This window comes from Actinoplanes sandaracinus, from assembly GCF_030009775.1.
Classification (GTDB): Bacteria; Actinomycetota; Actinomycetes; order Mycobacteriales; family Micromonosporaceae; genus Actinoplanes; species Actinoplanes sandaracinus.
Genome location: NZ_JASCTH010000035.1, coordinates 1 through 55,843 on the forward strand (window position 1 = coordinate 1; position 55,843 = coordinate 55,843).

At 71.8% G+C, this 55,843-nt stretch carries 52 protein-coding genes, 2 pseudogenes and 1 riboswitch (1 of these 55 cut by a window edge); of the genes and pseudogenes, 23 read left to right on the forward strand and 31 right to left on the reverse strand.

Going from position 1 to position 55,843, the window contains the following annotated elements; genetic code table 11:
• Positions 1–99: 99 nt before the first annotated feature.
• Genes QLQ12_RS38865 through QLQ12_RS38875 form a run of 3 tightly spaced genes read left to right on the forward strand, consistent with a single transcriptional unit; the run spans position 100 to position 5,151 of the window.
• Complete coding sequence (locus tag QLQ12_RS38865) at positions 100–2,346, forward strand: SDR family NAD(P)-dependent oxidoreductase (RefSeq protein ID WP_282765964.1); 2,247 nt, start codon at positions 100–102, stop codon at positions 2,344–2,346.
• Positions 2,347–2,377: 31 nt separating this feature from the next.
• Positions 2,378–3,724 (forward strand): crotonyl-CoA carboxylase/reductase, encoded by a 1,347-nt coding sequence (ccrA, locus tag QLQ12_RS38870; RefSeq protein WP_282765965.1) that lies wholly within the window; start codon positions 2,378–2,380, stop codon positions 3,722–3,724.
• Entirely contained in the window at positions 3,721–5,151 is a 1,431-nt protein-coding gene (locus QLQ12_RS38875) for an MFS transporter (protein WP_282765966.1), read from the forward strand. The genes ccrA and QLQ12_RS38875 overlap by 4 nt, the downstream gene beginning before the upstream one ends.
• On the opposite strand, the gene QLQ12_RS38880 is transcribed toward QLQ12_RS38875, so the two are convergent.
• The 5 genes from QLQ12_RS38880 to QLQ12_RS38900 all read right to left on the reverse strand — a co-directional run bounded on the left by QLQ12_RS38880 (position 5,035) and on the right by QLQ12_RS38900 (position 10,660).
• Positions 5,035–5,997 carry an alpha/beta hydrolase gene (locus QLQ12_RS38880; protein ID WP_282765967.1) on the reverse strand — a complete coding sequence of 321 codons (963 nt, stop codon included), beginning with the start codon at positions 5,995–5,997 and terminating at the stop codon, positions 5,035–5,037. The genes QLQ12_RS38875 and QLQ12_RS38880 overlap by 117 nt on opposite strands.
• Complete coding sequence (locus QLQ12_RS38885; RefSeq protein ID WP_282765968.1) at positions 5,997–7,274, reverse strand: lipase family protein; 1,278 nt, start codon at positions 7,272–7,274, stop codon at positions 5,997–5,999. The genes QLQ12_RS38880 and QLQ12_RS38885 overlap by 1 nt, the downstream gene beginning before the upstream one ends.
• 170 nt (positions 7,275–7,444) lie before the next feature.
• Positions 7,445–9,184: a multicopper oxidase family protein gene (locus QLQ12_RS38890; protein ID WP_282765969.1), complete on the reverse strand. Its 1,740-nt coding sequence runs from the start codon at positions 9,182–9,184 to the stop codon at positions 7,445–7,447.
• Positions 9,181–9,624, reverse strand: a complete 444-nt coding sequence (locus QLQ12_RS38895; protein ID WP_282765970.1) for a DUF6220 domain-containing protein — start codon at positions 9,622–9,624, stop codon at positions 9,181–9,183. The genes QLQ12_RS38890 and QLQ12_RS38895 overlap by 4 nt, the downstream gene beginning before the upstream one ends.
• Positions 9,617–10,660: a carboxymuconolactone decarboxylase family protein gene (locus QLQ12_RS38900; RefSeq protein WP_282765971.1), complete on the reverse strand. Its 1,044-nt coding sequence runs from the start codon at positions 10,658–10,660 to the stop codon at positions 9,617–9,619. The genes QLQ12_RS38895 and QLQ12_RS38900 overlap by 8 nt, the downstream gene beginning before the upstream one ends.
• A gap of 142 nt (positions 10,661–10,802) precedes the next feature.
• Here QLQ12_RS38900 and QLQ12_RS38905 point away from each other — a divergent pair, with 142 nt between their 5' ends.
• The 6 genes and pseudogenes from QLQ12_RS38905 (at position 10,803) to QLQ12_RS38930 (ending at position 16,320) form a co-directional block, all read left to right on the forward strand.
• Positions 10,803–11,933 carry a sensor histidine kinase gene (locus QLQ12_RS38905; protein ID WP_282765972.1) on the forward strand — a complete coding sequence of 377 codons (1,131 nt, stop codon included), beginning with the start codon at positions 10,803–10,805 and terminating at the stop codon, positions 11,931–11,933.
• Positions 11,930–12,592, forward strand: coding sequence for a response regulator (locus tag QLQ12_RS38910; RefSeq protein WP_282765973.1), 663 nt, complete (start codon positions 11,930–11,932; stop codon positions 12,590–12,592). Before QLQ12_RS38905 ends, QLQ12_RS38910 begins: the two co-directional genes overlap by 4 nt.
• A gap of 453 nt (positions 12,593–13,045) precedes the next feature.
• On the forward strand, positions 13,046–13,594 hold the full coding sequence (locus QLQ12_RS38915; RefSeq protein ID WP_282765974.1) for a DUF6653 family protein: 549 nt from the start codon (positions 13,046–13,048) through the stop codon (positions 13,592–13,594).
• Positions 13,595–13,918: 324 nt separating this feature from the next.
• Positions 13,919–13,999: pseudogene (locus QLQ12_RS47235) on the forward strand (hypothetical protein); the annotation flags it as partial.
• Between the two features lie 430 nt (positions 14,000–14,429).
• A riboswitch (guanidine-III (ykkC-III) riboswitch) is annotated at positions 14,430–14,499 on the forward strand.
• Positions 14,500–14,509: 10 nt separating this feature from the next.
• Positions 14,510–15,382 (forward strand): MBL fold metallo-hydrolase, encoded by an 873-nt coding sequence (locus tag QLQ12_RS38925; RefSeq protein WP_282765977.1) that lies wholly within the window; start codon positions 14,510–14,512, stop codon positions 15,380–15,382.
• The gene (locus QLQ12_RS38930) at positions 15,379–16,320 is read left to right on the forward strand and encodes a PhzF family phenazine biosynthesis protein (protein ID WP_282765978.1); all 942 of its coding nucleotides are present in this window, start codon (positions 15,379–15,381) and stop codon (positions 16,318–16,320) included. The genes QLQ12_RS38925 and QLQ12_RS38930 overlap by 4 nt, the downstream gene beginning before the upstream one ends.
• A 125-nt stretch (positions 16,321–16,445) precedes the next feature.
• Here the strand turns inward: QLQ12_RS38930 and QLQ12_RS38935 are convergent, their stop codons facing one another.
• Complete coding sequence (locus QLQ12_RS38935; protein WP_282765979.1) at positions 16,446–16,709, reverse strand: hypothetical protein; 264 nt, start codon at positions 16,707–16,709, stop codon at positions 16,446–16,448.
• 438 nt (positions 16,710–17,147) lie between these two features.
• Here QLQ12_RS38935 and QLQ12_RS38940 point away from each other — a divergent pair, with 438 nt between their 5' ends.
• Entirely contained in the window at positions 17,148–17,420 is a 273-nt protein-coding gene (locus QLQ12_RS38940; protein ID WP_282765980.1) for a hypothetical protein, read from the forward strand.
• Between the two features lie 116 nt (positions 17,421–17,536).
• On the forward strand, positions 17,537–18,193 hold the full coding sequence (locus QLQ12_RS38945; RefSeq protein WP_282765981.1) for a 3-keto-5-aminohexanoate cleavage protein: 657 nt from the start codon (positions 17,537–17,539) through the stop codon (positions 18,191–18,193).
• Here QLQ12_RS38945 and QLQ12_RS38950 read toward each other — a convergent pair.
• Together QLQ12_RS38950 and QLQ12_RS38955 are read right to left on the reverse strand one after the other, a co-directional pair.
• Positions 18,125–18,481 carry a hypothetical protein gene (locus QLQ12_RS38950; protein ID WP_282765982.1) on the reverse strand — a complete coding sequence of 119 codons (357 nt, stop codon included), beginning with the start codon at positions 18,479–18,481 and terminating at the stop codon, positions 18,125–18,127. The genes QLQ12_RS38945 and QLQ12_RS38950 overlap by 69 nt on opposite strands.
• The gene (locus tag QLQ12_RS38955; RefSeq protein WP_282765983.1) at positions 18,481–18,651 is read right to left on the reverse strand and encodes a hypothetical protein; all 171 of its coding nucleotides are present in this window, start codon (positions 18,649–18,651) and stop codon (positions 18,481–18,483) included. The genes QLQ12_RS38950 and QLQ12_RS38955 overlap by 1 nt, the downstream gene beginning before the upstream one ends.
• Between QLQ12_RS38955 and QLQ12_RS38960 the strand changes: the two genes are divergently transcribed.
• Entirely contained in the window at positions 18,624–18,875 is a 252-nt protein-coding gene (locus QLQ12_RS38960; protein WP_282766067.1) for a tyrosine-type recombinase/integrase, read from the forward strand. The genes QLQ12_RS38955 and QLQ12_RS38960 overlap by 28 nt on opposite strands.
• Positions 18,876–19,020: 145 nt before the next feature.
• Here QLQ12_RS38960 and QLQ12_RS38965 read toward each other — a convergent pair whose 3' ends face one another.
• Genes QLQ12_RS38965 through QLQ12_RS39020 form a run of 12 tightly spaced genes read right to left on the reverse strand, consistent with a single transcriptional unit; the run spans position 19,021 to position 30,198 of the window.
• Entirely contained in the window at positions 19,021–19,887 is an 867-nt protein-coding gene (locus QLQ12_RS38965) for an NmrA/HSCARG family protein (protein ID WP_282765984.1), read from the reverse strand.
• A 2-nt stretch (positions 19,888–19,889) separates the two neighbouring features.
• Complete coding sequence (locus tag QLQ12_RS38970; RefSeq protein ID WP_282765985.1) at positions 19,890–21,416, reverse strand: AMP-binding protein; 1,527 nt, start codon at positions 21,414–21,416, stop codon at positions 19,890–19,892.
• Between the two features lie 13 nt (positions 21,417–21,429).
• Positions 21,430–22,335 (reverse strand): NAD-dependent epimerase/dehydratase family protein, encoded by a 906-nt coding sequence (locus tag QLQ12_RS38975; protein WP_282765986.1) that lies wholly within the window; start codon positions 22,333–22,335, stop codon positions 21,430–21,432.
• 1 nt (position 22,336) lies between these two features.
• The gene (locus QLQ12_RS38980) at positions 22,337–22,837 is read right to left on the reverse strand and encodes a DUF6125 family protein (protein ID WP_282765987.1); all 501 of its coding nucleotides are present in this window, start codon (positions 22,835–22,837) and stop codon (positions 22,337–22,339) included.
• Positions 22,834–24,528, reverse strand: coding sequence for a class I adenylate-forming enzyme family protein (locus QLQ12_RS38985; RefSeq protein WP_282765988.1), 1,695 nt, complete (start codon positions 24,526–24,528; stop codon positions 22,834–22,836). The genes QLQ12_RS38980 and QLQ12_RS38985 overlap by 4 nt, the downstream gene beginning before the upstream one ends.
• Complete coding sequence (locus QLQ12_RS38990; RefSeq protein WP_282765989.1) at positions 24,525–25,154, reverse strand: hypothetical protein; 630 nt, start codon at positions 25,152–25,154, stop codon at positions 24,525–24,527. The genes QLQ12_RS38985 and QLQ12_RS38990 overlap by 4 nt, the downstream gene beginning before the upstream one ends.
• The gene (locus tag QLQ12_RS38995) at positions 25,151–26,314 is read right to left on the reverse strand and encodes a beta-ketoacyl-[acyl-carrier-protein] synthase family protein (protein WP_282765990.1); all 1,164 of its coding nucleotides are present in this window, start codon (positions 26,312–26,314) and stop codon (positions 25,151–25,153) included. The genes QLQ12_RS38990 and QLQ12_RS38995 overlap by 4 nt, the downstream gene beginning before the upstream one ends.
• The gene (locus QLQ12_RS39000; protein ID WP_282765991.1) at positions 26,304–26,570 is read right to left on the reverse strand and encodes a phosphopantetheine-binding protein; all 267 of its coding nucleotides are present in this window, start codon (positions 26,568–26,570) and stop codon (positions 26,304–26,306) included. The genes QLQ12_RS38995 and QLQ12_RS39000 overlap by 11 nt, the downstream gene beginning before the upstream one ends.
• Positions 26,567–26,845: an acyl carrier protein gene (locus QLQ12_RS39005; protein WP_282765993.1), complete on the reverse strand. Its 279-nt coding sequence runs from the start codon at positions 26,843–26,845 to the stop codon at positions 26,567–26,569. Before QLQ12_RS39005 ends, QLQ12_RS39000 begins: the two co-directional genes overlap by 4 nt.
• A 31-nt stretch (positions 26,846–26,876) precedes the next feature.
• On the reverse strand, positions 26,877–28,280 hold the full coding sequence (locus QLQ12_RS39010) for a class I adenylate-forming enzyme family protein (RefSeq protein ID WP_282765994.1): 1,404 nt from the start codon (positions 28,278–28,280) through the stop codon (positions 26,877–26,879).
• Positions 28,280–29,389 (reverse strand): 3-dehydroquinate synthase II, encoded by a 1,110-nt coding sequence (locus tag QLQ12_RS39015; RefSeq protein ID WP_282765995.1) that lies wholly within the window; start codon positions 29,387–29,389, stop codon positions 28,280–28,282. The genes QLQ12_RS39010 and QLQ12_RS39015 overlap by 1 nt, the downstream gene beginning before the upstream one ends.
• The gene (locus QLQ12_RS39020) at positions 29,386–30,198 is read right to left on the reverse strand and encodes a 2-amino-3,7-dideoxy-D-threo-hept-6-ulosonate synthase (protein ID WP_282765996.1); all 813 of its coding nucleotides are present in this window, start codon (positions 30,196–30,198) and stop codon (positions 29,386–29,388) included. Before QLQ12_RS39020 ends, QLQ12_RS39015 begins: the two co-directional genes overlap by 4 nt.
• 494 nt (positions 30,199–30,692) lie before the next feature.
• Between QLQ12_RS39020 and QLQ12_RS39025 the strand changes: the two genes are divergently transcribed.
• Positions 30,693–32,177, forward strand: a complete 1,485-nt coding sequence (locus tag QLQ12_RS39025; RefSeq protein ID WP_282766068.1) for an MFS transporter — start codon at positions 30,693–30,695, stop codon at positions 32,175–32,177.
• Positions 32,178–32,264: 87 nt separating this feature from the next.
• Here the strand turns inward: QLQ12_RS39025 and QLQ12_RS39030 are convergent, their stop codons facing one another.
• The gene (locus QLQ12_RS39030) at positions 32,265–33,686 is read right to left on the reverse strand and encodes an amidase (RefSeq protein WP_282765997.1); all 1,422 of its coding nucleotides are present in this window, start codon (positions 33,684–33,686) and stop codon (positions 32,265–32,267) included.
• A 106-nt stretch (positions 33,687–33,792) separates the two neighbouring features.
• Between QLQ12_RS39030 and QLQ12_RS39035 the strand changes: the two genes are divergently transcribed.
• A complete protein-coding gene (locus QLQ12_RS39035) occupies positions 33,793–34,812 on the forward strand; it encodes a helix-turn-helix transcriptional regulator (protein WP_282765998.1) in 1,020 nt (339 codons plus the stop codon).
• Between the two features lie 69 nt (positions 34,813–34,881).
• Here QLQ12_RS39035 and QLQ12_RS39040 read toward each other — a convergent pair whose 3' ends face one another.
• Entirely contained in the window at positions 34,882–35,241 is a 360-nt protein-coding gene (locus QLQ12_RS39040; protein ID WP_282766000.1) for a VOC family protein, read from the reverse strand.
• Between the two features lie 185 nt (positions 35,242–35,426).
• Between QLQ12_RS39040 and QLQ12_RS39045 the strand changes: the two genes are divergently transcribed.
• Positions 35,427–36,146 (forward strand): VOC family protein, encoded by a 720-nt coding sequence (locus tag QLQ12_RS39045; RefSeq protein WP_282766001.1) that lies wholly within the window; start codon positions 35,427–35,429, stop codon positions 36,144–36,146.
• A gap of 61 nt (positions 36,147–36,207) precedes the next feature.
• On the opposite strand, the gene QLQ12_RS39050 is transcribed toward QLQ12_RS39045, so the two are convergent.
• On the reverse strand, positions 36,208–36,924 hold the full coding sequence (locus QLQ12_RS39050; RefSeq protein WP_282766002.1) for a GAF and ANTAR domain-containing protein: 717 nt from the start codon (positions 36,922–36,924) through the stop codon (positions 36,208–36,210).
• Positions 36,925–37,255: 331 nt separating this feature from the next.
• On the opposite strand from QLQ12_RS39050, the gene QLQ12_RS39055 reads away from it, so the two are divergent.
• Positions 37,256–37,636, forward strand: a complete 381-nt coding sequence (locus tag QLQ12_RS39055) for an STAS domain-containing protein (RefSeq protein WP_282766003.1) — start codon at positions 37,256–37,258, stop codon at positions 37,634–37,636.
• A gap of 34 nt (positions 37,637–37,670) precedes the next feature.
• Here the strand turns inward: QLQ12_RS39055 and QLQ12_RS39060 are convergent, their stop codons facing one another.
• Both QLQ12_RS39060 and QLQ12_RS39065 read right to left on the reverse strand, forming a co-directional pair.
• Positions 37,671–38,147: a WD40 repeat domain-containing protein gene (locus QLQ12_RS39060; protein WP_282766004.1), complete on the reverse strand. Its 477-nt coding sequence runs from the start codon at positions 38,145–38,147 to the stop codon at positions 37,671–37,673.
• A 111-nt stretch (positions 38,148–38,258) separates the two neighbouring features.
• Positions 38,259–39,334, reverse strand: a pseudogene (locus tag QLQ12_RS39065) (glycoside hydrolase family 5 protein); the annotation flags it as partial.
• A gap of 479 nt (positions 39,335–39,813) precedes the next feature.
• Between QLQ12_RS39065 and QLQ12_RS39070 the strand changes: the two are divergent.
• Both QLQ12_RS39070 and QLQ12_RS39075 read left to right on the forward strand, forming a co-directional pair.
• On the forward strand, positions 39,814–40,242 hold the full coding sequence (locus QLQ12_RS39070) for a hypothetical protein (protein ID WP_282766006.1): 429 nt from the start codon (positions 39,814–39,816) through the stop codon (positions 40,240–40,242).
• The gene (locus tag QLQ12_RS39075; RefSeq protein ID WP_282766007.1) at positions 40,239–43,478 is read left to right on the forward strand and encodes a tetratricopeptide repeat protein; all 3,240 of its coding nucleotides are present in this window, start codon (positions 40,239–40,241) and stop codon (positions 43,476–43,478) included. Before QLQ12_RS39070 ends, QLQ12_RS39075 begins: the two co-directional genes overlap by 4 nt.
• Positions 43,479–43,572: 94 nt before the next feature.
• On the opposite strand, the gene QLQ12_RS39080 is transcribed toward QLQ12_RS39075, so the two are convergent.
• The 3 genes from QLQ12_RS39080 to QLQ12_RS39090 form a co-directional block, all read right to left on the reverse strand.
• Positions 43,573–44,172 (reverse strand): GNAT family N-acetyltransferase, encoded by a 600-nt coding sequence (locus QLQ12_RS39080; protein WP_282766009.1) that lies wholly within the window; start codon positions 44,170–44,172, stop codon positions 43,573–43,575.
• Entirely contained in the window at positions 44,169–45,650 is a 1,482-nt protein-coding gene (locus tag QLQ12_RS39085; protein ID WP_282766011.1) for an APC family permease, read from the reverse strand. Before QLQ12_RS39085 ends, QLQ12_RS39080 begins: the two co-directional genes overlap by 4 nt.
• A 124-nt stretch (positions 45,651–45,774) precedes the next feature.
• Complete coding sequence (locus QLQ12_RS39090) at positions 45,775–46,560, reverse strand: hypothetical protein (protein ID WP_282766012.1); 786 nt, start codon at positions 46,558–46,560, stop codon at positions 45,775–45,777.
• A gap of 635 nt (positions 46,561–47,195) precedes the next feature.
• Here QLQ12_RS39090 and QLQ12_RS39095 point away from each other — a divergent pair.
• The 3 genes from QLQ12_RS39095 to QLQ12_RS39105 all read left to right on the forward strand — a co-directional run bounded on the left by QLQ12_RS39095 (position 47,196) and on the right by QLQ12_RS39105 (position 51,125).
• Positions 47,196–47,756 carry a hypothetical protein gene (locus tag QLQ12_RS39095; protein WP_282766013.1) on the forward strand — a complete coding sequence of 187 codons (561 nt, stop codon included), beginning with the start codon at positions 47,196–47,198 and terminating at the stop codon, positions 47,754–47,756.
• Positions 47,757–47,760: 4 nt separating this feature from the next.
• A complete protein-coding gene (locus QLQ12_RS39100) occupies positions 47,761–49,863 on the forward strand; it encodes an RCC1 domain-containing protein (protein ID WP_282766014.1) in 2,103 nt (700 codons plus the stop codon).
• Between the two features lie 77 nt (positions 49,864–49,940).
• Positions 49,941–51,125 carry an RCC1 domain-containing protein gene (locus QLQ12_RS39105; protein ID WP_282766015.1) on the forward strand — a complete coding sequence of 395 codons (1,185 nt, stop codon included), beginning with the start codon at positions 49,941–49,943 and terminating at the stop codon, positions 51,123–51,125.
• A gap of 20 nt (positions 51,126–51,145) precedes the next feature.
• Here the strand turns inward: QLQ12_RS39105 and QLQ12_RS39110 are convergent, their stop codons facing one another.
• A complete protein-coding gene (locus QLQ12_RS39110) occupies positions 51,146–51,766 on the reverse strand; it encodes a hypothetical protein (protein WP_282766016.1) in 621 nt (206 codons plus the stop codon).
• Between the two features lie 201 nt (positions 51,767–51,967).
• Here QLQ12_RS39110 and QLQ12_RS39115 point away from each other — a divergent pair, with 201 nt between their 5' ends.
• Positions 51,968–53,362 carry a PQQ-binding-like beta-propeller repeat protein gene (locus QLQ12_RS39115; protein WP_282766017.1) on the forward strand — a complete coding sequence of 465 codons (1,395 nt, stop codon included), beginning with the start codon at positions 51,968–51,970 and terminating at the stop codon, positions 53,360–53,362.
• Between the two features lie 147 nt (positions 53,363–53,509).
• Here QLQ12_RS39115 and QLQ12_RS39120 read toward each other — a convergent pair whose 3' ends face one another.
• A complete protein-coding gene (locus tag QLQ12_RS39120) occupies positions 53,510–54,187 on the reverse strand; it encodes a hypothetical protein (RefSeq protein WP_282766019.1) in 678 nt (225 codons plus the stop codon).
• Positions 54,188–54,393: 206 nt separating this feature from the next.
• Here QLQ12_RS39120 and QLQ12_RS39125 point away from each other — a divergent pair, with 206 nt between their 5' ends.
• A complete protein-coding gene (locus tag QLQ12_RS39125) occupies positions 54,394–54,789 on the forward strand; it encodes a nuclear transport factor 2 family protein (protein ID WP_282766020.1) in 396 nt (131 codons plus the stop codon).
• 25 nt (positions 54,790–54,814) lie between these two features.
• On the opposite strand, the gene QLQ12_RS39130 is transcribed toward QLQ12_RS39125, so the two are convergent.
• A protein-coding gene (locus QLQ12_RS39130) for an excinuclease ABC subunit UvrA (RefSeq protein WP_282766021.1) crosses the window boundary here: on the reverse strand, positions 54,815–55,843 show its 3' portion. The gene runs 1,533 nt beyond the window's last position; 1,029 of the gene's 2,562 nt are visible here — the last part of the coding sequence; its start codon lies beyond the right edge, outside the window; it ends in the stop codon at positions 54,815–54,817.

The following is a 55,843-nucleotide window of genomic DNA, read 5'->3' on the forward strand; positions in this document are numbered from 1 at the left end:
ACCCGCGGGCGCGGGCCGTCGCCGGGTCGGCGCGATAGGTCAACCAGACGGCGAGGGCGTGCGCCGGCGGCTGGACGATGCCGGAGGTCGCCACCGCCGGTGCGGCCGGGCGGCGCCTATCTGATCACCGGTGGGTACGGCGGGCTCGGACTGCGGGTCGCGCAGTGGCTGGCGGCGGCCGGCGCCGGCCGGCTGGTGCTGACCGGCCGGTCCGGACCCACCGCGAGCGCGGAACAGACCATCGACGCGCTACGACGTTCCGGCGTCGACGTGCGTGTGCTGCTCGGTGACCTCGCCGCCGACGGCGTCGCCGCCCGGCTGGTCGACGCCGGCGGCGCTGACCTGGCCGGAGTCGTGCACGCGGCCGGAGTGTTGCGGGACGGCCTGGTGGGCCGGCTGGACGCCGGGGACCTGGCCGGAGTCTGGACGCCCAAGGCGCACGGCGCGTGGCGTCTGCACCGGGCAGTCGTGGCGGCGGGCGTGGAACTGGACTGGTGGGTGACGTTCTCGTCGGCGGCCGCCCTGCTCGGCTCCCCCGGCCAGGCGGCCTACGCGACCGCGAACGCCTGGCTGGACGCCTTCGCCCGGTGGCAGCGTGCGCACGGCGTGCCCGCGATCTCGATCAACTGGGGAACCTGGTCGGGGCTCGGCGGCGCCGCCGGGACGCGGCTGCCCGGGATGGACCCGATCGAGCCGGACGAGGGCATCGCCACGCTGGCCGGGTTGCTCTCCCGCACCCCGGGCACGGCCGGGGCGCTGCATTTCGACCCGGCCGCCGCCCTGGCCGTCTTCCCGGAGGCCGGCCGCCTGCCGTTCTTCAGCGCGGTGACCGGCGATGCCGCACCGCCCGCCGGGAAACCCGCCACACCGCCGCACTGGCCCGGCGCCGAACGGATCCGGGCGCTGCCGCGGGCCGAGGCGGCGCGCGCCATCGGCGAACGGCTCGCCGCGCACGTCGTGGCCGTCCTCGGCACACCGCGGGCGCCCCGGCCGGACGAGCCTCTGGTGGACGCCGGCCTGGACTCGCTCGCCGCGATCCGGATCAAGAGCCTGGTCGAGATCGACCTCGGGACGCCGCTGCCCACCTCGGCGCTGGTGCGCGGCGCCACGCTCGCCGACCTGACGGCCGCGCTCACCGACGCGCTCGGTCCGGCGGACGGCACCTCACCGGCGGAGCGGCCCGAGGCCCCCGCGACCGCGGAAGCCGAGACGATGGGGGCCGCCCCACCGGCCTGCCGGCCCGATCTCCAGGAAGCCGCGGAAGCCGAGGTGGCGCGTGCCGCCGCAACGCCGGACGCCGAGGTCGCCGCGCGCGACGCGGCGGAGCGGGCCGCGGTCCGGCTCTTCGCGACCGTGCTCGACCGGGCCGTCGCGGGAATCGCCTGGCGGGCCGACGTCGCACGGCCGGTGCTGGCCCGGATCGCCGACGCGGCCCGCGCCGAGTTTGGCGCCGACGTGGACCTCGCGGACCTGCTCGCCGATCCCACCCCGCGCACGCTCGCCGTCGCGCTGCGCGCGGCCGAGCAGGCCGAGGTCGGCGCCGGCCCGGTGCGCCCGCTGCGCGTCGCCGATACCGCGGCCGCGCCGCTGTTCCTGGCGCATCCCGCCGGCGGCAGCACGTTCGTGTACCGGCAACTGGTCGACCGGCTCGGCCCGGCACTGTCCGTGTACGGGCTGGAGCGGTTCGCCTCCGGTGGCCCGGTGACCGAGCGCGCCACCCGGTACGCGGCGCTGATCCGCCGGGTCCGCCCCACCGGACCGTACCGGCTGGGTGGCTGGTCGTTCGGTGGTGTGCTCGCCTACGAGGCGGCCCGGCTGCTCGCCGCCGAGGGCGAGAAGGTGGAGGCGGTCGTGCTCATCGACTCCGGGCTGCCGGTGCCGATGCCCGCCGAACAGGCCGCCCACCTGCTCACCGAGCGGTTGCTGGGATTCCTGACCTACCTGCGGGAGACCTACCGGGCGCCCGTCGACGTGGCGCCCGGCCGGCTGCGCGGGCTGACCGCGGACGAGCAGTTCGAGGTGGTCCTCGCGGAGATGTCCCGCGCCGGGGTGACCGACCGGCTGCCGCCGGCCGTGCTGCGCCATCAGATCGACTCGCACTCCGACACCCGGGCGCTCGACGAGTACCGGCCCGGCCCGTACGACGGGCCGGTGACGCTGTACCGCTGCACCGAGGCGACGCCGTGGGCGGTCAGCGACCCCCGGTACGAGCACTCGGACGCCGCCCGAGGCTGGGACCGCTGGTGCGCCGACCTGCGCATCGTGCCGGTGACCGGGCACCACCTGAACCTCCTCGACCCGCCCGCGGTGGACACGATCGCGGCGGACCTGCGCCGGCTGCTGTGACCGGCGTTCCGCATCGAGTAAGGAGTCGCACATGTCGGAACTCGCCGAAGCCGTGCTGGCCGACGCTTCAGCGGCGGAGTTGCTCGCCTGCCCGGTGCCGTCACGGATCCGGGCCGCACACCTGCGCCGGACGGACGTCGACATCTTCGCCGGCGCCGAGGACCGGGACGTACGCCGTTCCCTGCACGTGGGCGAGGTGCCGATGCCGGAGCTCGCCCCGGACGAGGTGCTGATCGCGGTGCTGGCCGCCGGCATCAACTTCAACACGGTCTGGTCGGCGACCTTCCTGCCGGTGCCGACCTTCTCGTTCCTCGCCCGGATGGGACGCCAGGACCGCTGGGGCAGCCGGCACGACCAGCCGTACCACGTCATCGGGTCGGACGCGGCGGGCGTGGTGGTGCGGGTGGGATCGGGTGTGCGGCGGTGGTCGGTCGGCGAGCGGGTGGTGGTGGCGCCGGCCTACGTCGACAGCGAGGATCCGGTCACCCATCAGGACGCGATGACCGGGGACCAGCGGGCCTGGGGGTTCGAGACGAACTTCGGCGGGCTGGCCGACTTCGCCGTCGTCAAGGCGAGCCAGCTGCTGCCCAAGCCGGAGCATCTGACGTGGGAGGAGGCGGCCGGCAACACGCTGTGCGCCGCGACCGCGTACCGGATGCTCGTGAGCCCGCGCGGCGCCCGGATGAAGCAGGGCGACGTGGTCCTGATCTGGGGCGCCGCCGGCGGCCTCGGGGGTTTCGCGGTGCAGCTCGTGCTCGCCGGCGGTGGGATCCCGGTCGCCGTCGTGGGGTCGCAGGCGAAGGCCGAGCTGTTGGGCCGGCTCGGCTGCCGGAACGTGATCGACCGGGCCGCTCTGCCGATGGGCCCGGACGGGATGCGTGATCCGGCTACCTGGCGGGCGCTGGGCAAGCAGATCCGCGCCCTGGTCGGGGAGGATCCGCACATCGTCTTCGAGTACACCGGCGCGGAGACCTTCGGCGCCTCCGTGTACCTGGCCCGCACCGGCGGAACGGTGGTGACGTGCGGATCCAGCAGCGGCTACGAGCACCAGTACGACAACCGCTACCTGTGGATGCGGCTCAAGCGCATCGTGGGCAGCCACGGCGCCAACTATCAGGAGGCGTGGGAGGTCAACCGGCTGTTCAGCCTCGGCACGCTGATTCCCACGCTGTCTCGGGTGTACCCGCTCGACCAGGCCGCCGAGGCGACCCGGGCGGTCCAGCTCAACGAGCACGTGGGCAAGGTCGGCGTGCTGTGCCTGGCGCCGGAGCCGGGGCTGGGCGTCACCGATCCGGTCCGTCGGGCTCAGGCCGGTGAGGACCGGCTGCGGTTGTTCCGCGAGGCCGGGCAGCCGCTCGTGCCCCACGCGGTCGGTTGAGCCGGCGCTCGCGGGCGGTCCTCGCCGTCGTGGTGGCGACCGCGTTCCTCACCATGCTCGACAACACGGTGGTCACGGTCGCCGCGCCGTCGATCGCCCGCGACCTCGGGGTCGGCCTGGCCGCGCTGGAGTGGGTGGCGACCGGCTACATGCTGCCCTACGCGGGCCTGCTGCTGGCCGGTGGCCGGCTCACCGACCGGTACGGCACCCGCCGGATGCTGCTGGCCGGGCTCGGTGTGTTCACCGCCGCGTCGCTGGCGGCCGGCCTGACCGGACAGCTGATCGGGCTGCTCGTGGCCCGCGCCGTGCAGGGCGCCGGCGCCGCCCTGCTGGTGCCGGCGACCCTCGCCGCCGTGGCGGCGGCCGGCGACCGGGAGCGCCTGCGCGGCGCGGCGGCGTGGACGGTCTCGGGCGCTGTCGCGCTCGCGGCCGGGCCGGTCGTGGGCGGCCTGCTCAGCGAGCACCTGCACTGGTCGTGGATCTTCCTGCTCAACGTGCCGGCCGGACTGGCCGCGCTGGTCACCGTGTGGTGCGCGGTGCCCGCGGGGATCCGGCGGCACGGGGTCACGCTGGGCCTGCCCGGGGTCTGCACGGCCACGTTCGCGCTGACCGCCGTGACGTTCGCGCTGACGAGCGGTGCCGGGTACGCGGTGGCGGCGGCGGTCGCCGGGGCGGCCGTCTTCGTGCTCGTCGAGCGGCGCAGCCGGGATCCGCTGCTCGGCGCCGGGCTGTTCGCCGCCCGCGCCTACCGGGGCGGGGTGGCCGTGCAGGTGCTGTGGGGGCTGGGCGTCAACGGCGTGTTCTTCTACACCGCCATGTACCTGCAGGACGTCCGCGGTTTCCGGCCCGCCGCGGCGGGACTGGCCTTCCTGCCGGTGGCGGCGGCGGTCGCCCTGGGTGCGCCACTCGCGCCGGCGCTCGTTCGACGGCTCGGCGTGCGGCGGACGGTGACGGCGGGTCTGCTCGTGGTCGGCGCCGGGATCGGCGTGGTGGCGGTGGGCAGCGCCGACACGCCCGTCCTGCTGGCCGCGCTGGCCGCGGTCGGGTTCGGTTCGGCCCTGACCGTTCCGCTGGCCGCCGTGGTGCTGGCCGCCGCGCCGCCCGATCGCGCCGGGATGGCGGGCGGGGTCTTCGCCGTGGCCCGGGAACTCTCCGGGGTGCTCGGCATCGCCGGCGTCGGGGTGGTGGTGATCACCCGTGGCGATCTCGCCGGTGGGTACCGGCTGGGCCTGATCGCCGCCGCCGTCCTGGTCTGCGTGGGGGCGCTGATCGGCGCCCGGACCCAGCCGGGTCCGGGCGCCGACGTCGCGTCAGCCGAGCGAGGCGACCAGTCCGGGCCAGGTGGCGTGCAGCTCCCGCTGCCAGTACGGCCAGGAATGGGTGCCGTTGCCGTAGACGTTGACGGTGGCCGGGATACGGGCGAGTAGCAGCCGCCGCGCCATCGCGCGGGTGTTCACCCCGACCGGGATCTCACCGAACTGCACCGGGCTCCAGAAGCCGTTCGGGTCGAGATCGCCCGGCAGCCCGGTGCTGCCGCTGGAGAGGTAGACGCCGGCGCCGCGCAGGTTCGGGGCCAGGTCGAGCGGGTTGTGCCGGCGCCAGTTGCCGGCCTGCAGTATCGGTGAGCCCCACATCGCGGTGGGGTCGTCACCGTTGTCGGACGCGGTCTTGTACAGCACGGCCCGCAGCAGCGGGTCGAACAGGTTCAGCGGGGCGCTGTACGCCGCCACGTACCGGAACGTGCCCGGATGCCGGCCCGCGTACATGACGGCTCCGGTCCCGCCGGACGAGATGCCGGCCACGGCCCGGGCGGCGCCGGCCCGGTATTCGGAGCGCAGGAGGTTCCACAGCTCGGTGAGGTGGAACGTCTCCCACAGACCGGCGTTGGGGCCGCCGTCGGGGCGGTACCAGTCGGTGTAGTTGGCGTCGCGTCCCGCCTCGGGCATGACGATCAGCGCCGCCGTGGTGGCGCTCAACTGCTCGATGTCGGTCTCGCGGGTCCACGAGGTGTAGTCGTCGTTGCCGCCGTGCAGCAGGTACACCACCGGCCACGTGCGCGTCGCGGTACGGGACCAGCCCGCCGGCATGAGCACGCGTACCGGGAGGTCCCGTCCGTTGGCCGGCGAGCGGACGGTGAGATCGACCGTGCGGGAGTCGAGCCAGCGTTCGCCGACCACCGATGCCGGGGCGGCGGCCCGGGCCGGGCCGTCCACGATCGCCGCGCCCCCCGCGACGAGCAGCGCGGCGAGCATGAGTCTGAGATATCGGGACATCAGCAGTTTCCCGTCGCCGGCCGGCCCGCGAAGCGGTCGGTGAACCAGGCGACCACGTCGCCGATGGCCTGACCGTCGGCCAGCAGGTGGCCGGTCAGGTATTTCCGCTGCCGGGTCGTGATCCCGGCCCGGCAGTACGCGGTGCGCACCGCCTCCTCGACCTGTGTGGGGATCACCTCATCCAGCAGCCCGTGGTACTGCAGCACGGGGAAGCCGATCCGGTACCGCGCGCCGGACGCCGCCGTTCCCACGCCCACGCCGAGCTTCTGCGCGTCCAGGACCGCGCCCCAGGTGACGCCGTCCGGCCCGGCCAGCCGGTAGAATTCCTCGGGGCTCAGGCCGCCGGTGGTCAGGCTCTCGCTCCGGGCGCCGGCGCCCCGGGCGACCGTGCCGACGAGACAGAGAGTCTTGAGGTCGGCTATCAACCGCCGGCCCTGCTCGTTCATCAACGCGTCGAACGGCAGGTTCGGGTAGGCGGCGTGCAGCCCGATGGTGGCGTCCACGCTGAAGCCGGCGAACGCACCGCCGTCGGAGGCCTTCGCGACCTCCTTCAGGTCCGCGGGAACGCCGCCGGCGGCGGCGCCGGCCAGATTCAGTTCGGGGGCGTACGTGGCAGCCAGCTGCGCCGACCACAACGACGCCGCGCCGCCCTGCGAGTAGCCCCAGACGCCCACCTTGGCACCGGTGCTCAGACCGGAACCGGGCACCTGGAACGCCGCCCGTACCACGTCGAGCATGGCGTGTGCCGCGTTGTGGCCGGCCATGTAGGTGTGCGTCCGCCCGGTCAGATAGCCGACGTCGTCGGTGGCCGCCACCGCCCAGCCGGCCCGCAGGAGCCCCGCGACCTGGTCGCCCTCGTACTCGTCCTGGTATGCCCCGGCGAGCTGCTTGGAGAAGGCGCACTGCGAGCCGAGCCCGAGCGTGCCGAAGTGGTAGGAGACGACGGGCCGGGCGCCCGGCCCGGTCCAGGGTGCGGTGGGCCCCCCGCCCAGGCCGGACACCCCGCCCCGGCGCCCCGGCACAACCCGGGAGGCGTACTGCACCCGCCATGCCTTCATCGCGATGTCGCCGGGCACCTCGGGCAGGCCGGTCGGGCGACAGGCCAGCACGGTTCCCGGCGCCGCGGCGACCGACGCCGGCGGGGTGTAGATCGCACTCTCCGGCGCGGTGCACGCCACACTCGCCGCCGTGGCCGATCCCGGCGCGACGGCCACGGCCACACCGGCGAGGCCGGTGCAGAGCGCGGCCAGCGCCGGTATCACTGATCTTCGCCTCATGGGGTCCTCCCGTCCGGCCGCCCCTGACGACCGGCGGCATGACGCAAGACTGGAGGGCGAAACCATCACGATCTACGCTGCTGGTTGACAATCCGGCGCCCGCAGACGCGCACCGGCGGTGGCAGCGCGGCCCGCCGGCGATCCGGTACGGTCCCGGACTCCCCCGGCCGTCACGCGTACATCAGGTGCAGGGTCATGCCGGCGTCGGCGTGCGGCAGGTTGTGGCAGTGGTTGGCCCACATTCCGGGGTTGTCGGCGTGGAACGCCACCTCCCAGACCTCGCCGGGCCGCACGTCGAAGGAGTCCAGCCACAACGGGCTGCCGGTCGACGGTGTGCCGTCGCGGGACAGGACCAGCACGTGGTGCCCGTGCAGGTGCCACGGGTGCACCACCAGCGACCGGTTGACGATCCTCAACTTGACGACCGCGCCGTGGCGTACGACCTGCGGCGGGATGTCCGGGTCGGCGGCGCCGTTGACGGTGTGGGCGTACCGCGGGAGCAGGCCGCGCAGGTCGAGGCCGCGATCCAGCACCAGCGTGAGCTCCTGGTCGAACCGGGACCACGGCGCCGGCGTCGCGGCGCCGTAACCGAGCGGATCCAGGACCGGCCATCCGCTGGTGACCGCGGTGACCGGACCGGTCGACCAGACGGCCCGGCCGTCGACGGAGAGCGCCACCGGCGTGGCGGGTGCAGAGAAGGCCAGGTCGTAACGCCCACCGGCCGGGATCAGCACGGCGGTGTCCGCCAGCGGCGGCGGGTCACGCAGGTCGGCCCCGTCGATCGCGACGACCCGGAACGAGGCGCCGGCCAGGGCGTACCGATGCGTGGTGCTGTCGGTGTTGATCAGCCGCAGCCGGACCGGCTCGCCCGCGCGGACCTGCGCCACGCTGGGCGCCGGCAGCGGATGCCCGGCGAGAGCGTGGACCGGAACCGTCACGTCCACGCCGGTCACCGGCCCGGGATGGACCACGAGCACGCCGTGGAGTCCCATCCGGACTCCGAGGTCCGAGGCCGCGTGAGTGTGGTACCAGTAGGTGCCGGCCTGATCGGCGTGGAACCGGTAGACGAACTCCTGGCCGGGCAGCACCGCCGCCTGCGTCACGCCGGGCACCCCGTCCTGGCTGTTCGGCACGTCGTAACCGTGCCAGTGCAGCGTGACGCCACGATCGATGTCCTGGTTGCGCAGCGTCACCTCCAGGACGTCGCCGACCGTCGCGGTGAGCTGCGGGCCGGGCACCTGGCCGTTGAACGCCCAGGCCGCGACGTCCCGGCCGTTCGCCGTCACGACGGCCGATGCGGCCGTCAGGGTGAAGCGCTTGGTCGGCGCGCCGACGGTGGGCTCGTCGCGATGGCCATGAGCATGGGGTACGCCGGGGGCGGCGCCCGTGGTGACGGCCAGGCCGGTGCCGGTCACCAGCGCCGCGAGCGACACGACGACGGCCGCGCGCGCCACGGTGCGGGACGGGCGCGCGCCGAGGAACCGCCACGTGACCGCGGTGGCGGCGGCCACCCCGGCGACCGCCAGCAGCGCCGCGCCCGCCGACACCGGGTAGCCGTGCAGGACCGTCACGAGCAGGGCGGCGGTGTGGGCGTACCCGGCGAACAGTAGCGCGACCGCGGCCGGGCGGATGTCGGCCGGCGGCCGCACCAGCCGCGGGCCGGCGACGAGCACCGCCGCGAGCGACAGCGGGGCGGCGATGATGACCTTCTCCGCCGCGAACCACCAGCCGGCACGGGCCAGCGCGATGGTCGTGGCCGCACGGGCCAGGGTGGCGAGCAGCGCGGCGGCGCCCACACCCAGCGCGAGCCGCCGCCGGCCGGTGGCGGCCGCGGCGCCGCCGCCCAGCCATCCGGCGGCCGCGAGGACCGCGACGACGAGATCGAGCGCGAGCACCGAACCGGTGGTCATGCTGGGCTCTTCTCTACGGCCGGGTTTTCCGCCGGCCGGCCGGCGGCCAGCTTCTCCGCGGCCTGGAGAACACCGACCACGACGTGCACGGCGATGATCCCGTTGACCGCGTGCAGCGCGCCGATGGTGAGGCTGAGCGCGGTGCTGGCGCCCGAGGCGTCGGTGAACGCGTTCGCCAGCACCGCGATGAGCGCTTGCAGCAGGACCAGCCCGAGCGGCAGGACCGACTGGGCGACGACCCGCCCCGGCGCCCGGGCCAGCGCGGCGCACACCATGGTGAGAAGGCTGAGGAGGGGGATCACCACCATCCCGGTGATGCTGTGCAGCGCGTAGGCGCCGTCGCCGGCGGGTTTGGTGAACGCGCCCACGGCGGCGAACACGAATTGCAGCGCGAACGCGGCCAGTAGTACGGCGCTGACGATGACGAAAGCTCTACGCACGGTGACTCTCCTGGCGGTGGGCCGGGTCGAGTGCCCGGGCGACGTGGTCGGTGGCCGTGATCGCGCCGTACGCGACGAGCCGGACGAGGTCCGCGTCCGCCGGGTGCGACAGCCGCCAGAGGCCGACGTCACCCGGGCTGATCGCGGCGGGCGCGAACGCGGCCAGCAGGGCGATCCGGGTGCCGACGCGGTCGGTTCCGGGCAGGTCGCGGACGAGTTCGCCGGCCCACTCGGCCGGCTGGTCCGGATGCCGGCCGTCCTCCCAGCGCACGGTCGCCGTGACGGTCCGCCGGGCCACGTCACTGAGCAGGTCACCGCCGGAGGTGGCGGCGTCCGTCAGCGCCGCGTACGCCACACCGACCGGGCTGTCGGTGGCCCAGGCCGGCGGCGGGGTGGGCCCGGTGTCCAGGAGCGGGAGGCTGCCGCCGGGCTCGTTCCGTTCACGGGACATCCGGGCGTAGAGCCGGCCCCCGGCGGATCGCACGACGGGGAAGCGCTGCAGACCGCCGGGGAGCAGGTCCGGGGCGAGCAGCGCCGAGACGACCCGGTTGATGAAGTGGAAGGCCAGCAGGGTGCCGGTGAGCTGCGGGCCGTACGGGCTCGTCCACCCGGTCGCCCGGGGATTGCGGCTGCCGGCGGCCCAGTGGACGAGCTCGGCGTGGGCGGGATGCGACGGTGTGCCGCCCCGGGCGATGACTTCGGCCAGTTCGTGCTCGTCCAGCGCGTGCAGCAGTGTCACGTGGGCGTCGACGCAGAACTGGCAGCGGTTGGCCCGGGACACCGCCGACGCCACGACTTCCCGGTCGACCCGGCTCGTGCCCCCGGCGAGCCCCGTGCCCCCGGCGAGTCTCGTGCCCCCGGCGAGCAGCGCCTCGCGCATCAGCGCCCAGGAGGCGGCCAGGATCTCCGGCACGGCCGAGAGCGCCTGAAAGGCGGGCGCCGGCCCGATGAAGTCGTCGCGCATCTGCCGGTAGACCTGGGCGGTGCGGCCGGTCGCCGCTCGCGGTGGGGCGGGTGTGAAGAAGCGGTATGTCATGCGGTCGATGCTCGTCCGGGCGCCGCGCGGAGGCGTCGTGCCGCCGCAGACACCTGGGTGATGCCGGTACCGCGCCCGCAGTACGCCCGGCCTACTGCGGGCGAGGGATGACCACTGTCGACAGTCGTCCTACAGTTCGCTCATGCGCCCGGACCTGCCCTACGCCCTCGGCGGCGTCACGCTCGGCCTCGCCCTGCTCGGCAACGCGGCCCTCGCTCCGGACGCCGGTCCGGTGGGAGCGATCGACGTCGCCCTGATCCTCGCCATGGCCGCGGCCCTCGCGGTGTGCCGGCGTCACCCGGCGCCGGCGCTGCTCGTGGTGACCACGGCCATGCTGGCCCTGCACGTCCGGGTGCATCCCGGGGTGGCCGCCGCGTTCCCCGTCCTCGCGGCCGTCTACGTCGCCGCCTGGCGCGGGCATCGGCTGGCCGCCGCCGCGGCCGGTGTCGTCTTCCTCGCCGGCTTCCTGGCCCGCGACATCTCGGTCGCACCGGCCGGCCGGCCCGGCCAGCAGATCCTGGAACGCACCAGTCTGCTGCTGGGGTGGTTCGTGGCGGCCAACGTAGCGGGCCTGGTCGCGCGGCAGCACCGGGCGTACCTGGAACAGGTGGAGCAACGGGCCGCCGAGGCGGAACGCACCCGCGAGGAGATGGCGTTGCGCCGCGCCGGTGAGGAACGCCTGCGCATCGCCCGGGACCTGCACGACTCGCTGACCCACAGCATCTCGGTGATCAAGGTGCAGGCCGGGATCGCCGTGCATCTGGGCCGTAAGCAGGGCGAGGAGCCGTCGGCCGCGCTGCTGGCGATCCAGGAGGCCAGCAGCGCGGCGATGCGCGAGCTGCGGTCGACGCTGGCGGTCCTGCGCTCGCCCGCTGAGGAGGACCGCGTCAGCCTGGCCCGGGTGGACGAGCTCGCGGAGCGGACCCGAGCGGCCGGGGTGCCGGTGGACGTCATCGTCACCGGGGAGCCGCCGGACGTGCCCGTCGAGGTGGACCAGGCCGGGTATCGCGTCGTCCAGGAGGCGCTGACCAACGTCACCCGCCACGCCGGGTCCGCCACCGCCGAGGTGCACGTCGAGTACGCCCCCACCCGGCTGACCGTCGCGGTGACCGACGACGGGCGGGCCCCGGCGGCCGGGCCGGTGACCCCGGGAGTGGGACTGAGCGGCATGCGGGAACGGGTCACCGGGCTGGGCGGCACACTGCACGCGGCGCACCGTGACGGCGGCGGGTTCGCCGTACGGGCCACCTTCCCGCTGGACGGCCCGGCATGATCCGTGTGCTGCTCGCCGACGACCAGGCCCTGATGCGGGCCGGATTCCGCGCGCTGCTCGACGCCGAGGACGACGTGGAGGTCGTCGGTGAGGCCGTCGACGGGGGCTCCGCCGTGGAACTGGCACGGCGGCTGCGCCCGGACGTCGTGCTGATGGATGTGCAGATGCCGAGACTCGACGGCATCGAGGCCACCCGCCGTATCGGCGCCGACCCCGGTCTGGCCGGCGTGCGCGTGCTGATCCTCACCAACTACGAGCTCGACGCCTACGTCTTCGCCGCGCTCCGCGCCGGCGCCAGTGGATTCCTGCTCAAGGACGCCGACCCGGCGGACCTGTTGCAGGCGATCGCGGTCGTGGCCCGCGGTGACGCGCTGCTGGCCCCCACGGTCACCCGGACGCTCATCAGCGAGTTCGTGACCGGCCCGGCGCCGGCCGACCCGGCGGTCGGGCGCGACGTGCTGACCGCCCGCGAACAGGAGATCGTCGAACTCGTGGCCCGCGGGCTCAGCAACGACGACATCGCCGGGCGCATGGTGATCAGCCCGTTGACCGCCAAGACCCACGTCAACCGGGCGATGGCGAAACTGCACTGCCGCGATCGCGCCCAGTTGGTCGTGTGGGCGTACGAATCAGGTCTGATCACGCCGCGCCGCCGGTGACGGGCGCATCGCGCCGGCGCTGGCGAGTGGTGCGCCGGCTGGTGGAGCTGAGTGCGGCGGGTCCGCTGTCGCGGGAACAGGTGGCGCTGGCCGCGCAAGGTCTGGGTGTCGGACCGCACGGTGTGGCGGTTGGTGGCGAAGGCGCTGGGCCGCGCCGAGCAGGTGGCGGGGCCGCGAGGGTGATCATGTCGAGGCGTCGGTGGAGGTCGACGTCGACGGGCGGTTGATGTAGCCGTGGGTGACGTGGTTCATCGACTGCGCGACGAGCGTGGTGACCGGGGTCGCGGTCACGCCGGCGAGTCATGCCACTGTCGGATCACCGGACAATGGAGTATGTCGATGTCTGACGGCGCGTAGGGTCTGCCTGCGGCTTTCCCGGCGGCGACGGGCGGGCCGCCGTCGAGCCGAGCCCGCTACGTTCAGGGACGGGCATTCGCCACCAGGAGGGCCGCGATGACCACCCCCACCGCGCCGGGCGCCAACCCCCAGAAGGTCACCGGTGAACAGCGCGTCGCCAAGGTGTTCGGCCTCACCGGCGACAACTGGTTTCGCCACGCCAACCCGATCAGTGTTGCGACCCGGTTTGCCGTCCTGCCGCTGCTCGCGCTGTCGATCTGGAGCCGCGACTGGATCGGGTGGTGGTGCCTGGCGCCGGTCGTCCTGTCGCTGGTCTTCATGATGATCAACCCGGTGCTGTTCCCGCGGCCTCGATCGACCCGCAACTGGGCGTCGAGAGGCGTCTTCGGCGAACGGGTCTGGTCGGAGCGCACCACAGTTGCGGTTCCTGACCAGTTCAATGCGCGCGTGCTCGCTGTCACTTACGCGATCCAGCTCGTCGGCGCGGTGGTGCTCACCTACGGGCTGGTCCGCCTCGATGCGGTCGACACCGTGGCCGGAATCATCATCCTGCAGGCCGCCAAGGCCTGGTACATCGATCGTCAGGTGTTGCTGTTCGAAGACATGAAGACCCGGCACGAACCGTACGCCGCATGGGAGTACTGAACGCCGGAACCGCGTCCCGACGTACAGCCCGGACCAGCGGATGAGTCCGGCCCGAAGGGCGCTGACATACGGGAGCTGAGGCGATGAAGACGATTCGACGACGGCTGGGACGTCCGCGGCGCCGGCGGCACCGCCCGGGTCAACTGCTTCGGCGACCCGGCACAGCGACAAGCCTTCTGGGCCGGCAAGCCGATCCCGACGACCGCCGCCGAACAGCGGGCCTATCTGGCGACGACCGCCGAGTTCGCGCGCCGCTGCGGCGCGGCCAACGGCGAGCTACTCACGCACATCTCCACCGCGGACACCGCCCCCGACCTCGACCACCTGCGCCACCTCGTCGGCGACGAACAGCTGTCGTACCTGGGTGAGTCGTACGGCACCTTCATCGGCCAGGTCTACGCGAACATGTATCCCCGGCGGATACGGGCCATGGCACTCGACGGCATCGCCGACCCCGTCGCCGTCACCGGCGGAACCGAGACCGCCCTCGCCGCCGCGCTCGTCAGCACCGACGAGGCGTTCGGGCAGTTCCTCGCCACCTGTCAGGCCGCCGCCCTGGCCGGTCACGGACCCGTCGCTCCCCGCGTCGACGCGATGCTGCGGCGACTCCGGCACACCCCGCTGCCTGCGCCGCACGCCACCCCACCGGGAACGCTGTCCTACCAGGAGGCGCTCGCACCACTGAAGTTCGCCATCCTGGGCCACCCCGTCCTGTGGCCGCAGGTCATTCACCAGTTCACTCAGATCAGCCGGATCGGCGGCGCACCGCTGGGCTGGGGCATGGGAGCGGCCTGCGCCTCCTGGCCGGCTGGAACGGTTTGGTATCCTCCGTTCCGGAGGGCGCGTATGGACGCTCTTCCCCGGACGAGATGTGCGCCGTACCCGGTCTGCAAAGACGACGCTCGCGGGAGCGTCATGACCAGCACGCGCGTCGACTTCACCTCTTCAGCCCCGGTACCCGGCACGATGGACGTCCGGTGGATCCACGGGTCACCCTCGGCCAAGCACAACACCGATCCCGACATCCAGGTGCATGCCTACAACGAGCACACATTCATCCTGCGCCAGAACAAGGCGATCGATTACGAGGCGCCGTTCCTGTTCCTGTTGTTCGGCAACGACCGGGCGGTCCTGCTCGACACCGGCGCCACCGCCTCAGCGGAGCACTTTCCGATACAGCGAACCGTCGATGACCTGACTCGGCGATGGCTGGCCGTCCATCCGCGCGAGGACTACGAACTGCTGGTCCTGCACACCCACGCCCACGGCGACCATACCGCCGGTGACACCCAATTCACCGGCCGTGCCGGCACCGTCGTCGTCGGCGCTGACCGCGCCACCGCGTGGGCGTACCTCGAGCTCGACGAGCCGGGCCGGGCCGGCCGTGTCGACCTCGGCGGACGCATGCTGGAGTGCCTGGCCACTCCCGGCCACCACGAATCGGCCATCACCTTCTACGACCGGTACACCGGGCTGCTGTTCACCGGCGACACCGTCTACCCGGGGCGGCTCTACGTCAACGACTGGCCCGCCTTTCGGAGCACCATGGACAGCCTCATCCGATTCGCCGAGTCACGGCCCGTCACCCATGTTCTCGGCTGTCACATCGAGATGACAGGCGTACCGGGCGTGGACTATCCGGTCCGCACCACCTTCCAGCCCGATGAACCGCCGTTGCAGATGACCACGCAACAGCTGCGGGACATCCGCGCGGCGATCGACGAGGTGGGCGACCGTACCGGCCGGCACGCCTTTGCCGACTTCATCATCTGCTACGAGCAGCCGTGAGCGAGGCGATGCAGCGGATGCGCCCCATGCCGGACGCCGCCGTACTGCTGGCCGGCTCCGCCTTCGTCGACCCCGGCGATCCCACCGGGGAACTCGGCAACCCCTTCGCCGTCGTACTGGGCGGCGACGTGGCCGACTGGGACGCCGCTCGCCGATCGGCGTTGGCGCGGCGCACCGGAACCCCCGAGACCGTCTTCATCGACGCCTTCGATCCGGCACCCGGTGACGACGGCTGGTCCAGCATCGAGGTCGCCGTCACCGTCCTGACGCCTACCGGCGAACACCTCGGTGCGTGCGCCCACGGCATCATGGGAGCGGTCCGCGCCTTGGCGGACACAGTGAGCAGCAGCGGTGCTCCCCACCGCTTCAAGATCACGACCTCGACCGGGGTACGCACTCAGGCGCTACTCCATCCCGACGGTGCAGTCGAACTCGGCTTCCAGGCACTGGAGGCGCGCCACGTAGCAGGCTGCGGGCCCGCGGTGGACGAGGTGTTCGGCGTTGCAGTGTCGACGGCGGGGTCACTTCCGATTCTTTCCGTCGGCTCGCCCAAACTCACCGTCGAGGTGCCGGGCGCAACACTCGACATGCTGCGGGCACGGCTGGACCGGCTCGACTACGACCGGCTGATGAGCCTGCAACGAGACGTTGGCGTGAACGGCATCCACGTGTACAGCCGCGACCCGGCGACCGGCCTGCCGGCGTGCGCCATCCAGGTCAACGCCTATCTCGGCAGGGCACTTGTCGTGGATCGCGCCACCGGTGTGTCCCACGCAGCCCAGGTCGGCGGAGACCCCGCGGTCGAGCCCGGCCGGCGACTACGAATCGCCCAGTACACCCAGGCCGGCTGCTCGGCCGTCATCGCTGTCACCAAGGGCCATCGCGGCCAGGTGACGGTCGGCGGAGCCACCACCCTCGCCGAGCCACGCATCGTGTGACGGCGGCTCGCCAACCAGGAATTCATCGAGTAGCGCTGGTACCTGGGCACTTCCTCTGAAACGCCAAATGTACGGACGAGCGGGCTTCACCCTCCTACGCCACCGCATCCTGCTCGGCCAACTACTCACCCACCGTCACCACCGAGCACCCCATCACCGCCAGGCGGTGGCTGAACAAACCGTCCGTCTCTGCGGTCCTGGCCGACCTCGCGGCTGGCCGACGAGCCCTGACCCACGAAGCCCTCGACGAGTTGCTCGACAGCCCGCCCCTTGCCCACCTCCGCCAAGTCCTCGTCGGCGTCGGCGCCCTGCCCGAGCGCGACGAGTACCCGGTCCGCCTCGAAATCTTCCTGACCAGCCTTCTCACATCCCAGCCAGATCCCGACCAACGAAAACTCCTGCACCGGTACGCGATCTGGCACCTCCGGCGGCTTCGCCGACGCAACGGCCGCCCCCCTTACTCCGCAACAGTTCATATCCGCACGTCAACGCACCCACGCGGCCGTCGCCTGCCTGAACTGGCTGACGTCCCACGACCTCACCCTGGACGCCTGTCAATAGGCCGACGTCGACCAGTGGCTCACCGACGACTCCGCCGCCTACCGCCACACGGCCGGACACTTCATCCGCTGGGCCCACACCAACAAGCTCACCACCGCCCACGTCCCCGCTATCCGCTGGAACGGCCCCACCCAACCCCTCGATGACGAGCACCGCTGGACCGTCGCACGCCGGCTCCTGCACGACGACACCGTCCCAGCCCGAAGACCGTCTCGCCGGACTCCTTCTCCTCCTCTAGGCTCAAGGGCCTCGCGACCATCGGGACCTTGGCACCGTCTCCATGGCTCTTTCCCAGCGGCCAGCCCGGACGGCCGATCAGCACCACACAACTGACCCAACGGCTGAACCAGCTCGGAATCCGGCCCAACCAGGCCCGCTGCACCGCGCTCTTCCAGCTCGCCACCGAAATCCCTGCCGCGATCCTCGCCCGCACTCTCGGCATCCACCCCGACGTCGCTGTCGCCTGGCAACGTCTCTCCGCAGGCGACTGGGCCACATACGCGGCCCAGATCAGCCGTCGCGGCGCCCCACTGGCTTGAGCCACCCCGTCGCCCACGATGGCGCTCCGCATGTCAGACCCGCCTGAAAAGATCAGGCCATGCTGCAAGTTTGTCTGAACGGCGCCAGAGTCCCCGCCGAATGCCCTCACCTCCCGGTGACCCCACAGGAACTCGCGGCGGCAGCCCGCACAGCCGTTGCCGCCGGCGCCCAGGACATCCACCTGCACCCCAAGAACCGCGACGGTGAGGACACCCTGGACCCTGGCGCCGTCGCCGCGGCTCTCACAGCCGTGCGAGCCGTTGCCCCGGGCATCCCCGTCGGCGTCACCACGGGGGCCTGGACCACACCAGACCCCGCAAAGCGCGCTTCGCAGATCCGTTCCTGGACGGTGCTTCCCGATCACGCTTCCGTGAACTGGCATGAAGATGGCGCCGCCACAGTCGCCCGTACCCTGCTGGACCGGGGCATCGGCATCGAGGCGGGCATCTACTCGGGGACGCGAGCTGCACAGCGCTTCCTCAGCTGGCCCGAGTCCCACCGCGTCTTGCGGATCCTGGCCGAGGTCACAGAGACCAGCCCACAGGCGGCGATCCATGCGGCAACTGAACTTCTGGAAGAACTCCGCTCAGCCACGAAATCGTCGATCCTCCTCCACGGCGAAGACGACGCAGCCTGGGCCATCCTGCAGATGGCCGCTTCCCTCCATCTGGACATGCGGATCGGCTTGGAAGACGTGCTCCAACTACCAGACGGAACGACCGCCGAGACCAACGCCGACCTCATCCACGCAGCACTCGGCATCGTTCAGTAGATATTCAGACAGTAGCCAACTCGCGGCGCCGAATATGGCACCGGTCACCGCGATCACCAGCGCAAGTACCGCCGCGGCCACGGTCGCGGCGGCGGTTCGCCGGCGGATTCCGGCCAGCTCGATCAGCCGGGTTGGTAGCGCTGCGACAACGTACTGCTGTGCCGCCGCGAGCAAGGGGAACCCGGCCAGCAGCGCCAGGAAGAGCCACGCTCCGCGGACCTCGGTCCAGATCGGGTCGGCGCCAAGCTGTTGGGTATGGCTGTAGACCACACCGTAGGACCCCATCATCAGGGTGGAGAGAGGTAGGCCGACGACAGGCCCAGCGTTGCCACCCGACCACAGGCCAGGAAATGCTGCACCAGCAGATGCGCGGTCAACAGATCCGCCGCCACCATGAGAACGAAGAACACGAGGATCGGATCCGCGTGCACTGCCAGCTGGCGGTCGGCGATCGGCACGACGCCGGCCCTGGCGAGCTGACCGCCGTGTCGACATCGACATCCACCAGCTACGCCACGCCCATGCCACCGAACTGATCAACGCCGGGGTTTCCATCGAGCCCGTGCGACGTCGGCTCGAACACGCCTCAACCGAGACCACCCAGCTGCCCCCGCTGCTCGACGACAAAGTGGCCGACGACGAAGTCCGCGCCGCGCGACGCCGATCCTCAGCCAGAGGCTGACCGCTAAGCTGCGAGGCCCGCGATTGGTGGGATTCATGCCGACGCACAATGAAGAGCCCCTACCTTTCCGATCTTCTGTCAGCCATGGCGAACTCGCTGACATCGAGATGGCAGATAAGCGCTGACAACGAAGCGGCACCTTCCATCAGGCGGGAAGCCTCCAGTCCTGCCGTGCGGCCCAGTCGGCCAGGCCGTGCCAGCCGATCTCCGGGTGGTCGCGGCGCAGCCCCGCCACGTCCACCTCGAGGCCGACGGTCGCGAAGTAGCGGAACATCGGGGCGAGTTCCGGGGCCCGCTCCGTGACCTGCTCGATCGGGACCTCCTCGTAGGCCACCTCACGGCCGCACGCCGCGCCGAGGATGCTCGCGATCTCCTCGCCGGTCCGCACGTCGGAGGCGATGTCGATGCGGCGGCCCGCGAACTCGGCCGGGCTGGTCAGGGTGCGGGCCGCGAACGCGCCGATGTCCTCGGCGGCGATCAGGGTGAAGGGCCGGCCGGGCGCCATCGCGCGGGCGAAGATCCCGTCGCGCAGGCCCTGCGGGGTGGGCGGCCTCGTGTACTGCTCCATGAACACCGCGGGCGCGATCACGGTCCAGCTCACGCCGAGGGTGGCCAGGTGCCGCTCGACGCGGCGCTTGCTGTCGAAGTGCGGGATCCCGGTGTCGCGGTCGGCGTTGGCGGCCGAGGTGAGGGTGATGTGCTCGATCGTGCCGGTGGCCGCGGCGGCGTCCAGCAGCGCGACGCCGTCGGCCACCTCGCGCTCGACGCCGCCGGGGAACGGGGTGGTCACGGCGAACAGGGCCGCGCAGCCGGCCAGGGCCGCGTCGAGGGAGGCGCGGTCGGTGAAGTCGGCGTACGCCAGCCGGGCGCCGAGCCGGGCCAGTTCCCCGGCGGCCGCCGAGTCCGGTGACCGGGTCAGCGCGCGCACCGGGTGCCCGGCGCGCAGCAGTGCCCGGGCGGTGGCGCCGCCCTGGGTGCCGGTGGCCCCGGCGACCGCGATGAGTCTGGACATGTCTAGTTGACCTGCCGTCCTTCAGCGGGCCAGTGCGCCGACCGCAACTGGCGTTTCAGCGGCTTGCCGGCCGGCGACAGCGGCAACCGCTCGACGAACTCGCAACTACGCGGCCACTTGTACGGCGCGATCAGCGTGGCGCAGTGGCTGCGCAGATCGGCCAGGTCGGTCGCACCGCCGGGCCGCAGCACGACGACGGCGTGCACCCGCTCGCCGAGGTCGTCGTCGGGCACCGCGATGACGGCGCTGGCCGCCACGGCCGGATGACCGGCGAGCGCGTTCTCCACCTCGGTCGAGTACACGTTGTCGCCGCCCGTGACGATCATGTCCTTGATCCGGTCGACCAGGAACAGATAGCCGTTCTCGTCGAGGTACCCGGCGTCGCCGGTGTGCAGCCACCCGCCGCGCAGCGCGTACGCCGTCTCCTCCGGCCTGTCGCGGTAGCCGAGCATGACCGGGCCGCGTGCGGCCACCTCGCCGATCTCGCCGGGCGGGAGCACCGCGCCGTCCGGGCCCTCGACGCGGATCTCCCGGTTGACCACTGCCCGGCCCGCCGACCGCAGCAGGCTCTTCTCGGCGTGGTCGGCCGAGCTCAGCACGGTGCCGAGCGCCATCTCGGTCGACGCGTACACCTGCTGGAGGGCGACGTGCGGCAGCTGCGCGCGCACCCGGCCCAGCAACTGCTCGGTGATCGGCGCGGCGCCGTACATGAGATGGCGGATGCTCGACAGGTCGCGTTCGGCCTCCGCCTCGTGCAGCACCTGGCGCAGCATCGAGGGAACGAGGAACAGGTGGCTCACCCGGTGCCGCTCGACCGCGTCCAGGACGGCGCCGGGCGTGAACTCCGCGATGATCACCTGGGTGCCGGCGAACATGGTCTGCAGCAGGCCGGCGAGCATTCCGGAGACGTGCGACATCGGCGAGGCGATCAGCGTACGGCTGCCGGCCCGGCCGGTCGGCTCGGCGACCTCGGTGGCCAGCGCGGCGCCACTCAGTGTCTCGTGGCTGAGCAGCACGCCCTTGGGCACACCGGTGGTGCCGCCGGTGTACATGAGCGCGGCCAGGTCGGTGCCGCCGCGCCGCGCGTCCTCGATCGGCGCGGCGTCGCGGATCAGGTCCTCCAGGGCGATCATGCCGTCCGGCGGGTCGCCGTCGCCGAGGTGGACGACGGTCCGTATCCGTCCGCTGAGCGCCGGTATCAGCGGCGCGAAGGTGTCGTCGACGCACAGGATGCCGGTGACCGAGTCGTCCAGCGCGTAGGCGATCTCGTTGATCCCCCAGCGGACGCTGACCGGGTGGAACACGCCACCCGCCCACGGGATGGCGAGCAGCAGGTCGGCGAAACGGTCCGAGTTGAGCGCGAGGACGCCGACCAGCGTGCCGTCGCGGACGCCGAGGCCGCGCAGCCCCGAGGCCAGGCGGGCGACCCGGCCCGCCTGCTCGCGGAAGGTGTGCCGCCGCTCGCCGAAGACGGTCGCGACGCCGTCCGGGTATTGCTGCGCCGCGCGATGAAGTCCCTGTGTCCACATCCGCCGGCCCTCCTCAGTCGGTACCCAGGCCGGTGCGCCAGCTCGGCCGCGCCGGCTTCCAGCCGAGTTCGGTGCGGGCCCGCTCGTTGGCGGCCCCGCGCATCTCGGTGAGCTGGAAGGCGGGGAACCAGCCGAGCAACCGGGCCGCCATCGGGCCCGGCACGGTGCGCGGGGGCGGGCCGCCGAGCCGCTCGCAGAGGGCCGGAAGCCACTGCGCGGCCGGCGCCGGATCGTCGTCGGTCACGTGGAGGACGCCGGTCACGGGCACCTCGACGGCCGCGACCGTGGCGGCCACGGCGTCGTCGACGTGCACGAACGAGGTGATTCCGGAGCCGGTCCCGGCGAGCCGCAGCCGGCCTCGGAGCGCGGCCTGGCCGGTGTGCCCGTCCCGGGCGTAGGCGGTGCGCTCGCCGTAGAGGACCCCGTAGCGCAGCACCACCGGTTCGAGACCGGGGCTGCCGAGGACTTGCCGCTCCAACTCCGCGATCGCCCGGACCGTGCCGGCCCACCCGGGGTCGGGGGCGGCCAGATACAGCGGCGCGTCCTCGTCGACCACCGGGCCGCCGCGCGGCTCGGCGGCGAAGGCGATGCTCTGCGCCACGAGGCGGCGCACCCCGGCGGCGTGCGCGGCCGCGATCAGGTTCGCGGTGCCCTCGGTGCGCAGCCGGGCGGTCGCGCGCATGGCGTCGGTGCTCAGGCCGCGCAGCGCGGTCATCTGGTGCACGATCACGTCTGGCCGGGCGGCGAGCACCGCCGCCGTCACCGCGGCCGGGTCGAGCCCGTCGGCGACGACGGTGTCGCCGGCCGGCGCCGTCGACGCGGTGCGGACCAGGGCGGTGACGTGGTGGCCGCGGTGCCGCAGGCGGTCCAGCAGCGGCCGGCCGAGCACGCCGGTGGCGCCGGCCACGAGAATCCGCACCTCAGCGGCCCATCTCTTCGACCCGCATCACGAGCCGACAGGCCGAGTCGCCGGAGCGCAGGCAGGCGGTGGCCCGGTTCTCGGTGAGCGTGACGCCGAGCCCTTCGGACCAGCCGGCGTGGATGTCGGTGCACGGGCATTCGTAGCCGTCCAGCGTGCCGGCCATCCGCAGCATGGCGAGGGCGAAGCTGCGCCGGACCGTCAGCTCGACGGTGTCGCCGTCGACCACCTCGGTGCCGGCGCTGCGCAACTCCCGGGGGAACATCCGCTCGCCGCACTCGTCGTACCGGCGGCGCAGCTCCGCCATGCCGTCGCGGTCCGGGAGCTCGCCACGCCGGCGGGTGACGCCGCGGCCGACCTGCTGGGCGACCTGCCGCAGCGCCTCCGCGTTGATCTCGTTGGCCACCTCCTGGCCGAAGCGCTTCGCCACGCCCTGGTACCAGTACCCGTCGTGGGCCCACCACTGCCGGTAGACGTCCATGAGCTCGGCCCGGTCGGTCACGGTGCCCTCCTCTCGCTGTCCTGCGCCGCCAGGCCGCCGTCGGCGATCAGGCGGGCGAATCGGTCTCGCATCACGCGCTTGAGCACCTTCCCGGTGGCGCCCTTGGCGACGTCGTCGGCGTCCATCCGCAGCGCCCGCCGCACCGGCGGTTGCCCGGCCGCGCCGAGCGTGGCGTTCACCAGCGCGGTGAGCGCGTCGTCGGTCATCGCGGCGACGGCGCCGCCGTCGGCGACCTGGATCAGGGCGTACGCGTCGGCCACGCCGTCGCCGTCCCAGTCGGCCCGGACCCCCTCCGGCGCGACGCCGACAACCGTGCAGTCGTCGACGCCCGGCAGTTCCCGCAGGAGCAGTTCCTCGGTACGGGTGCTGAAGACGATCCCGCCAGCCGTCCGGATCGCGTCCGGCGCCCGGTCGAGGTGGTAGAAGTTGCCCTGCTCATCGCGGTAGGCCAGGTCCCCGGTCAGCCAGTACCCGCCGAGCCGCAGCCGGTGGAAGGTGAGCGAGTCGTTCCAGTACCCGGGGGTGAGGGTGGGCGAGCGCAGGCCGAGCCGGCCGATCTGCCCGGCCGCCAGCGGGGTGCCGTCCTCGGCGAGCACGGCCGCCTCGGCGAAGCTGATCGGCTTGCCGACACAGCGGGAGAAGGCCGCCGTGTCCGGGGTGTGCCGGTTGTGGAAGATCGAGTAGCCGGCCTCGGAGGAGCCGAGCCCGTCGACGAAGACCGATCCGGCGACCCGGCGGCGGCGCCGGTCGCGGCCGATCTCCTGGTGGCTGCCGTGCGCCACCAGCGCACGGATGTGCGCCTCGTGCGCGGCGTCGCCGGTGTTGAACCACGCCTCGACGCTCGACAGATCCCGGCTCGACAGGTCCTGCCCGGCCATCTCGCCGAACGTGCCGGCGAAGCCCAGGACGGTGGTCGGCGCGAAGTCCTCGATGGCGTCGAGCACGTCCACGCCGCGCCGGCTGGACAGCAGCTTGATCGTGGTGCGCAGCAGCAGGCAGTAGAGCAGGGCGGCCACGGCGGCGTTGTGCGCACCGGGCAGCGCCACCAGCACCCGGCGCATGTCGGTTCCGGAGGAGATCCGCAGCCGGTGCACCTGGGCGTGGATCAGCGTCTGGTGGGTGTGCGGCACCCCCTTCGGCATCCCGGTGGTGCCGGAGGAGTGCGAGATGATGATCGGATCGGTGGCGTGGTGCCGGTACGGATATCCCCAGGGCAACGACTCGCGGTCGGCCGGGCGCACCTGGGCGGCCGTGCCGTGGAAGCCGAGGCCCGCGAACACGTCCCGGTGCTCCTCGTCGGTCAGCGCGCCGACGACGCCCTGCCGCAGCACGTACTCGCGGGCGATCTCCGGTGGCAGGTTGCCGTTGACGAACGACGGGATCGCCCCGAGCGCGGTGAGCGCCAGGAAGTTCACCGCGTACTCGGTGCTGGACGAGCTGTGGATCGCCACTGGGTCGCGCGGCCGGACGCCTCGGGCCGTGTACCAGCCGGCGTAGGTCTCGACGATCTCGTGCAGCCGGCCCAGGGTCAGCGTCGTGGGCCGGTCGCCGTCCGGTGCCTGCCAGGTGCCGTCGGTCTCCAGCACCGGCTCGTCGAGCGGCCGGCCGTACGCCTTCAGCCGGTGGATGACGTTCCCGGCGCCGAGCTCCGGGTCGGCGCAGATGAGGGCTCGCTCGGCTTTGTCGATCATCGGGTTCCTCCCACGGTGGTCCGGGCCAGGTCGAGCAGGCCGCGAAGGCTGCCCGGCGGGCCGGGCCGGGCCTGCGGGACCGGTACGGCCGGCCCGCCGTCGCGGCCGAGCAACACGGCCACGGCGAGGTCGCCCTGGACCGCCCCGGATCGCGATGGCGCGCCGCCGGCCAGCTCGCCGCGGACCGCCTCGACCCGGGCGCCGCCGGCCAGTTCCACGCCGACCACCAGCACCCGGTCCAGGTCGGGTTCGTCGAGCAGCACGTCCGCCATGGCCAGCGTCTCGGCCAGCGGATCGTCCAGGGTCGAGAGGCTGAGCTGCTGCCCGGTGATCCCGAACTCGCGGCTCAGGTAGCCCAGCACCGAGTTCGCGGTGGCCTGCATGAACAGCAGCGGGTTGTGCACCCGGCCGCCGACCAGCCGCCGGCTGGCCAGGTCGGCCGTGGCGGTGTCGCCCATCAGGCTGCAGAGCACGACGGCCGTGCGCGCGCCGTCCACGAGTTGGGCGTCCAGGCAGCGCCGGCACGCTTCGAACACCAGTGGGCTGAACGGGGACTCCACGAAGCCGGGCAGCGGCGCGAGCCGCGCCGACGGCTCCGCGACCGCCGCGGCGAGTAGGCGCATCATGGCCGCTCCAGGACGAGTGCGGTGTTGGCGCCGCCGAAGGCGGCGTTGAGGGTGAGCGCACGGCGCGCGTCGGCGGGGCGCGCCACGTGGGGCACGCAGTCCAGGTCGCATTCCGGGTCGGGCCGGGTGTAGCCGGCCGTCGGCGGCAGCACGCCGTCGGTGAGCGCGAGCATCGTGATCACGAACTCCACCACGCCGGCCGCTTCCAACAGGTGCCCGGTGGTGCTCTTCGTGGAGCTGACCGGCACCGACCCGGCGCGCGCGCCGAAGACGGACCGCAACCCGCGCGTCTCCGCGACGTCGTTGTGCCGTGTGCCGGTGCCGTGGGCGTTGACGTAGTCGATGGTCGCGCCGGCCGGATCGCCGGCCCGGCGCAGCGCCTGCCGGGCCGCCGCGGCCAGCCCGGCGCCGTCCGGGTGCGGCCGCGCGATGTGGTACGCGTCGGACGCCGCGCCCCAGCCGGCCACCGTGGACAGCGGCCGCGCGCCCCGGGAGCGGGCGTGGCCGGCGGACTCCAGCACGACCGCGGCCACGCCGTCGCCCAGCAGCAGCCCGCTGCGGTCGGCGGAGAACGGCCGCACGGCGCCGTCGCGGGCCAGCGCCCGGCCGGAGTCGAACTTGGCGAAGACCTCCTCCTCCACCAGATATCCGCCCGCGCACAGGGCCACCTCGATCCGGCCGGAGGCGATCAGCCGGCAGGCGTGAATGATCGCCGCGGACGAGGCCACGCAGGCGTTGGTGAAGGCGAACCTCGGGCCGCGCAGGCCCAGGCCATCGGCGACCGCCTCGGCCAGCACGGCCGGGACGGCGTCCGCGTACGGCGCCGTTGCGCCCTCGACGTCGTCGCCGGACCGCCAGAAGTGGGTGATCGTGGTGTAGTCGCCGGCCGCGCCGACCAGCACGGCCGCCTCCCCGGCGGGCAGTCCGGCCATGTCGAGCGCCTCGGCGCCGCACGCCACCAGTTCCGGCCGCAGCGAGCCGGTGCCCGACGGGCCGTCCGGGGCGGCGGCGGCCATCGGCGTACGGTAGGGGCCGGTGTCGAATCGGCTGGTGGGGGCGAACGCCGGCCGGCCGCCGAACACGCCGTGCCGCAGGGCCGGGGCCCCCGCGCCGAACGCCGTGCGCACCCCGAACCCGGTGACCACCACATCAGCGCCCATGACCGCCTCCGGCCGCGCGCAGGTAATCGGTGATACGCCGTACCGAGGTGAGGCCCGCGACCTCCTCGTCGGTCGGCTCCACCACCAGGCCGTACCGCTGCTCCACCTCGTGCAGCAGCCAGAGCAGGCCGAGTGAGTCCAGCGCCAGTTCGGCGTCGTCGGTCAGGTCGGCGAGCCGGCCCGGGAAGATCCGGGAGTCGGCGAGCAGCTCGCGGACGGTGTCCGGGCTGATCGACGACACCGCTTCGGTCGTCATCCCCGGGCACCCCGGCGGATGAGTTCGGCGACCAGCTCGCCGAGGGTCATGGCGCCCAGCGGCTCGATGTCGGTGTCGGGGATCTGCACCTTGAACCGCTCCTCGAGGTGCAGGGTGAGCTCGATCAGGCTGAGCGAGTCGAGGTCGAGCCCGCCCGCGCCGACGGCGCTGTCGTCGGTGATGTGTTCGGTGCTGGGCAGCAGGTTCATGTCCCGGCTGACCGTGGTCAGAACGAATTCGCGGATGTCCCGCTCCAGCGTGGTCGGCATGGTCATGGTGGTTCTCCCTTTGACGTGCGGGTGGTCCCTAGCCGGCTGCCGCCGCCCGCAGCAGTGCCGGCTGGCGGACGAGCTTTCCGTTGGCGGTACGGGGCAGCGACTCCAGCACACGGATCACCCGCGGCAGTTTGTAGTCGGCCAGCCGTTCCCGGCACCAGCGCAGCAGGTCGCCCTGGTCCGGGCCGCCGGGCCCGGCGACGTAGGCCTCGATCACCGTGGTGTGGACCAGCACGACCTGGTCGACCGCCGGGTGGGCGCGCAGCACCTGCTCGACCTCGGCCAGGTCCACCTTGAGGCCGCCGACGATGACCAGCGAGTCGCTACGGCCGTACAGGTGGACGGCGCCGTCGTCGCCGACCGCGGCGCGGTCGTGGGTGTGCAGCCAGCCGTCCCGGTAGCCGTCGCCGCCGGAGCCGAAGAGGTACGGCGAGGCGTCCACGGCCACGTCCAGCACGCCGTCGCGGACCCGCAGGACCATGCCGGGCGCGGCCCGGCCGACGGACGGGCGCAGGTCCCCGGTCACGTCCATGGCGATGATCCCGGTCTCGGTCGTGCCGTACGCCTCGCCGACCGGGATGCCGAACCGTTCGGCGAACCGGTGCGCCACCTCGGCCGGCATCAGCTCGCCGCCGGAGACCGCGAGCCGCAGGCCGGGCAGTTCCGGCGCCTCGGTCGCGGAGCTGAGCGGCCCGGAGCTGAGCGGCCCGGAGCTGAGCAGGTCGAAGTGTGCGGGAACGCCGAAGATCGCGGAGACCCGGTGCTCCCGCGCCGTGGACAGGATGCCGCGGGCCGACATCCGCGGCGTGAACACCACGGTCACGCCGGCGGCCAGGGCGTGCAGCAGGCCGCCGATCAGGCCGAAGCTGTGCGCGGTCGAGCTGAGCAGCAGCACCCGGTCGCCCGTGCCGGGCATGCCGTCCACCCCGCGGAAGCGTTCGATCTCGTCCGCCAGCGACCGCGCGGTCCGGCCGATGACCTTCGGGACGCCGGTGGAGCCGGAGCTGAACTGCACGAGCCGGTGGGCGGTGTGTGCCGGCGCGCCGCCGGGGCGCGGCTCGGTGATCACGCCGTAGCGGGGCTGGAAGCCGAGCGCGGCCTGGCGCGGTGAGCCGGCCCGCACCATGAACTGTGGGAGGCAGGTCGCCGAGAGCCGGTCCACCTCGGCCGGTTTGAGCCGGTGGTCGAAGAGCATCACCTGAGCGCCCGCGCGCCACAGGCCGAGCAGCACCTCGATCTGGGTGAAGCTCGGCGGGATCTGCAGGCCCACCGTGCTGCCCGGCCCGATGCCCTGGCCGGCGAAGAGCCGGGCCTCGCGCGCGGCGGCGCCGCGCACCTCGGCCCGGGACACCGACTCGTCACGGTGGACCAGGTAGGGCGGGTCGTCGTGCCGGCCGTCGAACAGCCCTTCGACGAACTCCAGGTCGCTGTCCATCAGCTCTCCTTGCAGAACTCACCGATCGGCAGGCCGACGTGCCGCTGATCGGTGGCCAGGTAGCCGAGAAGCTCATCGCCCACCTGGAGCTCGGTGACGTTGAGAACCTTCCCGCCCGGACCGAGGACCCGAACGTGCCAGTCGTCCTGCACGGTGAGGCTGACCGGCTGACCGTCCTCGGCGTGCGCCGTGATGGTCAGCAGCGGCCGGGATTCGAGTTTGGCCCGGCCGACCACGACCCGCCGGGTGCGGCCGTCGGCCCCGACGGCGAGCAGCGTGCTGCCGGATCGCAGCTCGCTGAGGTAGTTGGTGCGGTTGTCGAGCCCGAGCACGTAGGAGTGCAGCGCGCCGGCGTTGACCCGGAACGGCCGGGTCGGCATGTACGGCAGCGGGTGCGTCTCGCTGCAGCAGAGCACGAAGCCCGACGAGTACGAGCCGACCAGGATGCCCTCGTCCTCGGCGAAGTGCGAGCAGGTGTCGACACAGACCCGGTCGCCGAGGCCGACGTGCTCGACCGAGTCCACGATCAGGGTGGACAGCCGCAGCTCGGCCGTGGCGGCGGTCAGCAGCCGGGCCAGCGCGAACACCTCGTCGGCGTCCGCCGGGGCCAACAGGACGCCGTCCGAACCGCGTTCCAGCACGTCGAAGACGATGGCGGCCTCTTCGAGGCCGGACACCACGGTGATCAGCCGGCCGGAGGCGCGCTCGGCGGCCGCCAGCACGATCTCCAGCGGGATCTTGGTGGGGTCGGCGAAATCGATGACGGTGTACGGCAGCACGCCGGCGGCCGCGCAGGCGAGCCGGAGCGTCCGGTCGTCGCGGACGTCGACGAACCCGGCGGCGGTGTCGTCGCCGGCCAGGCGCGCGAGGTCGTCGGTGTTCGCGACCGGGCGCAGCAGGGCGTCCGGCTTCCGCTCGGCCGGTTCCTCGCCCTCGTGGTCGGCCGCCACGCCGGTCATCAGCACCCGGGTGACGGTGGGCGGCAGCGTGGCCAGCAACTCCGGGTCGTCGGCGACCACGCCGCCGATCCGGCTGTGGATCGCGGCGTCGAGGACCGCCTGCATCTGGGAGCGGGGAACGGAGCGTACGTCGAGCCACGCGAATCTCATGCGGCACCTGCCATGATCGTCGGGAAGGGTGAGCGGGCGCCGGCGCGCGGAGTGCCGGCGTGCACGACGGCGGCGAGCCGCGCGACGAGCGAGGCGGGCGCCGGAGAGGAGAAGACCCGGCGGCCGACGGCGAGGCCGTGACACCCGGTGGCCATCACCGCCGTGCCGTAGTCGACGAGGTCCGAGCCGTCCGGCGGGCCGCCGGCGGCGAGGACCGGGATGGGGCTGCTCGCCACCACCTCGGCCATCCGGTCGATCGGCCCGGCCACCGACGTCTTCACGATGTCGGCGCCGAGATCGGCGGCCACGTTGACCACGTGCGCGAGGAGCGCCGGGTCGCGGGGGTCGGTGATCCGGGGTCCCCGCGGATAGGCCATGGCGATGAGGGGCATCCGCCAGTCGTCGCACGAGCGGGCCACCGCGCCCAGGTCGGCGATCTGCTCGGCCTCGGTGTCCGAGCCGATGTTCACGTGCACGCTGACCGCGTCGGCGCCCAGGCGCAGCGCTTCCTCCACGCCGGCGACCAGCACCTTGGTGTTCACGTCCGGGGAGCGCGCGGTGCTGGCGCTCAGGTGCACGACGAGGGCGCAGCCGCCCAGCGTCTCCGGCGCGACCGTCCGGGCGCGGCCCTTGTGGACGATGATGGCGTCGGCCCCGCCGGCGACGATCGCGCCGATCAGGGCGTCCCACTGCGCGGCCGGCACGATCGGGCCGTCGGACATGCTGTGGTCGAGCGGGACGAACAGATATCTGCCGTCGCGGGCCGAGGACAACCGCCGCAGCCTGAAGGCCTTACCGCTGTCGAGCATGATGGCGCACGCCTTTCCGACCGGAGAACGCGCCGTTCTCAGGAAAATTCCAGGCAGAAAATGGGCAGGCCGTACAGGTTCCCGTCAATGCGGGTCGCGATTCAAGTCACGCTTGAAACGTCAACCATGGCCAATGGAGCTCAATATTCCATCGATTGCTTCGCCAGACAAGGGAAAGTTACACTCGCAAAAATATTCAGTAAGACGCATATACATCCAGGACGATAGTGATATTCGCGTGCCATAGCGGCGTAACGGGCAGGCATTATGCGGCTCTAAATTAACGCTTGCTTCCAGTTGCATAGACCTACGTCAGGAGGTGACGCCTTGAAGAACGCCGTCCTGTGTGTAGGCTGTGCCCCATTACCGCGGATTCCCGCGGGCCCACAGAACCGGGAGACGCCATGACCCATAACTCGGGTGTGGCAGTTCCCGCATGCGGTGAAACACCCGATGCGCATCGCTGTGCGCGCCCCTGGGCGGTCGTGGCCGTCATGGTGTCCGCGCAGATGCTGATCTGGCTCGACAACTCGATCCTGAACGTGGCGATGGCCACCATGGCCGACCCGGTCGCGGGGCTCGGCGCCGGCTCCGGCGACCTCGCATGGATCGCCGGCTCCTACAGCCTCGTCTTCGCCGGCACACTGTTCGCCGGCGGCGCGCTCGCGGACCGGTTCGGGCCCCGCACGACACTGGTGGCCGGGCTCGTCGTCTTCGCGGCGGCGTCCGCCGCCGGGGCGTACGCGGCAACCCCCGCCCACCTCATCATCGCCCGCGGGCTCATGGGCGCGGGCAGCGGCCTGCTCATGCCCGCGACCCTGTCGATCATCGTGCAGTGCACGGCCCCGGCACAGCGCACCCGGGCCATCGCGATCTGGGGCTCGGCCAGCGGCCTCGGCGTGGCGATCGGCCCGGCCGCCGGCGGCGCGCTGCTGAGCCACTTCTGGTGGGGCTCGGTCTTCCTGGTCAACATCCCGATCGTGGCCGGGTGCCTGGCGGGCATCGCGGCCGCCGTGCCGGCCGTGCCCGCCGGCGGGCGGCGGCGGCTCGATCTGCCCGGCCTGCTGCTGTCCGTCCTCGGATTCGGCGGCGTGGTCTACGGCGTCATCGAGCTCGGCCGGCAGGCGCCGTGGACCAGCCCCCGGGTCCTCGTCCCGATCCTGGCCGGGCTCGGGCTGGTCGCGGCGTTCCTGGTTGGCCAACTGCGGTCCACCGCCCCCAGCTTCGACCCACGGCTGTTCACCAGGCGGCGGTTCGCGGCCGGCAACATCGTGCTGCTGCTGGCCTTCATGGCGCTGTCCGGGCAGCTGTTCTTCGCCGCCTTCTACCTGCAGGGACCACGCGGGCTGACGCCCTCGGCGGCCGGCGGCGTCATGGTGGCCGCCGCGGCCGGGATCGTCCTCGGCAGCCTGTCGGCCCCCACCGCGGTCCGGCTCACCTCCGCCCGGTGGACCACGGCCGGTGGCGTGCTGGCGAGCGGCGTCACCTATGCGGCCTATCCGTGGTTCGACCAGCGGACACCGCTCGCCGTGATCGTGGTGATGCTCTTCGTCCAGGGATTCGGCATGGGCATCCTCGGCACGCCGGTGACCGTCGCCATGATGGCCGACGTGCCCACGCGCCTCACCGGGGCCGGCTCGGCGGTCGGCAGCGCCACCCGCCAACTCGGCAGCGCGCTCGGGGTGGCGGTCGCCGGTTCGGTGCTCGCGGCCGTCTATCGCCGCGAGCTCGCCCCAGTGCTGCCGTCCGTCTCTGAGGAGATGCGCGAGCGTGCCCTCACGTCGGTGGAGGCCGCCCGGTCGGTGGGCGTGCCGGCGCTGTCGGAGGCGGCCGACCGCGCCTTTCTCACCGCGATGTCGGCGGCGGCGGTGGTCACCGCACTGCTGGCCGCCGCCGGCTTCGCGGCGGCCGTGGCCGGGCTGTCCGCGCGGGAGCGACCACCGAGCCGAGCCGAGCGTCGGAGTACGCCCGCCGGGTGACAGCCTCGCGGGGTTCCTACCGCCCTCGAGGGCCGGAGGGCTCTCCCCCGCGTCCGGCTGGGGCGGTGGACCGGGTCCGGCCGCCGGTCACCGCCCGCGGCCGACGAAGCCGGGCGGCGTACGGTCGCGCCACGGAACCGCCTCCTCGAGTCGAGCGGCGACCCGGAACAGCAGGTCCTCACGCCCGTACCCGGCCACGAGCTGCACCCCGACGGGCAGCCCCTCGACGCTGTGCCCGAGCGGCAGGCTCACCGCCGGCTGACCGGTGACGTTGAAGACGGAGGTGAACGGGCCGTAGGCGAGCAGCGCGTCGAGCCAGCTCGTGACCGTGTGGCCGGGATCGTCGTAGCGCAGCGTGCCGTGCGGCGCCGGCAGCTGCGCGAGTGTGGGCGTGACCAGCAGGTCGTACTCGGTGAAGAACCCGCCGACCACCCTGCTCACCCGGTTCTGCGCGTCGAGCCGGCCGAGCAGGTCCAGCGCGGTCAGATCCCGCAACTCGGCGAGGGCGCGCCGGGAGACGGCCTCCAGCAGGTCCGGGTCCGGCGGCCGGGGGCCCAGCAGGAACGTGGCGGCGATGGCCACCAGTTCAGCGCGCAGGGCCAGGACCGCGGCGTCCCAGTCGACCGCCGGGCCGGCCTCCACCACCTCATGCCCCATCTGCTCCAGCAGCCGGGCGGTCCGCTCGGTCGCCGCCGCCACCTCGGCGTCGACCGGCACCCCCGACCAGGCGCGGGTGGTCACCGCGACCCGCAGCCGTCCCGGGTCGGCGCCGAGTTCCTCGGCGTAGGCCCGGCGCGGCGGTGGCGCGGTGTACTTGTCGCCGACGGCCGGACCCTGCACCGCGTCGAGCAGGTGCGCGGCGTCGCGGACGCTGCGGGTCAGCGCGAACTCGTACGCCATCCCGAACATCGCCTCGCCCATGTCCGGGCCGCACGGGACGCGTCCCCGGCTGGGTTTGAGGCCGACGAGCCCACAGCAGGAGGCGGGCACGCGGATGGAGCCGGCGCCGTCATTGGCGTGCGCCAGGGGCACGGCCCCCGCCGCGACCAGGGCGGCCGCGCCGCCGCTGGACCCGCCGGCGCCCCGGTCCGGCGCCCACGGGTTGCGGGTCGTGCCGTGACGGACCGACTCGGTGGCGAAGCTGAGCAGCATCTCCGGCACCGCGGTCAGCCCCAGGGTGACCAGGCCGGCCGCCCGGAACCGCCGCATCAGGTCGCTGTCGTGCCAGGCGGCCGCATGCTGGATGGCGCGGCTGCCCATCGTGAACGGGATTCCGGCCGCCATCGGGCCGCCGTCCTTGAGCAGGAACGGCACACCGGCGAACGGACCGTCGGCGGCGTGGTCCAGCGCGGGCGAGAACAGCGGCAGCGCAAGCCCGTTCAGGTCGGCGTTCGCCGTCTCCAGCGCCCGCCGGGCGGCGTCCTGCACCTCGCCGGCGGTCACATCGCCGGCGGACATGAGCCGGCGCAGCCCGACCGCGTCGTACCGGGCGTACTCGTGCAGTTCCACGGAACCGTTCTCCTCTGGTCGTCGAGCCCGGGGTGGGCCGGCACCGAGTCTCTTGGGGCGCCCGGCAGGGGTGAATCCCCAGATGTGGGGATGGCAGACTGACGACATGGCCGTGCCCGAGTCCGTCGCCCGCGACGTGTCGGAGGCCGCCGCGCAGGCCCGCACTCCCGCCGAGTTCGGCGTCGAACTGTCCCGGCAGGTCGGGCGCCTGGTGCCGCACGACGGCTACCAACTGCGCGGGCTGGACCCCGGCACCGGGGTCGGGTGCCTCGTCGTCTCCGGGAACGGCTACCGCGCCGCCGCCGGCCGCCGGCTGGAGATCAACGAGTTCACCGGCCGGGACCTGCACCCCCTGGCCGTCCTGATCGGTGGCGAACGTCGCGTCGGGGTGCTGGGCACCGGCGCCCTCGAGGAGCGACGCAGCGAACGGCTGCACGACATCATGGCCGAGGACGGATTCGGCAGCGAGCTGCGCGTCGCCCTGGTCCATGCCGGCGTGGCCTGGGGCGCCCTCACGCTGCTGCGCGGAAGCGACTGCCGGCCGTTCTCCGCCGCCGAGGCCGGCCACGCGCAGTGGTTGTCCGCGCCGCTGGCCGTGGCGCTGAAACGGTTCGTGGCCGGCCGGCGGCCCCGCCCGCTCGGCGGCCACCCGACACCGGGCGTCGTCCTGGTCGAGGCCGACGACACCGTCCGGACGAGCGCGGCCACCGGCCGCGCCTGGCTCGGCCGGCTGCTACCGCCGACTGCGGTGGCCGACGACGACGCCCTCCACAGCAACCTGTGGAACATCGTCTACGCCGCCCGGCGCAACGGCGGCGAGGCGCTCACCCGCATCCCCACCGGCGGCGGATGGCTCGCCATGCACGCCCAGCCGCTCGACGGCACGGTGGTCGTGACGATCCAGCCCGCGGCCGCCGACGTGCTCCTGCCCGCGCTCGCCGCCTGGTACGACATCACGCCGTCCGAGCGCGCGGTATTGCACCAGGTCAGACTGGGTCTGCCCACCAAGCAGATCGCGACCCGCCTGCGGCTCTCCGCGCACACGGTCAACGACCACCTCAAGTCGATCTACCGCAAGACCGGTGTCGCCGGCCGCGACGAGCTCCTCGCCGGCCTGACCGGCTGAGACGCCGCCGGCGCTCTCGCCCGGTCACCGAGTCATCGACTCCCCCGTGTCAAGGCGGCCGAGAGGCCGTCAGAGCCACTTGGTCAGGTTGACCATGTTGCCGTCGGGGTCGAGGACGTGCGCGACCCGCTGGCCCCACGGCATGTCGTTGGCCTGTCCCGGCACGGTGCCACCGGCCGACTCGACCGTGGGCAGCAGCGCGTCGACGTCCGCGACGTCGGCGCTGAGGATGATCCGCACCGGTGCGCCGATCGGGGTGTCCTCCTTCTGCACGAGCCCGAGCGTGGTCACGCCGATCCGCAGATCGACGTAGAACTCGGGGCCTTCCTCGGGTACGCGGAGGGTCTGCGTCGCGCCGAGCACCTTCTCGTAGAAGGCGCGCAGCCGGGGCAGGTCGGGCGTGCTGACGATGGGCTGAATCGAGGTCATGAACACTCCTGGGTAGTGGGTTTCGAGAGGCAGACCGGGCGACCTCCGGAAACTCATCGGAGGTGGGAGAACCGGAGTCATCAGCCCTACGCCGACTGCGGTCGCATCGGCCGATCGGGTGGGGCCAGGCGATGATCGGCTATTTCCATGTGCGACGGACCGTCCGCGACGCCTAGGAAAGAGCCATGACCAACGAAGTGACCATTCCCCTGCTGCCCTGCGCGTCGATTGACGACATCGAAACCTTCTACGGGTTTCTCGGCTTCAGCACCACGTACAAGCAGCGCAAACCCAACCCCTTCGTGGCACTGCAACGTGAAGACCTACACCTGCAGTTCTTCGAGATCGCCGGGTTCGACCCCGAGCAGTCCTACGGCTCCTGCATCGTGCTCACCTCGGACATCGCGGAACTGCACCGGGCTTTCGCTGCCGGCATGCGGGCCGCATACGGCAAAGTCCTGATGTCCGGAATGCCGCGGATGACCCGGCCCAGGGCTCGAAAGAACGCCGACGGACTGGGCGGATTCAGCGTCATCGACCCGGGCGGCAACTGGATCCGCGTTTCCCAGAAGCCCGCTACGACGCCCACGCCAGTACCCGCACCCGCTGGACGACTCGCCAAAGCGCTGGCGAACGCCGTCGTGCTAGCCGACTCCAAGGGTGACGCCGGCCAGGCAGTCCGCATCCTCGACAGCGCGTTGGCTCGCCCACAGGCCGACGATGACCCCGTCACACACGTAGAGGTTCTGGTGTACCGCGCAGAACTGGCGATGACGCTCCAAGACCGGGAAACCGCAACGGAAATGCTGGCCCGCGTCGAGCGCATCACGCTGAACGCGGACGAGACCGCACGGGCGGCACCGACCTTCGAGATCGCTGCCGACCTCGCGGCTGCCCTGCGATGAGTTCGGGGCGGAGGGGCTCTTTCGGAGAAGTCCGCTCCGCACCGGGGCACCCGACGTGCCGTCACTCGGGTGGCTTGGCGGCCGCCTTGTCGACCAGGGCGGCGGCGACGTCGCGGAGTTTGCGGTTGGTGTCCTGTGACAGCTTGGTGAGGATGGCGAAGGCCTCGGCCGCGGTGCAGTGACGCGCGCCCATGATGATGCCCTTGGCCTGCTCGATGACGGCCCGGTTCTCCATCGCCTTCTGCATGTGCGCGGCCAACGTGGCCTGCGTCTCGTACAGGTGGGCATTGGCCAGGGCGACGGCGGCGAAGCCGGCGAAGGTCTGGGCGAGGGTGATCGCGTCGTCGTCGAAGGCGTGCGTTCCGGTGGCGTAGACGTTCAGCGCGCCGGCGACCTTCTCGTGCACCGGCAGGCCGATCGACAGGGCGCTGTGCGCGCCGGCCCGGTGGGCCGTCGCCGCCCAGTCGGGCCACCGGTCCTCGTAACGGGTGTCCGGCACGGACAGGCTGGCGGTGGCGGCGGCGGCTTCGAGGCAGGGCCCGTGGCCGCGCTCGTACTGTGCCTCGTCGAGCTTCTGGGCGAGTTCTCCGGTGAAGGCGGCGGTGCGCGCGCTGCCGCCGTTCACCAGGGTGACGCTGACCTCGCCGGCGCCGGGAATGGTGCGCTTCGCCAGCTGCGCGATCTTCTTCAACAGCGAGTTGATGTCGACATCAGCGAGTCGGACACGACCGAGCTCGGCGAACGCCTCGTTCGGGTCCATCGGTTCAGCGAGCGTCATAGGTAGCGTCCCTCATCAGGCGGACCACACGCCCGGGATCCGGGGTGATGATGCGCGGATCGCTGCAGGACTCCCCGCACGGAGTCTGGGATCCGCGCCGCTTCTTGACGCCGGTCTCGACGACGCTCGCCGAGAGCGCCGCGCCACAGACCACCAGCTTATCCCCCATCGGGTACGGAGGTCGCCCTCGCATCGTGCACCGGTATCGCAAGGGTGCAAACCGGCGAGGTTCAGCGCGGCGGTGGTGGCCGCCTCCCACGGCGACTAGGCTCGATGTCAGCCTTCAGCAGCGAGGGGATCACCACCGGCACCGCTAGTGCAGGAGTTTCCCATGTCCGCAGAACACCTGCTGGAAACGGCGCGACAAGACCGGTTGTCACTGGAGATCGACAGCCCTCGCCCCCACATCGACGTGCGGGCGATAGCGGCGGCCGGCGAGCTGGACGCGATCAACGGCGCCAAAGTGCACCAGGTCGTCTGCGAGGTGCTGCTCCAGCAGCGCCCACGCCGGATCGAGATCGACCTCCGGGAGGTGCGGTTCCTCGACTCCGCGGGCATCCGGACCCTCTTGCGGTGCCACGCCGACGCCCGGCGCGTGAACTGCGAGCTGACCCTGACCGATGCCCATCCCACGGCCTATCGCGCTCTGCAGATCACCGGGCTGCTCGCCCACTTCGGCCTCACCGGCACCCGAGATCAACAGGATCGCTGAACCCGGCAGGCCCGGTCCCGGCCTCGTCTCACCGTCAGCCGAGACGCTCACGGGTCTCCAGGTCCCAGAAGTGCAGGCCGTTGCCCCGGTCCCCGGAAGCCACGATCGTTCGGCCGTCGACCTCGGCGGCGGCCAGACACCTCACGGCAGCGCGATGCCCGGTGTACGCGGATCTCTCATCGTTCGCCTCGAACGGATCCACGACGACCTCGTCCTCGTCCTCGGCCACGACCAGCAGGACAGCGCCGCCGGCACAGCGGGAGACGATGGCGTGGCGGGTCCCTCCCCCCTTCTGACGGTACCGTTTCAGGACCGTGCGGGTAGCCACGTCGACCGCCTCGACGTCGGCTGCCTCCTCCGGGTGATAATCGCCCGCGTCGATTCCCCGGATGACGACTAGCCGGTCGTCGACGCCCTGCTGGTCTCGGCCTGGCCGCTGGACTCGGCGCCCCTGGTCGCGGCCGGGTGCGGCAGACCGGTCGGCGCCTACGTCAGCGTGCTGTCCGGCCACGCGTTGCTCCGGCGACCGGGAGCGCCCACCCGGTCCACCGCGCTGTTGACCGCCGCTTTCCCCGCCTCGGTCGGCGGCCGAGGCGGGGAAAGCGGTTGGGCTAGCGACCGGTCAGGACGCCGGGAAGTCGTCCGCCGGGTTCTTGATGCGGTCGCGGATCCAGACCCCCGCCGGTTTCAGCCGGGACGTGCCGGCGAACGGGCCGCCCGGGCAGGTGCCGGGGGTGAAGACCGCACCCGACCGGCTGTCGTCGGAGTAGTTCCAGTTGGTCCAGCTGATCTTCTTACTCGCCATCAGATTCAGGTACCGCTGCGTCCGGGTGAAGTTGTTCGGCCCGTCACCGGACGCCTCCTGAGTGCCGAACTCGGTGACGAACACCGGGATCCGGTCGGCGGCGCGCGACAGCGTGTTCAGGTACTCGGCGCCGTGCGAGCCGGCGTAGAAGTGGAACGTGTACATGATGTTGGTGGCGTTGACCGGATTGTTGATGACGTCGGTCTCGCTGCCGCCGTCGGAGACACCGAGCGAACCCCAGCCGTGGGTGCCGAGCAGGATGACCGAGTCCGGGTCGGCCGCGCGGATGGTCGGGATGATCGCCTCGTGGTAGGTCTTGATCCGCGACCACGCCGTGCCGTTGGGCTCGTTCGCCACGTCGTACAGAATGTTGGGCTTGTCGCCGTGGCGCCGCGCGATCTCGGCGAAGAACGTCTTCGCGCGCGCCAGGTTGTGGTGGGGGTCGCCCGGGGTGAGCTGGTGCCAGTCCACGATGACGTACATGCCGCGGGCGCTGACCTGCTCGATCAGGCTGTGCATCCGGTCGGTGAACAGGCGCGGGTCGGTCTCGTAACCACCCTCCTGGATGTACATCGACAGGCGCAGGTGGTCGGCCCGCCAGTCACGGGCGAGGGCGTCCAGGGAGGCGGCGTTGACGCACTGCGGGTACCACTGCAGGCCGTGTGTGCTCATGCCGCGAAGCTGGATCTGTTTGCCGAACTGGTTGCAGAGTTTGGTCCCGCAGACCCGCAGCCGGCCGTTGACGCCGACCGGGGTGCCGTTGCCGGATGGCGGCGTGGCGCCGTCGACCACGGTTCCGTTGACGGTGATCCGCATCGGCCGGTTGGCGGTGGTGCCGTTGGCGAAGCGGAATCGCAGGGTGGCGTCGCCCGCGACGGCCTGGGGGGACCATTGCACGGCGCTGCCGATCGCGTTGTCGGTGTTGACGAATCCAGCGCCGGAGAACCCGGCGTGGTTCGACTCGATGAGCCCGGCCGTGATGGCGGCGGACTCGGCCTCGTAGGTGGTCGCCGCGGCGTCCGCACCGGTGACGAAGACCGTGAGCCCCGCCCCCACCAGGCCGGCGGCGGCGAGGATGGCGGTCTGCCCGCGGATTCTGGGTCGTTTCATGTCTGTCCCGGGGATTAGTTAATAAGGCTTACTGACTGATGGTGGTCGATATTAGAGAGGTTGCTGACACCTGGTCAAGAGCCGTCCACATATATGGACGAGTGACAGGCAAGGGGCAGCGACGCGATCTCGCACCGAATAGGGGCCCGGTGGGGCGGGGCGGTCTTCGCGGCTGTTCATGAGGCGCGTGCGGAGTCCGAAACCGCCTCGATGCCCGCGTTGTGGGTGGTCGTGGGTGGACGGTGCGGTCCATGATGCGGGTATGGCTCGGGGCGGCGGGATCAAGTGGCTGGGATGGTTGGTCGCGGGGTTACTGGCGGTTGCCGGCGGGGTGTGGGTGGCGGTGGCCCAGCTGTCGGCGGATCAGTTGAGCACGGCTGACCAGGTGGCCGGTGTGGTCGCCGCGGTGGTGGCGGTGCTCGGTGTGCCGATCGCGGTGTACGGAGTGGTCGTGGCCCGGCGTGGGGCCGGGTCGGCGGGTCCGGCCCCCGGCGGTGAGGTCCGGCAGAGGGTACGGTCCGGCGGCACCGCGGTCGTGGCTGCCGGGGACCTCCGCGTTGGTCGCCGCCGGAGCCTGCGGGGCTCTGATCCGGCCGCTCGTGGCCCGGTTCACCAGGACGTGCAGGCCGGCCAGGACGCGAACGTGGCCGGCCGCGACCTGCATGTCGAGCAGGGCCCGGACCCGCGGTGACCACGGTGCCCGAGCCGCCGGACGACGATGCCGGCGGCGGGTTTCAGCAGAGCGTGCGGACCGGCGGGACCGCGTATGTGGCCGGCCGGGACATCCATATCGACTATGCGGGCGCGCCGGCGTTCGCGGTACGGAAGTTCGTGGACCCGGAACCGGCCGGGCTGGCCGAGCTGACCCGGGCGCGGCAGCAGCCGAGCGTGCTGCTGACCGCGCAGCGGCAGACGATCGCGTTCACCGGCCGGGCGGCCGAGCTGAGCGAGCTGCGGCAGTGGCAAGACGCTCCGGCCGCGCGCGGCGTGTGGGCGTGGCATGCCCCGGGAGGGCAGGGCAAGACCCGCCTCGGCCGGCAACTGGGGCGCCGGAGCGCCGCCGCCGGATGGCGCGTCGGAGTGGCCACCCACCAGGACGCCGACCCCGGTGACGCCGATGCGAGACCGCTCCCGCGGCAGCGGCGGTGGCTGCCGGGTTCCCGGCGGCCGTTGCTGCTGCTGGTGGACTACGCGGAGCGGTGGCCGTTGCATGATCTACTGCGGTTTCTGTCCGACTGCCGGCAGTGGGCGCCGAAGGTGCGGGTGTTGTTACTGGCCCGTTCCGTCGACTGGTGGCCCACGGTCGCGGCCGAGTTGCACCGGCGCGGCTTCACCGCCGGCGGTGACGGCCAGCCACGACCGTTGTCGCCGCTGGCCGAGGACGTGCCGGGCCGGCGCTGGCTGTTCGAGACGGCCTGCGAGCGGTTCACCCAGATCTACCGGCCCGACATGCCCGCGCCGGGCTGGCCCGGACAGTGGAACCCGCCGGGCGATCTGGGCGACGACAGCGTGTACGGGATCACCCTCGGGGTGCACATGGCGGCGCTGGCGGCCGTCGACGCCTACACCCGCAATACCGTCCCGCCGAAGTCGGCCGGGGACGTGTCGCGTTATCTGCTGGACCGGGAGCGGTCGTACTGGGCCCGGCTGCACGGCACCGCCCCGGACGTGGTGCGCGCCGCGGCGCGTACCGTGCTGCTGGCGTGCCTGACCGGATCGCAACCACCCGATGACGGGATCAGGCTGCTCGAACTCACCGGGCTCGCCGCCCGCCCGGCAGGGCAGAAACTGCTCGACGCCCACGACCGCTGCTACCCGCCCACCGGCGCCGGGACCGTGCTGGAACCGATGTACCCGGACCGGCTCGCCGAGGACTTCATCGCGTTGAGCCTGCCCGCCAGTCCCGCCGGGGAGCCGGTCCCCCGCAGCGGGCACACCGATTCATGGGCCGCGACCACACTGGTCACCACCCGCCGTAACCCGGACGGCACCCTGACCCACACGCCCGGCCCGCTGACCGCCCGCACCCCCGAGCGGCGACCACCCGGACACACCAGCCGGATTCTGATCTTCCTGGGCGCCGCGGCCGGCCGGAACCAGCACGTCAGAGACTGGCTGCACACCCTGCTGACCACCGACCCCGCCGTGGCCGTCCACGCCGGCGGCGTCGCCCTGACCGCCGTCGTCGCGTACACCAGCCCCGCCCTCGCCGAAACCATCTACCGGCTCCTGCCCGAACGCTCCCTGGACCTCGACCCGGCCGCCGCCGTCCTGGCCCGGCACCTGCTCGACCACAGCGACGACAGTCCCGAACGGCACGCCCGGCACTCGGGCCACCTCGCACTTCGGTTGGCCAACACCGGCCGGCGCCAGGAGGCCCTGGCCCCGGCGCAGGAGGCCGCGAGCGTCTACCGCCGTCTGGCCGAGACCGATCCCGACGCCTACCTGCGCGACCTCGGCACGTCGCTGAGCAACCTCGGCATGGTGCTGTCGGGATTGGGACGGCCGGAGCAGGCCCTCGCCCCGGCCGAGGAGGCCACCCGCATCCACCGCGGTCTGGCCGAGACCGATCCGGACGCCTACCTGCCCGACCTCGCCGGGGCGTTGAACAACCTCGGCACCTTCCTGGCGGAGGTGGGACAGCGGGAGAGGGCACTGTCCTCGACGCGGGAGGCCGCGAACATCTACCGCCGTCTGGCCGAGACCAACCTCGAGGCTTACCTGCCCGACCTCGCCATGTCGTTGAACAACCTCGGCATTCGCCTGTCGGACGTGGGGCAGCGGGAGCAGGCCCTGGCTCCGGCCGAGGCCGCGGTGACCATCCGGCGCCGGCTCGCCGAGGCCAACCCGGACGCCTACCTGCCCGACCTCGCCGGGGCGTTGAACAACCTCGGCAAGTTCCTGTCGGACGTGGGCCGCCCGGAGCAGGCCCTCGCCTTGACCGAAGAGGCCACCCGTATCTACCGCCGGCTGGCCGAGACCAACCCCGACGCCTACCTGTCCCACCTCGCCATGTCGTTGAACAACCTCGGCATCCGCCTGTCCGAGGTGGGGCGCCAAGAGGAGGCCCTCGCGCCGGCCGTGGCCGGGGTGGCCATCCAGCGCCGGCTCGCCGAGGCCGACCCGGACGCCCACCTGCCCGACCTCGCCATGACGTTGATCAACGTCAGCGTCCGCCTGTCGGAGGTGGGACGGCCCGAACAAGCCCTGGCCATGGCGGAGGAAGCCACCCGCGTCTACCGCGGGCTGGCCGAGGCCAACCCGGACGCCTACCTGCCCTACCTCGCCGGGGCGTTGAACAACCTCGGCAACCGCCTGTCGGCATCAAGGCGGCCGGAACAGGCATTGGTCCCGGCCGAGGAATCCGTCACGATCCGGCGCCGGCTGGCCCGAGCCAACCCGGACGCCTACCTGCCCCACCTCGCCGGGGCGTTGAACAACCTCGGCAACTGCCTGTCCGAGGCGGGGCGGCCCGAACAAGCCCTGTCCCCGGCCGAGGAAGCCACCCGCATCTACCGCCGGCTGGCCGAGACCAACCCCGACGCCCATCTGCCCGACGTCGCCATGTCGTTGAACAACCTCGGCAACCGCTTCTCCGAACTGGGGCGGCCCGAACAAGCCCTGACTTCAGTCGAGGAAGCCACCCGCATCTACCGCCGGCTGGCCGAGACCAACCCCGACGCCCACCTACCCCACCTCGCTACGTCGTTGTGGGCATACGGGCGGGTGTGCATGAACGGGAACGCCAACCTTGCCGAGGCCCTGGAATCGGTCGACGAGGCCATCGGCCTCTATCAGCCCCTCGTGCGGCGGCGGCCGCATGTGTTCGCCGAGCGCCTGGTCGCGGCGTACCGGACACGCGCTGATGTCCTCGACGGACTCGGCCGGGCCGAGGAGGCGACCGACCTGCGCCGGCGACTCGACTAGGCGACCGACGGTCAGCCCGGCACGGGCTGACGCATCGTGAAAAGGGATGCGTGCCCCGTACGGCACGCATCCCTTCTCAGGATTCTCGATGCTTTCAGCTGTCGGCCGACCGCCACATGAGGTAGAACGGCGTCCCGTCGCTGAGCAGGATCGTCGCCGGCTCCATGTCCACGTAACCGTGCCTCAGGTAGAGAGCGCGGTTTCGCGGGTTGGTGGCCTCCAGGAACCAGGGCGAACCCTGGAACCGGCTGTGGGCGTGCGCAAGCAGCCGACCGCCGAATCCACGGCCCTGATAACCCGGCTGCACGGCCAGGAAGGCGAGGTGGGCGTGTGGTTCGGCCGGGTGGTGCTTGTCGAGCAGCCCATCCAGTTCCCGGAAGCGCGGCAGGTAAGGACCGACCGCCTTCTCCAGCAACCGATCGTAGTCGTCGAAGGGGGCGGGCTCCCCGCTGCGGTCGAACCACACCGCTACGGCACGCGGCGCGCCGGCGTCCTCCAGCATCAGCACTTCGCCGCCGCCGTCGACGGCCTGCCCGGCGAGGATGGCGAAGTAGGACGCCATGATGGCCTCGCGGTTGACGGCGTCGGGCACCAGGAAGTGATTCGGTCCCAGATCATCGAAGGAGTGGGCGATCAGCGCGCCGATCGCCGGTACGTCGTCGCCGTCGGCGATCCGGATCGTGGGAGTGGTCATCGGCCGGCACCCACTCGCGTCTGGCTCTGGGTGCCACCCGGTGCGGCCGGAACCGCCGAGGCGGTCCCCAGGCCGATCCCCCGGTACACGTCGGGGCGACGCTTCCGAAGCACCAGACCCCAGACCACCCCGATGACGAAGAGCGCGGCGTACGCGGCGGGCACCAGCACCGACGGGCCGGTCCAGCCGTCCGTGCCGTACAGGCCCGGCAGGTTGGTGATCATCAGGTAGGTGATGATCAGGAGGAAGACCAGGGCCACCACCGGGAGGAGGACACGGCGCCACAGCGGCTCACCGCTCGGATGGCGCTGGAAGAAGCCGATGACCGAGAGCGTCATGATCGTGATCAGCAGGGCCACGCCCAGACCGCCGGAGGTGCCGAACACGAAGAAGTACTCGGTCATCGGGTCCCAGCCGCCGACGGCGAAGACGAGGATCGTGACCAAGCCGATCGCCGACTGGAGGATCGAGGAGTTGCGGGGGGCTCCGCCGACGGTGCGGCCGAAGACCTGCGGGAGCACACTCTCACGGCCGAGCGCGTACCCGTACCGGGCGAGCAGGGAGTGGAAGGCGATGTTCGCCGCGAGCACGCTCGTACCGAACAGCAGGAAGCCCGCGTTGACGGCCCACGGTCCCAACTGCTCGGCGGCCAGGCCGAAGAACATCAACGGCCCTTCCTCCAGAGCGCGCTGGTAGACGTCGGAGCCGGCGACGGAACTGGCGGCCGAGAAGATCGCCACGGCGGTGAACGCGTACAGCAGGACGGCCACGCCGAGCGCGGAGAAGGTGGCCAGGCGAACGGCGCGGGCGGCGTCGCGTGCCTCCTCGGCGAAGGAGGCGGTCAGCTCCAGCCCGGCGAAGCAGGTGAAGGCGATCACGGCGATGATGCCGAAGTTCTCGCCCCACAGGCTGCTCAGGGCCAGCGGCTCGAACGACCACTCGAACCCGGGGCTGGAGACCAGCGCGGCGTCGAAGACCACCACGAGGAGGGTCTCCAGCCCGACGAGGACGGCGAGGACCTTCTGGGAGGCACTGAAGTCGATCATCCCGAGGAAGGCGACGAAGGCCCAGGCGACGAGGGCGACGGCCACCCATGGCACGTTGAAGCCGAACCACTCGGAGAGCACCGGCGCCGCGGTGCCGCCGAGCCCGCCGTAGCCACCGGTCGCGAAGAAGCCGTACGCGAGCAGCGCCATCAGCGCGACGCCGACCGCGACGGGCTTGCTCAAGGCCTGCGCGGCGAAGCTGTAGGCGGCGCCGGCGTTGCGAATCCGGCCCGCCACGCCCAGGAAGCCGTCGGAGAAGACCATCAGCAGCAGGCCGATGACGATGAGGCCGATCGCGATGCCGGCCTTCCCCGTCACCCCGAATGCGAGGGTGATGATGCCGGCGGCGACGGTCAACGGCGCTACGGCGCTGATGACGGTCAGGCCGATGGTCTTCCACCCGATGCGATCTCTGGCGAGGGCAGTGGACATCCGGCTTTGAGGCACGGTTGTGGATGGCACCAAGTTCTCCTTCACGGAGCGGATGAGGGGGGAATTGCACGGCGCAGATCCCGCAACCTGCACCGCTGGAGGAGAAGCGGTACGGGGAAACCGCTTACCTCACGACTCTGGCGTCCTTGACTTCATCCGCGAGTTCCAGCAACTCGTTCAGCTGGGGCGGCAAGAAGCTCTGACACTGCTCACGGGAGGGCCAGTACTCGACGCCCACCGTGCCCGCCCGGCGGGTGATGTCGATCAGGTCGAACAGCGCGATGAGCAGGATCTCCTGCGGCGTGAGCGGCTCTCCACGCCGGATCGCCCGGTTGACGTTCGCGCTGGGCAGGCCGGTGTGGTTCGGGTTCAGCGGCATGTGCCTGAATGCCGTCTTCCACAAGCCGAGCTTCACCTTCACGGGTACGGCCAGTGGCGGGTTACCGAGAGCGAGGCGTCCCTTGTCCACGACGCGGTTGTTGTCGGCGTGCTCCTGCTCACCGATCGTCCGCCGCACGTAGTTGCCACGCTGGTCGAGCTGCCCCTCCAGCATCGTCGCCGCCCGGGGAACGATCTCGTCGTCGGTGCCGGCGAGAAACCGCAGGAGATCCCGAACATCGACTCCGCTGTCGGGCCGGCCCATCAGCGCCAGCTTCTTGCGCTCGTCCCCGATCACCCAGGCGAGCTCGTAGAGGGTGGAGTCGATATCGCCCCACGGGGCGTGGGGGTTCAGAAAGGCCTCGCCATCGTGGATCCGCATCCAGGCCGGATCCGCGGTGATCAGCTCGGCCAGCAGCGCCGTGCCCAGACCCAGGCCCTCCAGCCACGAACTCACCACCGGCATCTTCGTCAGCTGGTCTCGGATGGCCAGCCAGAGATCGTTGGCGATCGGTTGGCTTCCCAGCAGCATGTGTTCTCTCGAATCCCTGTGCGCGGTGAGTAGGTGATGGGCGCTACGGCCGGTGCGAGGTCGCTAGCGCGACTCACCGAGGTCAGGCATAGTGCCTCCGGTCGTTGCGTATCGAACTGATGACCAGATGCGACTACGATAAGTAACGTTCGGAAGTCTCTTCGCGACGCCGCGTAACTCTAGCGTCTGTCCACTGGAGACTGCAATATGGGTCTATGTCATGCATGTAAATAAGACCCCGCCTTGGGGCATAAGCGTGCGTCTTGGCCCTTTGAACTGACTGGCGCCGCCGACCGGTCAAGCGGGGCCCCGGCCTCCGGGGGCACACCGGCAGGCGCGCACTCTCCTGACTCACCCGCGTGACGGCGAGACCCCCGGCTGACCGCCGGACTGAGCCGGCGCCCTGACGCGGAGCGTGACGCCCACCCGTTCTCATACTTTCAGGGGACAGCCGGTCAGTCGAACAGCCATGCCAAGGCCAAACGGCTGCGGCGCTGAGACCCCGGTGCTGGACTCACACCGATCGACCGGGAACACGACCCTGAATTTTGTGATCGAAACTTGCAACGCCCGTTCACACGGCGACGGACATCCCGCCGGGCGACCATCGCATTTCGAGAATGGAGACGTAGATTATGCCGTCCATAACCACAGGACGTAGGCACAACTGGACCGGCAGGACCGCCGCCGCCAGTTTCGTGGCGCTCCTGGCTCTTTTGGCGCCAGGGCCGTCGCCGGCAGCGGCCGGCAACGCCGCCCCAGCGCAGCCGGCCTCCTCGATCATGGAAGAAGAGCCATATGAGGTGACCTGGACCTCGAAAGGCAGGCAGAACGGCAACGCGGATGCGCGATGCCGCTCCAACCAGGCCTACCTCAAGCTCCATTACAGCGGTGACTACAAGGTTTTCGTTCGGCTCGGATTAGGGCGCTGGGACGACTACGCAGACTACGAAGAACTCCGCGGAAAGTCCTTCTACTATTCCGGCGCTCTCACCCCCAGCAAGAGAGCAACAGAAGGCTACCTCTACCTTCCCGATCAGCATGACCCCGCGGACATGCTCGTCTCACGACCCGTCGGTGTCCTGGGCGTCAAGGTCGTCGACCCCGACACCGGCGAGTGGCTTTATGAAAACCTTTCGGACATCAGGCTTCTCTGCGGTTACGACTTCGAGGTGTACCTCAAGGACAATGTCTAGCTCGATGTCGGCAGGGCGCGACGAGGCACGGCGGACCGGATTCTCGCGGGCGGTGGTTCTGGCGGCCGCGGCGCTGTGCCTGTCCGCGATGGCCGCCCCGCCGGCGCGCGGCACGCCGGTGGCCGCCGACGCCACCACATGGTCGGCGGTCGACGCCGGCGACGGGCGGACCTGCGCCATCCGCAGTGACCGATCACTGTGGTGCTGGGGGTGGGGCGGGCTCGGTGACGGCACGGGCGAGCATCGTGCCACGCCGACCCGGGTCTCCGGAGGCGGGTCGTGGGCCACGGTCTCCGTGGGATCCGGTTACATCTGCGGAATCCGTACCGATGGCACGCTGTGGTGCTGGGGTCATGCGTTCATGGGCACAACTCCGGAGCAGATCGGTGAGGAGAGGACCTGGGCGACGGTGAGCGCCGGGGACTACACCACGTGCGCCACCCGCACCGATGGCGCCCTGTGGTGCTGGGGCACCAACTATTCGGGAGAGGTGGGCGACGGGACGACCACCGAGCGGAGAACCCCGGTCCGGATCGGGACCGATGCCGGCTGGGCCGCCGTCAGCGTCTCGCAGCAGAGCTGCGGCGTCCGTACCACTGGCACGCTCTGGTGCTGGGGAGGCGGCCGGAAGTCGCCCGCCCAGGTCGGGTCGGCGTCGTCCTGGCGCACCGTCAGTGTGGGCGGACAACACGTCTGTGCCGTGGACGGCGACGGCGCGGCCTGGTGCTGGGGCCACAACGAGTACGGCCAGGTGGGCGACGGCACCACCGCCGGCCGCGACGCGCCGACTCGGGTGGGCGAGGGAAGCCTGTGGTCGTCGGTGTCGACCGGCACGAACCACACCTGCGGTCTGACCACCGGTGGGCAGACCTGGTGCTGGGGCAGCGGCTATCGCCACCAGCTCGGCACCGGCACCCCGTTCGACTCGCGAGTGCCGGTACGTGTCAACACCGACCTGACCTCGAAGGCCATCGCCGCAGCGGACAGCCACATCTGCGCCGTGACCAACGCCGGAGAGCTGTTCTGCTGGGGCTGGAACGCTGACGGCCAGCTCGGCGACGGCACCAGGAACTCGGACCTGCGCAGTGCCGAGCCGGTACGGGTGGCCGGCGGCGGGAGCTGGACATCGGTCGCGGCCGGTGGAGAGACCACGTGCGGGATCCGCACCGACGGGTTCCTGTGGTGCTGGGGCGACAACGAGCACGGCCAGATCGGCGACGGCACGAAGACCGACCGGGCAGCACCGGTGCGGGTCACCGGCCGCGGCCGCTGGAAGTCGGTCGCGGTCGACGGGCAGACCACGTGCGGCATCCGCCAGGAGGGAACGTTGTGGTGCTGGGGCGAGCACGCCGGCGAGCCGGGCGGTCCGCTCCGGCCCGGGCGTATCGGCACCGCCACCACCTGGGCGAGTGTCAGCCTCGGCGGCGGGTGGGGGTCGGGCTGCGGGCTGCATACCGACGCGACCCTCTGGTGCTGGGAGGATCCCTCGAAGACCGGTGGCGTGCGCAAGCCGGTGAAAGCACGCGGTGACCTGAACACGAAGTGGGCGAGCGTGTCGCTCGGCAGCACTCACCACTGTGGCCGTGACATCGCGGGGGCCCTGTCGTGCTGGGGCTCCAACAACCACGGCCAGCTCGGCACGGGCGGCGTCGGTATCGCGATCGCGGCGGGCTCGGAGATCACCTGCGCCGTCGGCCTGGACCGGGGTCTGCGGTGCTGGGGCAACAACGACTACGGTCGGCTCGCCGCCGGCTCCGCGGTCGACGTCACCGTGCCGGTGCGCGTCGACGCCGCGTCGAATTGGGCGGACGTCACGATAGGTTCGTTCCATACCTGCGGCGTCCGGACCGATGCGAGCGCATGGTGCTGGGGCTCGAACAGCCAGGGAGAACTGGGCGACGGCACCGTGACGGAGTGGCCGGAGCCACCCCGGAGACAGCCGGTCCGGGTCCGAGGGGACAGCGGCTGGCTGACCGTGGTGGCAGGCGGCATGTACACCTGCGGCATCCGCACCGATCACAGTCTGTGGTGCTGGGGCTCGAACTCGAACATGCAACTGGGGGTCACCCTGCCGGTGCGCCGCCGGATTCCGGCGCCGGCGGCGTAAGACGGCCCGTCCCCCACATAGGTGAAACATTTTAGGATGCCGACCGGCGCTGGTGGGACCGTGATCGTGTCTGTCACGTGCGGACAACAACGATGGCGCTGATCGGGCCACTGACGATGCTGGCGGCGATGATGGCCGGGCCGGCCGCGGCGGAGCCATCTGACGACTCCGCGGCCCCCTTGACCGCCGGTGGCTCCCACACGTGCGGGCTGGCCCGCGACGCCAAAGCCTACTGCTGGGGCTATGGCGGTTACGGTCAGCTGGGCAACGGCGGGACTTCGGACCGGGCGCATCCGGTGGCGGTGGACGCTCCTGCCGGAGTGGCCTTCACTCACCTCACCGCGGGAGGCGACCACACGTGCGGGCTGGCCCGCGACGGCAAGGCCTACTGCTGGGGACAGGGCGACAAGGGCCGGTTGGGCGACAGCGGCGTCGCGGACCAGGTGAGACCGGTAGCGGTGCACGCCCCCACCGGAGTGGCCTTCACCCAGCTCACCGCCGGGGACGACCACACGTGCGGACTGGCCCGCGACGGCAAGGCCTACTGCTGGGGACGAGGTGACTACGGCCGGTTGGGTAACAGCGGCGTCGCGGACCAGTCGAAACCGGTAGCGGTGCACGCCCCCACCGGAGTGGCCTTCACCCAGCTCACCGCCGGAGGTCACCACACGTGCGGGGTGGCCCGCGACGGCAAGGCGTACTGCTGGGGACGAGGCGCCTACGGTCTTCTGGGCATCGACAACGTCGTCGCGTACCGCTCGACGCCGGTGGCGGTGCACGCCCCCGCCGGGATGGTCTTCGTTCACCTCACCGCAGGCGACGCGCACACGTGCGGGCTGGGCAACGACACCAAGGCCTACTGCTGGGGCGAGGGCGCTTCCGGCGCCTTGGGCGACGGCGGCACCGCGAACCGGTTGAAGCCGGTGGCGGTGGACGTCCCCGTCGGGGTGACCTTCACTCGCCTCGCCGCCGGCGAGGCGCACACGTGTGGGCTGGGCGGCGACGCCAGGACGTATTGCTGGGGCGACGGCTACCACGGCAGGTTGGGCAACAGCAGCGACGCGATCCAGTCGAGGCCGGTGGCGGTGGACACCCCCGCGGGCGTGACCTTCACTCGCCTCGCCGCCGGCGACGTGCACACGTGCGCGCTGGGCGACGACACCAAGACCTACTGCTGGGGCTACGGTTACCACGGCAGGTTGGGCAACAGCAGCGTCGCGAATCAGCCGACGCCGGTGGCGGTGATCGCGCCGGGAGAGTGAGGCGGCGCCGGGACCGTTCGCTATCCGGCCTGGGCGAGTCTCTTCGCCCCAGCGATGACGAACTCGACGAAGCGGGCGTCGTCGGCCTTGTCGCTCGCCCCCATCTCGAAGTGGGCGGCCAGGTCGCCGACCGCGACCGCGGCCCTCAGGACGCGTTCCGGTGGAACCCGCTCGCCCTCATCAGTGATCGCGCCGTCGACGACGGTCACCATCGCGGCCGAGGCGTCGCCGAGCGCGGGAAGCGGCAGGCGGGAGTGATGATGTTCGTCCTCCATCATCGCGTCGGACCAGTCCGGGCACACGGTCGGCATGTCGGCGAGGCTCTGGACGAACTCCTGGGCCGCCTGGAGGCCCGGGCCGCCGAGCTCGACGCGGATCACCATGTGGCCGGTTTCGAGGGTCCGCACCACCGTGGGCACGGGACGGTACTCGTCCAGCACCTCACCCTCGGTGCACGGGATGTAGTAGTCGAAATCCTTGGTGCCGGTCGTGTCCTGGCTGACGATGGATCCCGGTGGCAGATCACCGGCGGTGAGCATCTTCTTCCGGAGCTGCTCGGGGCCGGGCGGCCCGGCCCCGGCCGGCGCCCCCAGCACGGCGACCATGGCCGCGGCGACCGGCAGAACGATGACTTTTCGCATTTCTCCGACGATAGGCGGCACCGTTCCGCACCGTCAGCCCTTCACGAAGACGGTTCCGCGAGGCCGTCGCGCCGCCCTCTCGCCTTCGGCGGTGCGGGCTCGTGCCGCCTGACAGGAGACCGATTCAGGACACTTTCATCTCTTTGGTCCCTATACTGCGAGGGGTTCAGCCGAGGCACCATCGAACGGAAGCGAACCCTCATGCGCGCCCTCGCCGCCGCTCTCCTGACCACCACTCTCCTGAGCGTCGCCGACGCCGGCAACGCCGCCGCGGCTTCCACGGCCAGAGCCGACTGGGTCACCAGAGGGGTGCAGCCGATCGGGCAGCCGATCGCGGTGGGCGCGGTGGTGGTCGGCTATCTGGTCCGGGACAGGCGCCTCTACGCCCGCGGCCTCCGGCCCGGAGACGGCACGGTGATCTGGGAGCGGGAGATCACCCCCAGCAGGCAGACGGCCGGCATCGAGATCCTGCCGTTCCGGGTCGGTGACAACGTGGCCTTCCTGGAGCCACGGCCGGAGCGCGGGCCGCACTGGGCGAGGATGGTGATCGTCGACGCCGCCACCGGGCGGGTGGAGCAGAGCAGTCAGCCGGCGATCTTCCGCAGTGTGCCGGAGTCCTGTTTCGGTGACCGGGCGGCCTGCGCCATGGCAAACCCGCACACGGGCGGGACCAGGCGCGGGTACCGGCTCGACGTCGCGACCGGCTCCTTCACGCCGTACGACGTAGCCCTTCCGGCCGCCCGTTCGATCAGCGATTCAGGCCTGCACGATCTGGGCGGCCGCCCGGACGAGCGCATCGCCCTGATCCGAGACGGGGCGATCCGGTGGCAGCGGTCGGTGACGGACGCCTTCCCGGCCGGGTTCAGCACCGACAACGGCTGGACCTGGCAGCACTTCCCGGCGGATGGCGTGTTCGCGGGCTCGGTGTTCGGGCCCGTCAAGCGGACGGCCACCACCGTCGACATCGACCTGGGAGCACAGAGCGCGAGCGCCGGGCTCGACGAGCGCACCGGGGCGGTGTTGTGGCGGTCGCCCGGCACCATCATCGGCTGCGCCGAGAACATCCCGCTGCGTGCCGATCCGGTCCGGTGCCGGGTCCGCGGCCGGGGGCACTTCGTCGTCGAGCCCCCGGCCAGCACGTTCGAGGGCCTGGACGTGGCGCTGGAGGGGTTCGACCCGCGCACCGGGCAGACCCGCTGGTCGGTGCCGGCCGGCCGGTCCGAGCAGCTGGTCGGGCAGCTGAGGCGTGCGGCGGTGGCCGGCGACCACACGGTCGTCGCCGAACTGGCCGGCGGCAGCCGGATGATCGACCTGACCGACGGGACGGTCACCGTGCCCGCAGAGACCTCGGTGTTCTGGTGCCTGTCACAGGCCCGCTTCTTCTCCCACGAGGGCCACACTCCACAGGACTCCCACGAGCGGTTCGACCGGGTCGGCGGCAGCACCGCCACCACCACCACCTGCGGCGCCGACGGAAAACCGGCCGGCTCGGGACAGCCCGCCCCGGGCGCGTCCCGGGCAGTCGGCGCGGTCGCGAACGGCTACGCCGTGGTGGCGACACCGGACGGCTACCGGGGCATCGCGCTCGACGGCTGAGCGGAGAAAGGGCCGGCGCGATGTGCGCCCGGAAGTCGCCGGATGATGCTGTGGCCTGCCGTTCATCGGATGTCGGCCACGGCCATGCCCGTGGTCATCAGCAGGCACCTGTGCCACGATCTGCGGCGGGACGAGCAGCAGACGGGCTCAGGGCTGTGTCCAGAGCTGCGCGTGCAGTTCGGGGACCACGGTGTCGCCCTCGACCACCTTGGTGGGGAGAGTGACCACTCTGACGACCAGCACCCAGTCGTTTCCCTTGACGCAGTAGGTCTTGCCGGCCTGTACCGGAATGGCACGTGAGTCGTACGCGCTGACGGCACACGAATGCGTCGTCCCGGTGGCCTCGGCGATCTTCGCGCCGGGCTCCACCGGATCCAGGTAGAAGACGGGCCGATCGTTCGGTGTGCAGCCGCCCTGGTGACTGGAGTGCCGGCATTCGATGGTCATGCCGTGATCGTCGTTGTCGGTATATGACCAGTTGTGGGGATTGAAATTCACCTGTGGCGGGCTGGCCGCGGGGTTGAGCACCGGGAACAACACCCCGGGGCGTCCCGCGGCGTAGCCGGGCAACGGGGTCCCGGCCGCCGGAGCCGGCGAAGAGGCGTCTGGACCCGATGACCCCGTCGGCCCCACGGTCGGAGTGACCCGGGTCGCCGTTTCGCCGATATCGACCGTGAAGTCGGAGAGATCGCGGATCAACGCCAAGCCGCCGATCAGCAGGGCCCCGAGGCCCAGCCAGAGCGTGATCTTGGCGGCGGTGTCGAGCTTCGCGTGCCACCTGACGACACGAGCCACCACATTCCGTTCCTCGATGTCGGATTGCACTGAACAACCGTAACCAGGACGATCGGGCATCTAACGCCACGGTGTGCGCTTCGTCCGCGACGACTCCGACCTGCACCCGATCGGCGTACGCGCCGCGCCACATGTGACCTGAGCCACTCCTTCTTTTAGTTACGTTGAGGTAACTGGTCACTTTTAGTGACTATAGGTCGTCACCAGGAAGAAGCTTGGAACTAAGGGGAATCTCGATGACCGACACCCGCTCCGTCGCCACCCGCTACGTCGACGCACTGAACGCCGGCGACTTCGCTACGGTCGCGAGCATGTTCGCCGATGACATCGTGTGGCACCAGCCCGGCGGCAACCGGATCTCCGGCACCTACCGCGGCGGCGCCGCGGTGGGCGGGCTGCTGGGTTCCACCATGACGCTCAGCGAAGGCACCTTCAAACTCGCGGTGACCGGCGCTCCCATGGTCAACGGCGACGTGTGCGCCTTCCCGGTCCACTTCAGCGCCAAGCGCGCCGGCGCCGAGATGTCGATGGACGGTGTCGACGTGCTCAGGGTCGAGGGCGAGAAGATCGCGGAGGTGTGGCTGTTCTCCTCCGTCCAGGAGGATGAGGACGCCTTCTGGGGCGTCGGCTGACCGCGGATCCCTGACCACGTCGTCGTCACCGGCCGCCGCCGGCCATCGGGCTCGGCGGCCGGTGCTCGCCGGTGAGGTTCAGATGGTCGTGGACGAACCACCCCGTGACGCTGCCGGGATCACGGGCGATCTGCTGCGGCGTGCCGGCGGCGACGATTCTTCCCCCCGCGGTCCCGCCGCCGGGACCCATGTCGATGACGTGGTCGGCGTTGGCGATCATGTCGAGGTCGTGCTCGATGACGATAACGGTGGCGCCCTTGGCGACGAGGCGATCGATCACCCCGAGGAGCACGCGGGTGTCCAGCGGATGCAGTCCGACACTCGGCTCGTCCAGGACGAACAGCGCGTCGGACTGGTTCCGGTTCAGCTCGGTCGCGAGCTTCAGCCGCTGCGCCTCACCGCCGGAGAGCGCCGGCGTGTCCTCGCCGAGGGTGAGATACCCAAGACCGAGATCGACGAGCGATTGAAGCTTCTTTCGTACGCGTGGCAGATCCGCCACCGCCTCGATCGCCTCCCGGACCGTGCACGCGAGCAGCCCCGGCAGCGAGATCCCCTCGGCGCCGGCCGGGACGGTGCGGCGGACGTCGTGAGCGTCCGGCGCGTACCGCGTGCCCGCGCAGTCGGGGCAGGGGATGTCGACGTCGGGAAGGAACTGGACATCGAGGGAGATCTGACCGGTGCCCTCACAACGCGGGCAGCGCAACGAGCCGGTGTTGTAGGAGAAGTCGGACGCGTTCAGCCCCCGCTCACGCGCCGCCTCGGTGGCGGCGTACACGCGGCGCAGGTCGTCCAGGATCCCGCTGTAGGTCGCCACCGTGGAGCGCACGTTCGTGCCGATCGGTGTCGCGTCGACCGCGTTCACCCGTTCGATACCGGGCGCCTCCAGCGTGACCACATGATCCGGCGCCGCCGTACCCGAGATCTTGGCTCGCACGGCAGGGACCAGGCTGTCGAGGACCAGGGTGGTCTTGCCGGACCCGGACATGCCCGTCACCGCGGTGAGCCGGCCCTTCGGAACCTGCACCCGCAGGGCGTGCACGGTGTGCAGCGGGCG

What these genes read in the sequence shown, in the direction of transcription:
- QLQ12_RS39125 (WP_282766020.1), top strand. Translation starts at nt 54,394, where the DNA reads ATGACCGACACCCGCTCCGTCGCCACCCGCTACGTCGACGCACTGAAC.
- QLQ12_RS38925 (WP_282765977.1), top strand. Translation starts at nt 14,510, where the DNA reads ATGACCAGCACGCGCGTCGACTTCACCTCTTCAGCCCCGGTACCCGGC.
- ccrA (WP_282765965.1), top strand. Translation starts at nt 2,378, where the DNA reads ATGTCGGAACTCGCCGAAGCCGTGCTGGCCGACGCTTCAGCGGCGGAG.
- QLQ12_RS38950 (WP_282765982.1), bottom strand. Translation starts at nt 18,481, where the DNA reads ATGATGGGGTCCTACGGTGTGGTCTACAGCCATACCCAACAGCTTGGC.
- QLQ12_RS39025 (WP_282766068.1), top strand. Translation starts at nt 30,693, where the DNA reads ATGGTGTCCGCGCAGATGCTGATCTGGCTCGACAACTCGATCCTGAAC.
- QLQ12_RS38885 (WP_282765968.1), bottom strand. Translation starts at nt 7,274, where the DNA reads ATGAGGCGAAGATCAGTGATACCGGCGCTGGCCGCGCTCTGCACCGGC.
- QLQ12_RS39085 (WP_282766011.1), bottom strand. Translation starts at nt 45,650, where the DNA reads ATGTCCACTGCCCTCGCCAGAGATCGCATCGGGTGGAAGACCATCGGC.
- QLQ12_RS38995 (WP_282765990.1), bottom strand. Translation starts at nt 26,314, where the DNA reads ATGGGCGCTGATGTGGTGGTCACCGGGTTCGGGGTGCGCACGGCGTTC.
- QLQ12_RS38990 (WP_282765989.1), bottom strand. Translation starts at nt 25,154, where the DNA reads ATGATGCGCCTACTCGCCGCGGCGGTCGCGGAGCCGTCGGCGCGGCTC.
- QLQ12_RS39015 (WP_282765995.1), bottom strand. Translation starts at nt 29,389, where the DNA reads ATGAGATTCGCGTGGCTCGACGTACGCTCCGTTCCCCGCTCCCAGATG.
- QLQ12_RS39070 (WP_282766006.1), top strand. Translation starts at nt 39,814, where the DNA reads ATGGCTCGGGGCGGCGGGATCAAGTGGCTGGGATGGTTGGTCGCGGGG.
- QLQ12_RS39110 (WP_282766016.1), bottom strand. Translation starts at nt 51,766, where the DNA reads ATGCGAAAAGTCATCGTTCTGCCGGTCGCCGCGGCCATGGTCGCCGTG.
- QLQ12_RS39035 (WP_282765998.1), top strand. Translation starts at nt 33,793, where the DNA reads ATGGCCGTGCCCGAGTCCGTCGCCCGCGACGTGTCGGAGGCCGCCGCG.
- QLQ12_RS39100 (WP_282766014.1), top strand. Translation starts at nt 47,761, where the DNA reads ATGTCGGCAGGGCGCGACGAGGCACGGCGGACCGGATTCTCGCGGGCG.
- QLQ12_RS38910 (WP_282765973.1), top strand. Translation starts at nt 11,930, where the DNA reads ATGATCCGTGTGCTGCTCGCCGACGACCAGGCCCTGATGCGGGCCGGA.
- QLQ12_RS39095 (WP_282766013.1), top strand. Translation starts at nt 47,196, where the DNA reads ATGCCGTCCATAACCACAGGACGTAGGCACAACTGGACCGGCAGGACC.
- QLQ12_RS39115 (WP_282766017.1), top strand. Translation starts at nt 51,968, where the DNA reads ATGCGCGCCCTCGCCGCCGCTCTCCTGACCACCACTCTCCTGAGCGTC.
- QLQ12_RS39000 (WP_282765991.1), bottom strand. Translation starts at nt 26,570, where the DNA reads ATGACGACCGAAGCGGTGTCGTCGATCAGCCCGGACACCGTCCGCGAG.
- QLQ12_RS39040 (WP_282766000.1), bottom strand. Translation starts at nt 35,241, where the DNA reads ATGACCTCGATTCAGCCCATCGTCAGCACGCCCGACCTGCCCCGGCTG.
- QLQ12_RS38915 (WP_282765974.1), top strand. Translation starts at nt 13,046, where the DNA reads ATGACCACCCCCACCGCGCCGGGCGCCAACCCCCAGAAGGTCACCGGT.
- QLQ12_RS38880 (WP_282765967.1), bottom strand. Translation starts at nt 5,997, where the DNA reads ATGTCCCGATATCTCAGACTCATGCTCGCCGCGCTGCTCGTCGCGGGG.
- QLQ12_RS39045 (WP_282766001.1), top strand. Translation starts at nt 35,427, where the DNA reads ATGACCAACGAAGTGACCATTCCCCTGCTGCCCTGCGCGTCGATTGAC.
- QLQ12_RS38905 (WP_282765972.1), top strand. Translation starts at nt 10,803, where the DNA reads ATGCGCCCGGACCTGCCCTACGCCCTCGGCGGCGTCACGCTCGGCCTC.
- QLQ12_RS38985 (WP_282765988.1), bottom strand. Translation starts at nt 24,528, where the DNA reads ATGATCGACAAAGCCGAGCGAGCCCTCATCTGCGCCGACCCGGAGCTC.
- QLQ12_RS39080 (WP_282766009.1), bottom strand. Translation starts at nt 44,172, where the DNA reads ATGACCACTCCCACGATCCGGATCGCCGACGGCGACGACGTACCGGCG.
- QLQ12_RS39055 (WP_282766003.1), top strand. Translation starts at nt 37,256, where the DNA reads ATGTCCGCAGAACACCTGCTGGAAACGGCGCGACAAGACCGGTTGTCA.
- QLQ12_RS38970 (WP_282765985.1), bottom strand. Translation starts at nt 21,416, where the DNA reads ATGTGGACACAGGGACTTCATCGCGCGGCGCAGCAATACCCGGACGGC.
- QLQ12_RS38900 (WP_282765971.1), bottom strand. Translation starts at nt 10,660, where the DNA reads ATGACATACCGCTTCTTCACACCCGCCCCACCGCGAGCGGCGACCGGC.
- QLQ12_RS38890 (WP_282765969.1), bottom strand. Translation starts at nt 9,184, where the DNA reads ATGACCACCGGTTCGGTGCTCGCGCTCGATCTCGTCGTCGCGGTCCTC.
- QLQ12_RS38965 (WP_282765984.1), bottom strand. Translation starts at nt 19,887, where the DNA reads ATGTCCAGACTCATCGCGGTCGCCGGGGCCACCGGCACCCAGGGCGGC.
- QLQ12_RS39090 (WP_282766012.1), bottom strand. Translation starts at nt 46,560, where the DNA reads ATGCTGCTGGGAAGCCAACCGATCGCCAACGATCTCTGGCTGGCCATC.
- QLQ12_RS39020 (WP_282765996.1), bottom strand. Translation starts at nt 30,198, where the DNA reads ATGCTCGACAGCGGTAAGGCCTTCAGGCTGCGGCGGTTGTCCTCGGCC.
- QLQ12_RS39005 (WP_282765993.1), bottom strand. Translation starts at nt 26,845, where the DNA reads ATGACCATGCCGACCACGCTGGAGCGGGACATCCGCGAATTCGTTCTG.
- QLQ12_RS39010 (WP_282765994.1), bottom strand. Translation starts at nt 28,280, where the DNA reads ATGGACAGCGACCTGGAGTTCGTCGAAGGGCTGTTCGACGGCCGGCAC.
- QLQ12_RS39050 (WP_282766002.1), bottom strand. Translation starts at nt 36,924, where the DNA reads ATGACGCTCGCTGAACCGATGGACCCGAACGAGGCGTTCGCCGAGCTC.